Source organism: Pseudomonas sp. P4_C4, from assembly GCF_056402055.1.
In genome coordinates this window covers 115,344-166,637 of sequence record NZ_JBFUID010000034.1, presented here as the reverse complement: position 1 = coordinate 166,637, position 51,294 = coordinate 115,344, and the positions used below count along the sequence as shown (strand labels likewise).

The 51,294-nt window shown below is 57.2% G+C and carries 57 protein-coding genes, 4 tRNA genes and 1 rRNA gene (1 of these 62 cut by a window edge); 56 read left to right on the top strand and 6 right to left on the bottom strand.

Features of this window, described 5'->3' with window-relative positions; translation table 11 throughout:
* The first annotated feature begins 172 nt into the window (after window positions 1-172).
* The 50 genes from rrf to bfr all read left to right on the top strand — a co-directional run bounded on the left by rrf (window position 173) and on the right by bfr (window position 35,843).
* Window positions 173-288: ribosomal RNA gene (gene rrf, locus AC1DXW_RS18710) — 5S ribosomal RNA — on the top strand.
* 137 nt (window positions 289-425) lie between these two features.
* On the top strand, window positions 426-1,385 hold the full coding sequence (birA, locus tag AC1DXW_RS18705) for a bifunctional biotin--[acetyl-CoA-carboxylase] ligase/biotin operon repressor BirA (RefSeq protein ID WP_477760302.1): 960 nt from the start codon (window positions 426-428) through the stop codon (window positions 1,383-1,385).
* On the top strand, window positions 1,375-2,124 hold the full coding sequence (locus tag AC1DXW_RS18700; RefSeq protein ID WP_477756580.1) for a pantothenate kinase: 750 nt from the start codon (window positions 1,375-1,377) through the stop codon (window positions 2,122-2,124). Before birA ends, AC1DXW_RS18700 begins: the two co-directional genes overlap by 11 nt.
* A 7-nt stretch (window positions 2,125-2,131) precedes the next feature.
* Window positions 2,132-2,572, top strand: a complete 441-nt coding sequence (locus AC1DXW_RS18695; protein WP_477756581.1) for a hypothetical protein — start codon at window positions 2,132-2,134, stop codon at window positions 2,570-2,572.
* A gap of 142 nt (window positions 2,573-2,714) precedes the next feature.
* Window positions 2,715-2,799, top strand: a tRNA-Tyr gene (locus AC1DXW_RS18690).
* Window positions 2,800-2,824: 25 nt separating this feature from the next.
* Window positions 2,825-2,898, top strand: a tRNA-Gly gene (locus AC1DXW_RS18685).
* A gap of 26 nt (window positions 2,899-2,924) precedes the next feature.
* Window positions 2,925-3,000: transfer RNA gene (locus AC1DXW_RS18680), tRNA-Thr, on the top strand.
* Window positions 3,001-3,173: 173 nt separating this feature from the next.
* Window positions 3,174-3,249: transfer RNA gene (locus tag AC1DXW_RS18675), tRNA-Trp, on the top strand.
* A gap of 45 nt (window positions 3,250-3,294) precedes the next feature.
* The gene (secE, locus tag AC1DXW_RS18670; protein WP_477760301.1) at window positions 3,295-3,663 is read left to right on the top strand and encodes a preprotein translocase subunit SecE; all 369 of its coding nucleotides are present in this window, start codon (window positions 3,295-3,297) and stop codon (window positions 3,661-3,663) included.
* A 9-nt stretch (window positions 3,664-3,672) separates the two neighbouring features.
* Window positions 3,673-4,206: a transcription termination/antitermination protein NusG gene (gene nusG / locus AC1DXW_RS18665; protein ID WP_046041611.1), complete on the top strand. Its 534-nt coding sequence runs from the start codon at window positions 3,673-3,675 to the stop codon at window positions 4,204-4,206.
* A gap of 117 nt (window positions 4,207-4,323) precedes the next feature.
* Window positions 4,324-4,755, top strand: a complete 432-nt coding sequence (gene rplK, locus AC1DXW_RS18660; RefSeq protein ID WP_007933726.1) for a 50S ribosomal protein L11 — start codon at window positions 4,324-4,326, stop codon at window positions 4,753-4,755.
* Window positions 4,755-5,450: a 50S ribosomal protein L1 gene (gene rplA, locus AC1DXW_RS18655; protein ID WP_003186095.1), complete on the top strand. Its 696-nt coding sequence runs from the start codon at window positions 4,755-4,757 to the stop codon at window positions 5,448-5,450. Before rplK ends, rplA begins: the two co-directional genes overlap by 1 nt.
* A gap of 198 nt (window positions 5,451-5,648) precedes the next feature.
* A complete protein-coding gene (gene rplJ, locus AC1DXW_RS18650) occupies window positions 5,649-6,149 on the top strand; it encodes a 50S ribosomal protein L10 (protein WP_007970413.1) in 501 nt (166 codons plus the stop codon).
* Window positions 6,150-6,224: 75 nt separating this feature from the next.
* On the top strand, window positions 6,225-6,590 hold the full coding sequence (gene rplL, locus AC1DXW_RS18645) for a 50S ribosomal protein L7/L12 (protein ID WP_108218340.1): 366 nt from the start codon (window positions 6,225-6,227) through the stop codon (window positions 6,588-6,590).
* A 220-nt stretch (window positions 6,591-6,810) separates the two neighbouring features.
* Window positions 6,811-10,884: a DNA-directed RNA polymerase subunit beta gene (gene rpoB, locus AC1DXW_RS18640; protein ID WP_108218341.1), complete on the top strand. Its 4,074-nt coding sequence runs from the start codon at window positions 6,811-6,813 to the stop codon at window positions 10,882-10,884.
* Window positions 10,885-10,948: 64 nt separating this feature from the next.
* Window positions 10,949-15,148 carry a DNA-directed RNA polymerase subunit beta' gene (rpoC, locus tag AC1DXW_RS18635; protein WP_477760300.1) on the top strand — a complete coding sequence of 1,400 codons (4,200 nt, stop codon included), beginning with the start codon at window positions 10,949-10,951 and terminating at the stop codon, window positions 15,146-15,148.
* 216 nt (window positions 15,149-15,364) lie between these two features.
* Window positions 15,365-15,736: a 30S ribosomal protein S12 gene (gene rpsL / locus AC1DXW_RS18630; protein ID WP_003186084.1), complete on the top strand. Its 372-nt coding sequence runs from the start codon at window positions 15,365-15,367 to the stop codon at window positions 15,734-15,736.
* Between the two features lie 108 nt (window positions 15,737-15,844).
* On the top strand, window positions 15,845-16,318 hold the full coding sequence (rpsG, locus tag AC1DXW_RS18625) for a 30S ribosomal protein S7 (protein WP_007994653.1): 474 nt from the start codon (window positions 15,845-15,847) through the stop codon (window positions 16,316-16,318).
* A 30-nt stretch (window positions 16,319-16,348) separates the two neighbouring features.
* A complete protein-coding gene (gene fusA / locus AC1DXW_RS18620) occupies window positions 16,349-18,454 on the top strand; it encodes an elongation factor G (protein ID WP_007994652.1) in 2,106 nt (701 codons plus the stop codon).
* A gap of 30 nt (window positions 18,455-18,484) precedes the next feature.
* The gene (gene tuf / locus AC1DXW_RS18615; protein ID WP_008053875.1) at window positions 18,485-19,678 is read left to right on the top strand and encodes an elongation factor Tu; all 1,194 of its coding nucleotides are present in this window, start codon (window positions 18,485-18,487) and stop codon (window positions 19,676-19,678) included.
* 157 nt (window positions 19,679-19,835) lie between these two features.
* The gene (rpsJ, locus tag AC1DXW_RS18610; RefSeq protein ID WP_003186070.1) at window positions 19,836-20,147 is read left to right on the top strand and encodes a 30S ribosomal protein S10; all 312 of its coding nucleotides are present in this window, start codon (window positions 19,836-19,838) and stop codon (window positions 20,145-20,147) included.
* Between the two features lie 80 nt (window positions 20,148-20,227).
* On the top strand, window positions 20,228-20,863 hold the full coding sequence (gene rplC, locus AC1DXW_RS18605) for a 50S ribosomal protein L3 (RefSeq protein WP_003186059.1): 636 nt from the start codon (window positions 20,228-20,230) through the stop codon (window positions 20,861-20,863).
* Between the two features lie 12 nt (window positions 20,864-20,875).
* On the top strand, window positions 20,876-21,478 hold the full coding sequence (rplD, locus tag AC1DXW_RS18600) for a 50S ribosomal protein L4 (RefSeq protein WP_003228735.1): 603 nt from the start codon (window positions 20,876-20,878) through the stop codon (window positions 21,476-21,478).
* Entirely contained in the window at window positions 21,475-21,774 is a 300-nt protein-coding gene (rplW, locus tag AC1DXW_RS18595; RefSeq protein ID WP_002555488.1) for a 50S ribosomal protein L23, read from the top strand. Before rplD ends, rplW begins: the two co-directional genes overlap by 4 nt.
* A gap of 14 nt (window positions 21,775-21,788) precedes the next feature.
* Entirely contained in the window at window positions 21,789-22,613 is an 825-nt protein-coding gene (gene rplB / locus AC1DXW_RS18590; protein ID WP_003186055.1) for a 50S ribosomal protein L2, read from the top strand.
* A gap of 16 nt (window positions 22,614-22,629) precedes the next feature.
* On the top strand, window positions 22,630-22,905 hold the full coding sequence (gene rpsS / locus AC1DXW_RS18585; protein WP_002555486.1) for a 30S ribosomal protein S19: 276 nt from the start codon (window positions 22,630-22,632) through the stop codon (window positions 22,903-22,905).
* Between the two features lie 11 nt (window positions 22,906-22,916).
* Entirely contained in the window at window positions 22,917-23,249 is a 333-nt protein-coding gene (gene rplV / locus AC1DXW_RS18580; RefSeq protein ID WP_003103908.1) for a 50S ribosomal protein L22, read from the top strand.
* Window positions 23,250-23,262: 13 nt separating this feature from the next.
* Window positions 23,263-23,949 (top strand): 30S ribosomal protein S3, encoded by a 687-nt coding sequence (gene rpsC, locus AC1DXW_RS18575; RefSeq protein WP_008065719.1) that lies wholly within the window; start codon window positions 23,263-23,265, stop codon window positions 23,947-23,949.
* Between the two features lie 12 nt (window positions 23,950-23,961).
* Entirely contained in the window at window positions 23,962-24,375 is a 414-nt protein-coding gene (gene rplP / locus AC1DXW_RS18570) for a 50S ribosomal protein L16 (protein WP_003176421.1), read from the top strand.
* Window positions 24,375-24,566 (top strand): 50S ribosomal protein L29, encoded by a 192-nt coding sequence (rpmC, locus tag AC1DXW_RS18565; RefSeq protein ID WP_002555481.1) that lies wholly within the window; start codon window positions 24,375-24,377, stop codon window positions 24,564-24,566. Before rplP ends, rpmC begins: the two co-directional genes overlap by 1 nt.
* 2 nt (window positions 24,567-24,568) lie before the next feature.
* Complete coding sequence (gene rpsQ, locus AC1DXW_RS18560; RefSeq protein ID WP_003176419.1) at window positions 24,569-24,835, top strand: 30S ribosomal protein S17; 267 nt, start codon at window positions 24,569-24,571, stop codon at window positions 24,833-24,835.
* 23 nt (window positions 24,836-24,858) lie between these two features.
* The gene (gene rplN / locus AC1DXW_RS18555; RefSeq protein ID WP_002555479.1) at window positions 24,859-25,227 is read left to right on the top strand and encodes a 50S ribosomal protein L14; all 369 of its coding nucleotides are present in this window, start codon (window positions 24,859-24,861) and stop codon (window positions 25,225-25,227) included.
* Between the two features lie 11 nt (window positions 25,228-25,238).
* A complete protein-coding gene (gene rplX / locus AC1DXW_RS18550; protein WP_003176416.1) occupies window positions 25,239-25,553 on the top strand; it encodes a 50S ribosomal protein L24 in 315 nt (104 codons plus the stop codon).
* A 22-nt stretch (window positions 25,554-25,575) separates the two neighbouring features.
* Entirely contained in the window at window positions 25,576-26,115 is a 540-nt protein-coding gene (rplE, locus tag AC1DXW_RS18545; RefSeq protein ID WP_003210069.1) for a 50S ribosomal protein L5, read from the top strand.
* Between the two features lie 13 nt (window positions 26,116-26,128).
* The gene (rpsN, locus tag AC1DXW_RS18540) at window positions 26,129-26,434 is read left to right on the top strand and encodes a 30S ribosomal protein S14 (RefSeq protein WP_477760299.1); all 306 of its coding nucleotides are present in this window, start codon (window positions 26,129-26,131) and stop codon (window positions 26,432-26,434) included.
* A 209-nt stretch (window positions 26,435-26,643) separates the two neighbouring features.
* Complete coding sequence (gene rpsH / locus AC1DXW_RS18535) at window positions 26,644-27,036, top strand: 30S ribosomal protein S8 (RefSeq protein WP_003186040.1); 393 nt, start codon at window positions 26,644-26,646, stop codon at window positions 27,034-27,036.
* 12 nt (window positions 27,037-27,048) lie between these two features.
* Complete coding sequence (gene rplF / locus AC1DXW_RS18530; protein WP_191959205.1) at window positions 27,049-27,582, top strand: 50S ribosomal protein L6; 534 nt, start codon at window positions 27,049-27,051, stop codon at window positions 27,580-27,582.
* 10 nt (window positions 27,583-27,592) lie between these two features.
* Entirely contained in the window at window positions 27,593-27,943 is a 351-nt protein-coding gene (gene rplR, locus AC1DXW_RS18525; RefSeq protein ID WP_003186037.1) for a 50S ribosomal protein L18, read from the top strand.
* Between the two features lie 3 nt (window positions 27,944-27,946).
* The gene (gene rpsE, locus AC1DXW_RS18520; RefSeq protein ID WP_003186035.1) at window positions 27,947-28,447 is read left to right on the top strand and encodes a 30S ribosomal protein S5; all 501 of its coding nucleotides are present in this window, start codon (window positions 27,947-27,949) and stop codon (window positions 28,445-28,447) included.
* A 2-nt stretch (window positions 28,448-28,449) separates the two neighbouring features.
* Complete coding sequence (gene rpmD / locus AC1DXW_RS18515; RefSeq protein ID WP_003186033.1) at window positions 28,450-28,626, top strand: 50S ribosomal protein L30; 177 nt, start codon at window positions 28,450-28,452, stop codon at window positions 28,624-28,626.
* Window positions 28,627-28,629: 3 nt separating this feature from the next.
* Window positions 28,630-29,067, top strand: coding sequence for a 50S ribosomal protein L15 (rplO, locus tag AC1DXW_RS18510; RefSeq protein ID WP_003228720.1), 438 nt, complete (start codon window positions 28,630-28,632; stop codon window positions 29,065-29,067).
* Window positions 29,068-30,396, top strand: coding sequence for a preprotein translocase subunit SecY (secY, locus tag AC1DXW_RS18505; RefSeq protein WP_003228718.1), 1,329 nt, complete (start codon window positions 29,068-29,070; stop codon window positions 30,394-30,396).
* Between the two features lie 24 nt (window positions 30,397-30,420).
* A complete protein-coding gene (gene rpmJ, locus AC1DXW_RS18500; RefSeq protein WP_002555468.1) occupies window positions 30,421-30,537 on the top strand; it encodes a 50S ribosomal protein L36 in 117 nt (38 codons plus the stop codon).
* A gap of 130 nt (window positions 30,538-30,667) precedes the next feature.
* Window positions 30,668-31,024, top strand: coding sequence for a 30S ribosomal protein S13 (rpsM, locus tag AC1DXW_RS18495; RefSeq protein WP_009045849.1), 357 nt, complete (start codon window positions 30,668-30,670; stop codon window positions 31,022-31,024).
* 30 nt (window positions 31,025-31,054) lie between these two features.
* Window positions 31,055-31,444 carry a 30S ribosomal protein S11 gene (rpsK, locus tag AC1DXW_RS18490; protein WP_002555466.1) on the top strand — a complete coding sequence of 130 codons (390 nt, stop codon included), beginning with the start codon at window positions 31,055-31,057 and terminating at the stop codon, window positions 31,442-31,444.
* Window positions 31,445-31,462: 18 nt separating this feature from the next.
* Window positions 31,463-32,083 carry a 30S ribosomal protein S4 gene (gene rpsD / locus AC1DXW_RS18485; protein ID WP_003176404.1) on the top strand — a complete coding sequence of 207 codons (621 nt, stop codon included), beginning with the start codon at window positions 31,463-31,465 and terminating at the stop codon, window positions 32,081-32,083.
* Window positions 32,084-32,105: 22 nt separating this feature from the next.
* A complete protein-coding gene (locus AC1DXW_RS18480) occupies window positions 32,106-33,107 on the top strand; it encodes a DNA-directed RNA polymerase subunit alpha (RefSeq protein WP_007970428.1) in 1,002 nt (333 codons plus the stop codon).
* 42 nt (window positions 33,108-33,149) lie between these two features.
* Window positions 33,150-33,536, top strand: a complete 387-nt coding sequence (rplQ, locus tag AC1DXW_RS18475; RefSeq protein WP_046041617.1) for a 50S ribosomal protein L17 — start codon at window positions 33,150-33,152, stop codon at window positions 33,534-33,536.
* A gap of 238 nt (window positions 33,537-33,774) precedes the next feature.
* Window positions 33,775-35,229 (top strand): catalase, encoded by a 1,455-nt coding sequence (locus AC1DXW_RS18470; protein ID WP_477756294.1) that lies wholly within the window; start codon window positions 33,775-33,777, stop codon window positions 35,227-35,229.
* Window positions 35,230-35,378: 149 nt separating this feature from the next.
* On the top strand, window positions 35,379-35,843 hold the full coding sequence (bfr, locus tag AC1DXW_RS18465) for a bacterioferritin (protein WP_008053867.1): 465 nt from the start codon (window positions 35,379-35,381) through the stop codon (window positions 35,841-35,843).
* Between the two features lie 179 nt (window positions 35,844-36,022).
* Here bfr and uvrA read toward each other — a convergent pair whose 3' ends face one another.
* A complete protein-coding gene (gene uvrA / locus AC1DXW_RS18460; RefSeq protein ID WP_477760298.1) occupies window positions 36,023-38,857 on the bottom strand; it encodes an excinuclease ABC subunit UvrA in 2,835 nt (944 codons plus the stop codon).
* 191 nt (window positions 38,858-39,048) lie between these two features.
* Between uvrA and AC1DXW_RS18455 the strand changes: the two genes are divergently transcribed.
* Both AC1DXW_RS18455 and AC1DXW_RS18450 read left to right on the top strand, forming a co-directional pair.
* Entirely contained in the window at window positions 39,049-40,446 is a 1,398-nt protein-coding gene (locus tag AC1DXW_RS18455) for an MFS transporter (RefSeq protein WP_477760297.1), read from the top strand.
* A 9-nt stretch (window positions 40,447-40,455) separates the two neighbouring features.
* Window positions 40,456-40,974: a single-stranded DNA-binding protein gene (locus AC1DXW_RS18450; RefSeq protein WP_347909392.1), complete on the top strand. Its 519-nt coding sequence runs from the start codon at window positions 40,456-40,458 to the stop codon at window positions 40,972-40,974.
* Between the two features lie 91 nt (window positions 40,975-41,065).
* Here AC1DXW_RS18450 and AC1DXW_RS18445 read toward each other — a convergent pair whose 3' ends face one another.
* Complete coding sequence (locus tag AC1DXW_RS18445; protein ID WP_477756196.1) at window positions 41,066-41,614, bottom strand: cysteine hydrolase family protein; 549 nt, start codon at window positions 41,612-41,614, stop codon at window positions 41,066-41,068.
* A gap of 102 nt (window positions 41,615-41,716) precedes the next feature.
* On the opposite strand from AC1DXW_RS18445, the gene AC1DXW_RS18440 reads away from it, so the two are divergent.
* From AC1DXW_RS18440 to AC1DXW_RS18430, 3 genes are all read left to right on the top strand, one after another.
* Window positions 41,717-42,709 carry a GlxA family transcriptional regulator gene (locus AC1DXW_RS18440; protein WP_477756195.1) on the top strand — a complete coding sequence of 331 codons (993 nt, stop codon included), beginning with the start codon at window positions 41,717-41,719 and terminating at the stop codon, window positions 42,707-42,709.
* A 299-nt stretch (window positions 42,710-43,008) separates the two neighbouring features.
* Window positions 43,009-44,118, top strand: a complete 1,110-nt coding sequence (locus tag AC1DXW_RS18435; protein ID WP_477760296.1) for a DUF3182 family protein — start codon at window positions 43,009-43,011, stop codon at window positions 44,116-44,118.
* Entirely contained in the window at window positions 44,108-44,866 is a 759-nt protein-coding gene (locus AC1DXW_RS18430) for an alpha/beta hydrolase family protein (protein WP_477760295.1), read from the top strand. The genes AC1DXW_RS18435 and AC1DXW_RS18430 overlap by 11 nt, the downstream gene beginning before the upstream one ends.
* Window positions 44,867-45,004: 138 nt before the next feature.
* Here the strand turns inward: AC1DXW_RS18430 and AC1DXW_RS18425 are convergent, their stop codons facing one another.
* The 4 genes from AC1DXW_RS18425 to AC1DXW_RS18410 form a co-directional block, all read right to left on the bottom strand.
* Window positions 45,005-45,991, bottom strand: coding sequence for a lysylphosphatidylglycerol synthase domain-containing protein (locus AC1DXW_RS18425; protein ID WP_477753641.1), 987 nt, complete (start codon window positions 45,989-45,991; stop codon window positions 45,005-45,007).
* Window positions 45,978-47,270 (bottom strand): cardiolipin synthase ClsB, encoded by a 1,293-nt coding sequence (gene clsB / locus AC1DXW_RS18420; RefSeq protein WP_477753640.1) that lies wholly within the window; start codon window positions 47,268-47,270, stop codon window positions 45,978-45,980. Before clsB ends, AC1DXW_RS18425 begins: the two co-directional genes overlap by 14 nt.
* The gene (locus AC1DXW_RS18415) at window positions 47,267-48,031 is read right to left on the bottom strand and encodes an endonuclease/exonuclease/phosphatase family protein (protein WP_477753643.1); all 765 of its coding nucleotides are present in this window, start codon (window positions 48,029-48,031) and stop codon (window positions 47,267-47,269) included. Before AC1DXW_RS18415 ends, clsB begins: the two co-directional genes overlap by 4 nt.
* A gap of 180 nt (window positions 48,032-48,211) precedes the next feature.
* Window positions 48,212-49,423 (bottom strand): MFS transporter, encoded by a 1,212-nt coding sequence (locus AC1DXW_RS18410; protein ID WP_477753639.1) that lies wholly within the window; start codon window positions 49,421-49,423, stop codon window positions 48,212-48,214.
* A gap of 192 nt (window positions 49,424-49,615) precedes the next feature.
* Between AC1DXW_RS18410 and AC1DXW_RS18405 the strand changes: the two genes are divergently transcribed.
* Window positions 49,616-51,294, top strand: partial view of a mechanosensitive ion channel family protein gene (locus tag AC1DXW_RS18405; protein WP_477753638.1) — the 5' portion only. Its footprint extends 436 nt past the window's final position; 1,679 of the gene's 2,115 nt are visible here — the first part of the coding sequence; its start codon is at window positions 49,616-49,618; its stop codon lies off the right edge, out of view.

Sequence of the window (51,294 nt, the reverse complement as noted above, 5' to 3'; positions counted from 1 at the left end):
CGTGAGGCTTGACCATATAACACCCAAGCAATTTGACTACTCGAAAGAGCATCAGATTGCGGTGTGTGAAGACGAAAGAACCGAAAGTTCGACKCTCGCAAAACACCGAAAGCTATCACCTACCCAATTTGCTGAAGCGCGGCCAGCTGGCCACGACTCGGTACCCGAATTTCTTGACGACCATAGAGCATTGGAACCACCTGATCCCATCCCGAACTCAGCAGTGAAACGATGCATCGCCGATGGTAGTGTGGGGTTTCCCCATGTGAGAGTAGGTCATCGTCAAGATTAAATTCCGAAACCCCTATCTGCGCATGCAGGTAGGGGTTTTGTTTTTGTCCGCAGGAAAGCCACGGCTGCTGGATTTCTATGCAATCGCTCGATGCGTGGCTATCATGCGGGCCTCATTGTGAGGCGAGACCTGCATGCTGACGTTGTTAAAGCTTCTTAAAGATGGCCGATTCCATTCGGGTCAAGCATTGGGCGCCGCCCTGGGCGTCAGTCGTAGTGCTGTGTGGAAGCAGCTTCAGCATTTGGAAGCTGAGCTGGGTTTGTCTATTCATAAAGTTCGTGGGCGCGGCTATCAATTGTCCGCGCCATTAGCGCTGCTCGATCCTGCCGAGATAAGCGCTCAGGCGCATTCTAGCGCCTGGCCCGTCCAGGTTTACGACTCAATCGACTCCACGAACGCCGAGGCACTGCGTGCTATCGAGCGGGGGCAAGCGGCACCGTTTGTGGTGCTTTCGGAGCGGCAGACGGCCGGGCGCGGGCGACGTGGTCGCAAGTGGGTCAGTCCATTCGCAGAAAATGTCTATTACAGCCTCGTGCTACGCATTGATGGTGGGATGCGTCAGTTGGAGGGCTTGAGTCTCGTCGTTGGACTCGCTGTCTTGCAGACGTTGCGTGAGCTCGGTATTGCAGCCGCTGGATTGAAATGGCCTAACGATGTTCTTGTAGGCCAGAAAAAAATCGCGGGAATATTGCTGGAGTTGGTTGGTGATCCTGCTGATGTGTGCCACGTGGTCCTGGGAGTGGGAATCAATGTGAACATGCAGTCCGCTGACGAGGTGGACCAGCAATGGACATCCCTGCGGCTCGAGTCAGGCAAATTGTTTGATCGCAACCAATTGGTTGCGGTGCTGGGGGAGATGCTGCAGCGATACCTCGCTCGTCACCAAACGGGTGGTTTTTTGGCCATCCAGTCAGAGTGGGAGCAAAATCACCTGTGGCAGGGGCGAAGCGTGTCGTTGATTGCCGGCGTCAATCAAATTGATGGTGAGGTGCTTGGTATTGATGGCCAGGGCGCCTTGCGCCTGAAGGTGGATGGTGTGGAGAAAGTCTTCAGTGGTGGTGAATTGAGCCTGAGGTTGCGTGATGATTCTTGAGCTCGATTGTGGGAATAGTTTCATCAAGTGGCGCGTGCTTGCCGCTAATGCTGGGCAGGTGCTTGGTGAGGGGGTCGTCGATTCCAATCTCGCATTGCTTGAGGGGTTGGGGAGGCTCAAAGGGCTTGCCCTTACGTTTTGCCGGCTGGTGAGCGTCAGGACCGCGGAGGAAACCGCTGCGCTGACGTCGTTGCTGAGGGATGCCTTTGATGTGCCGGTTGTGTGCGCATCGCCTGCGCGCGAAATGTCAGGCGTGCGCAATGGGTATGAGGAGTTTGAGCGGCTGGGTCTGGATCGGTGGCTGGCAATGCTTGGAGGCTTTCATCTGGCTTCAGGTGCGTGCCTGGTGCTCGACTTCGGTACGGCCGTGACTGCTGACTTTATCGCGGCGGATGGAGAGCACTTGGGTGGTTTCATTTGTCCGGGGATGCCGTTGATGCGCAACCAATTGCGCACCCACACTCGCAAAATTCGTTATGGGGACCTGGCGGCTGAGCAGGCTCTGGAGAATCTTGTTCCAGGTCGCGCGACTGTTGAGGCTGTAGAGCGTGGCTGTTTGTTGATGTTGCGCGGCTTCGTATTGACTCAGCTCGAGTTGGCGCGCACCTACTGGGGTGAGGGCTTTGTCGTGTTTCTCACCGGGGGAGATGCGAGCCTGGTTTCTGAGGTCGTGCCTCAGGCCAGGGTAGTTCCGGACTTGGTGTTCGTCGGATTGGCCATGGCCTGTCCCTTGTCCTGAGGTTTTTATGCGTTGGTTGTTTCTGCTGCTGCTTGTCCTCAATGGCTTCTACTACATTTGGCATCAACAAGAGGCTCCTCTGCGCGCGAAGGATGTCACGCCTTTGAGTCTGTATCGCGGGTCTCAACAAGATATCCGCTTGTTGAGCGAGGCAAGTGACGTCTCCAAAGACAAGGGTAAGGCTGTCTCGACAGACAATGGCTGCCTTTATCTGGGCGGCTATACGCGCCAGGAGGCCGCGCAGGCGGTTGAGCGTCGTTTGAGCGGGATGGAGGTCAAGTATCAGTCCCTGCCGAAAGCTGCGACAGAAGGGGCAGGGTATTGGGTGCGTATCGCACCGGAAAGCCGGCGTTGGCTGGACGATCTGCAGCTACAAAACCTTTCTAAAGAATTCAATGAGTTAAAACATAAAATAATGCCGTGCGAGGGGGTTGCGCCCACTGAATAGTTTGCATAGAATGGCGCCCGCTCCACAGCGAACACCGGAAACGGTTAGCGATGTGAAGCGAGGTCAACGCAGCTAACCTCAAGATTTAATTGAGAAAATGCTTGACAGAAGGCTGGCATGATGTAGAATGCTGGCTCGCTTAGGAGGGGTTCCCGAGCGGCCAAAGGGATCAGACTGTAAATCTGACGTCTACGACTTCGAAGGTTCGAATCCTTCCCCCTCCACCATTTTTAGCGAGAGCTGTAAGCGCTCGCGGGTATAGTTTAGTGGTAGAACCTCAGCCTTCCAAGCTGATGATGCGGGTTCGATTCCCGCTACCCGCTCCAAGTTTACAGGTTTTGCACAGTGTTACGCTCTTGTAGCTCAGTTGGTAGAGCACACCCTTGGTAAGGGTGAGGTCAGCGGTTCAAATCCGCTCAAGAGCTCCATATAACAAGGCAGATATGAAAATATCTGCCTTTGTTTTAGGTGGTTGTGGTTGCGCCTCGTTGTGTTGTCGGGGTTTGCCGGTGCTGAGGTACTGGTATTGCAGCTGGAGTTGCCTGGTAGTGGTTGTAAAGTCTTTTTCGGGTCGGCATAATGGTCGGCCTGATTTTGTTTTAGGTCAGTAGCTCAATTGGCAGAGCGACGGTCTCCAAAACCGTAGGTTGGGGGTTCGATTCCCTCCTGACCTGCCAGATTCACTTGGTGTGTCTGGCTTTCTTTTCACAGGATCTTCATAGATGACTCCTAAAGCTGAAGCTCAAGGCTCTCGTTTCGACCTCCTCAAGTGGCTTGTAGTAGTCGCTCTGGTGGTTGTTGGCGTTGTTGGCAATCAGTACTWCTCTGCTTCGCCGATCCTGTACCGCGTACTCGCATTGCTCGCCATTGCTGCTGTAGCTGCCTTTGTAGGCCTGCAGACAGTCAAGGGCAAGTCTTTCTTTGTACTGGTTAAGGAAGCACGCACCGAAATTCGTAAAGTCGTTTGGCCAACTCGCCAAGAAACCACGCAGACCACCCTGATTGTGGTGGCTGTTGTTCTGGTTATGGCGTTGCTGTTGTGGGGTCTTGATTCCCTGCTCGGCTGGCTTGTTTCCTTGATTGTCGGCTAAGGGTGTCCCGTGGCTAAGCGTTGGTATGTTGTGCATGCTTACTCCGGTTACGAGAAGCATGTAATGCGCTCGCTGGTCGAGCGCGTAAAGCTGGCCGGTATGGAAGATGGCTTCGGCGAGATTCTGGTTCCCACTGAAGAAGTGGTTGAAATGCGTAATGGCCAGAAGCGCAAAAGCGAACGCAAATTCTTCCCTGGCTACGTGCTGGTGCAGATGGATATGAACGAGGGTACTTGGCACTTGGTCAAGGACACTCCTCGGGTGATGGGCTTTATCGGCGGTACTGCCGACAAGCCTGCACCGATCACCGATAAAGAAGCAGAAGCGATTCTGCGCCGTGTTGCTGATGGTAGCGACAAGCCGAAGCCGAAGACGTTGTTCGAGCCGGGCGAGTCGGTACGTGTCAATGACGGTCCGTTTGCGGACTTTACCGGTGTTGTTGAAGAAGTTAACTACGAAAAGAGCCGGATCCAGGTCGCAGTGCTCATTTTCGGTCGCTCTACTCCGGTGGAGCTCGAGTTCAGCCAGGTCGAAAAGGTCTAGTTGAGCAAAAATCCCAACCCCGCAGCCATAGGCTGTGGGGTTTTGTCGTCACTGGGATAAACGCGCAAGTAACCGGGGAGCCTCTCGAGGCRTTCGAACCCGTAATTGGAGTGCCTCATGGCCAAGAAGATTACCGCTTACATCAAGCTGCAAGTGAAGGCCGCTCAGGCTAACCCAAGCCCACCTGTTGGTCCTGCTCTGGGTCAGCACGGCGTGAACATCATGGAATTCTGCAAGGCTTTCAACGCCCGTACTCAGGGTCTTGAGCCAGGTCTGCCGACTCCAGTGATCATCACTGTCTACAGCGACCGTAGCTTCACTTTCGAAACCAAATCCACCCCTGCTTCGGTTCTGCTGAAGAAGGCGGCCGGTCTGACCAGCGGTTCCGCTCGTCCGAACACCGTTAAGGTTGGCACCGTGACTCGTGCTCAGCTGGAAGAAATCGCGAAAACCAAAAACGCGGATCTGACTGCAGCTGATATGGAAGCAGCCGTGCGTACCATCGCCGGTTCTGCTCGTAGCATGGGCCTTAACGTGGAGGGTGTGTAATGGCTAAGCTGACCAAGCGTCAAAAGGCTATCGCCGGCAAAATCGAAGCAGGCAAGGCCTACAACTTTGTAGACGCCGCTGCCCTGCTGGCCGAGCTGTCGACTGTCAAGTTCAGCGAGTCGTTCGACGTAGCTGTAAACCTGGGTGTTGACCCGCGTAAATCCGACCAGGTCGTTCGTAGCGCTACTGTGCTGCCACACGGCACTGGCAAGACCGTTCGCGTTGCTGTGTTCACCCAGGGTCCAGCTGCTGAAGCCGCTCTGGCTGCCGGCGCTGACCGTGTAGGCATGGACGACCTGGCTGCCGAAATGAAAGGCGGCGACCTGAACTATGACGTAGTTATCGCATCCCCGGATGCAATGCGCGTTGTAGGTCAGTTGGGTCAGATCCTCGGTCCACGTGGCCTGATGCCTAACCCTAAAGTCGGCACCGTAACTCCAGACGTAGCTACCGCGGTTAAAAACGCCAAGGCTGGTCAGGTTCGTTATCGCACCGACAAAAACGGCATCATCCACACTTCCGTTGGCAAGATCGGCTTCGACGCCGTCAAGCTGAAGGAAAACGTTGAAGCCCTGATCGCTGATCTGAAGCGTATCAAGCCAGCTTCCTCGAAAGGCATTTACGTCAAGCGCGTTACCCTGAGCACCACTATGGGCCCAGGTCTGGTCATCGACCAAAGCTCGCTCGACGCGTAAGACACAGATTGGCGCGAGCGATCGCGCCAATTGAAAAATTGGGGTCCCTGCCTGGCGGGGGCTATCCAAGACCGTAGGCGACGCAAGTCTTAAACCACAAGCCTACGCAGATGGTGCTCCCGGTTCCTTACCGAATCAGACACCAAAACGACATCCGGTTTCGACCAGATGAAACGGTAACAAGCAGGAGTTAAACCCGTGGCAATTAAACTCGAAGACAAGAAGGCCATCGTCGCTGAAGTCAACGAGGCTGCCAAAGTCGCTCTGTCCGCTGTCGTGGCTGATGCCCGTGGCGTAACAGTAGGCGCGATGACCGGACTCCGTAAAGAGGCTCGTGAAGCTGGCGTTTACGTACGTGTTGTACGTAACACCCTGCTCAAGCGCGCTGTTGCTGACACTGAATTCAGTGTCCTCAACGACGTGTTCACTGGCCCTACCCTGATTGCGTTCTCCAAAGAACATCCAGGCGCTGCTGCCCGGATCTTCAAGGAATTCGCAAAGGGTCAGGACAAGTTCGAGATCAAGGCAGCTGCGTTCGAGGGCAAGTTCCTCGCAGCTAACCAAATCGACGTACTGGCAACTCTGCCGACCCGTGACGAAGCAATTTCTCAGCTGATGAGCGTGATTCAAGGCGCTACCAGCAAATTGGCTCGTACTCTGGCGGCAATTCGCGACCAGAAAGAAGCTGCTGCAGCCTAAGGCTCGTCAACTTCTCGCGTTTTTTGTTTTTTTCGATGGTCGCGTAGGCCGTCCCCAATATCAGGAATTAGATTCATGTCTATCTCTCAGAACGATATCCTTGAAGCAGTTGGCAACATGTCCGTAATGGAAGTTGTTGAGCTGATCAAAGCTTTCGAAGAAAAATTCGGCGTTACCGCTGCTGCTGCTTCGGCAGGTCCTGCCGCTGCTGCCGCTGTTGTTGAAGAGCAAACTGAATTCAACGTCATGCTGCTGGAAGCTGGCGAGAAGAAAGTTAACGTGATCAAGGCAGTACGTGAACTGACCGGTCTGGGCCTGAAAGAAGCCAAGGCTGTAGTTGACGGTGCTCCTGCCATGGTTCTGGAAGCAGTGACCAAAGATGCAGGCGACAAAGCCAAAGCAACTCTGGAAGAAGCAGGCGCTAAAGTCGAGCTGAAGTAAGCATCGACTTTGCTCCTCCAGCCCGAGCGTTAAGCGACAGGCTGATGGCTGGTGGCTCTTGCCACCGGCCTTTTTCCGTTACTGGCAGCCGATTCGGTCGGTGCCGATAACGTGCTGTAACCACCCGATGCGGTGGCGCAAACCATGGGGTTTGCACGATTTTCTGGCTGCTCCCGTCGGGAGGGGCCAAACAAGCAGGTGACCAAGCTGGGGAACGCTGATGGCTTACTCATATACTGAGAAAAAACGTATCCGCAAGGACTTTAGCAAGTTGCCGGACGTCATGGATGTGCCGTACCTTCTGGCCATCCAGCTGGATTCGTATCGTGAATTCTTGCAAGCGGGAGCGACTAAAGATCAGTTCCGCGACGTGGGCCTGCATGCGGCCTTCAAATCCGTTTTCCCGATCATCAGCTACTCCGGCAATGCTGCGCTGGAGTACGTCGGTTATCGCTTGGGCGAACCGGCATTTGATGTCAAAGAATGCGTATTGCGCGGTGTAACTTACGCCGTACCTTTGCGGGTAAAAGTGCGCCTGATCATTTTCGACAAAGAATCGTCGAACAAAGCGATCAAGGACATCAAAGAGCAAGAAGTCTACATGGGTGAAATCCCCCTGATGACTGAAAACGGTACCTTCGTAATCAACGGTACCGAGCGTGTAATCGTTTCCCAGCTGCACCGTTCCCCGGGCGTGTTCTTCGACCACGACCGTGGCAAGACGCACAGCTCCGGTAAACTGCTGTACTCCGCACGCATCATTCCTTACCGCGGTTCGTGGCTGGACTTCGAGTTCGACCCGAAAGACTGCGTGTTCGTGCGTATCGACCGTCGTCGCAAGCTACCTGCCTCGGTACTGCTGCGCGCGCTGGGTTATACCACTGAAGAAGTGCTGGACGCGTTCTACACCACCAACGTATTCCACGTGAAGGGCGAGACCCTGAGCCTGGAACTGGTGCCTCAGCGCCTGCGCGGTGAAATCGCCGTCCTCGATATTCTGGATGACAAAGGCAAGGTTATTGTCGAGCAAGGTCGTCGTATCACTGCTCGCCACATCAACCAGCTGGAAAAAGCCGGGATCAAAGAGCTGGATGTGCCTCTGGACTACGTCCTGGGTCGTACAACCGCCAAGGTCATCGTGCATCCGGCAACCGGCGAAATCCTGGCAGAGTGCAACACCGAGCTGAACACCGAGATCCTGGCCAAAATCGCCAAGGCTCAGGTTGTTCGCATCGAAACTCTGTACACCAACGATATCGACTGCGGTCCGTTCGTCTCCGACACCCTGAAGATCGACTCCACCAGCAACCAACTGGAAGCGCTGGTCGAGATCTATCGCATGATGCGTCCTGGCGAGCCGCCAACCAAAGACGCTGCCGAGACCCTGTTCAACAACCTGTTCTTCAGCCCTGAGCGCTATGACCTGTCTGCGGTCGGCCGGATGAAGTTCAACCGTCGTATCGGTCGTACCGAGATCGAAGGTTCGGGCGTGCTGTGCAAGGAAGACATCGTCGCGGTACTGAAGACCCTGGTCGACATCCGCAACGGTAAAGGCATCGTCGATGACATCGACCACCTGGGTAACCGTCGTGTTCGCTGCGTAGGCGAAATGGCCGAGAACCAGTTCCGCGTTGGCCTGGTACGTGTTGAGCGTGCGGTCAAAGAGCGCCTGTCGATGGCTGAAAGCGAAGGCCTGATGCCGCAAGACCTGATCAACGCCAAGCCAGTGGCTGCGGCGGTGAAAGAGTTCTTCGGTTCCAGCCAGCTGTCCCAGTTCATGGACCAGAACAACCCGCTGTCCGAGATCACCCACAAGCGTCGTGTTTCTGCACTCGGCCCTGGCGGTCTGACTCGTGAGCGTGCCGGCTTCGAAGTTCGTGACGTACACCCGACGCACTACGGTCGTGTTTGCCCGATCGAAACGCCGGAAGGTCCGAACATCGGTCTGATCAACTCCCTGGCCGCTTATGCGCGCACCAACCAGTACGGCTTCCTCGAGAGCCCGTACCGTGTGGTGAAAGACGCTCTGGTCACCGACGAGATCGTGTTCCTGTCCGCTATCGAAGAAGCTGATCACGTGATCGCTCAGGCTTCGGCCACGATGAACGACAAGAAGGTCCTGATCGACGAGCTGGTAGCTGTTCGTCACTTGAACGAATTCACCGTCAAGGCGCCGGAAGACGTCACCTTGATGGACGTATCGCCGAAGCAGGTAGTTTCGGTTGCTGCGTCGCTGATTCCGTTCCTCGAGCACGACGACGCCAACCGTGCGTTGATGGGTTCGAACATGCAGCGTCAAGCTGTACCAACCCTGCGCGCTGACAAGCCGCTGGTAGGTACCGGCATGGAGCGTAACGTAGCCCGTGACTCCGGCGTTTGCGTCGTGGCTCGTCGTGGCGGCGTGATCGACTCCGTCGACGCCAGCCGTATCGTGGTTCGTGTTGCCGATGACGAAGTTGAAACCGGTGAAGCTGGTGTCGACATCTACAACCTGACCAAATACACCCGCTCCAACCAGAACACCTGCATCAACCAGCGTCCGCTGGTGCGTAAGGGTGATCGGGTGCAGCGTAGCGACATCATGGCCGACGGCCCGTCCACCGACATGGGTGAACTGGCGCTGGGTCAGAACATGCGCATCGCGTTCATGGCATGGAACGGCTTCAACTTCGAAGACTCCATCTGCCTGTCCGAGCGTGTTGTTCAGGAAGACCGCTTCACCACGATCCACATCCAGGAACTGACCTGTGTGGCCCGTGACACCAAGCTTGGCCCAGAGGAAATCACTGCCGACATCCCGAACGTGGGTGAAGCGGCACTGAACAAGCTGGACGAAGCCGGTATCGTTTACGTAGGTGCCGAAGTTGGCGCAGGCGACATCCTGGTCGGTAAGGTCACTCCGAAAGGCGAGACCCAACTGACTCCGGAAGAAAAACTGCTGCGTGCGATCTTCGGTGAAAAAGCCAGCGACGTTAAAGACACTTCCCTGCGTGTACCTACCGGTACCAAAGGTACTGTCATCGACGTACAGGTCTTCACCCGCGACGGCGTTGAGCGTGACGCTCGTGCCCTGTCGATCGAGAAGTCCCAGCTGGACGAGATCCGCAAGGACCTGAACGAAGAGTTCCGTATCGTTGAAGGTGCTACTTTCGAACGTCTGCGTTCCGCTCTGGTCGGCCACAAAGCCGAAGGCGGCGCCGGTCTGAAGAAAGGCCAGGACATCACCGACGAAGTTCTCGACGGTCTCGAGCACGGCCAGTGGTTCAAACTGCGCATGGCTGAAGATGCTCTGAACGAGCAGCTCGAGAAGGCTCAGGCCTACATCGTTGATCGTCGCCGTCTGCTGGACGACAAGTTCGAAGACAAGAAGCGCAAACTGCAGCAGGGCGATGACCTGGCTCCAGGCGTGCTGAAAATCGTCAAGGTCTACCTGGCAATCCGTCGTCGCATCCAGCCGGGCGACAAGATGGCCGGTCGTCACGGTAACAAGGGTGTGGTCTCCGTGATCATGCCGGTTGAAGACATGCCGCACGATGCCAATGGCACCCCGGTCGACGTCGTCCTCAACCCGTTGGGCGTACCTTCGCGTATGAACGTTGGTCAGATCCTTGAAACCCACCTGGGCCTCGCGGCCAAAGGTCTGGGCGAGAAGATCAACCGCATGATTGAAGAGCAGCGTAAAGTTGCCGAGCTGCGTAAATTCCTGCACGAGATCTACAACGAGATCGGCGGTCGTCAGGAAAGCCTCGATGACTTCTCGGACCAGGAAATCCTGGATCTGGCTCAAAACCTGCGTGGCGGCGTTCCAATGGCCACTCCAGTGTTCGACGGTGCCAAGGAAAGCGAAATCAAGGCCATGCTGAAACTGGCAGACCTGCCAGAAAGCGGCCAGATGCAGCTGACCGACGGCCGTACCGGCAACAAGTTCGAGCGCCCGGTTACCGTTGGCTACATGTACATGCTGAAGCTGAACCACTTGGTAGACGACAAGATGCACGCTCGTTCTACCGGTTCGTACAGCCTGGTTACCCAGCAGCCGCTGGGTGGTAAGGCGCAGTTCGGTGGTCAGCGTTTCGGGGAGATGGAGGTCTGGGCACTGGAAGCATACGGTGCCGCTTACACTCTGCAAGAAATGCTCACAGTGAAGTCGGACGATGTGAACGGCCGTACCAAGATGTACAAAAACATCGTGGATGGCGATCACCGTATGGAGCCGGGCATGCCCGAGTCCTTCAACGTGTTGATCAAGGAAATTCGTTCCCTCGGCATCGATATCGATCTGGAAACCGAATAACACGTGACGCGAATCGAGAGCGGGGCAGGATTGCCCGCTCTCTGCTCCGCCAGGAGGAAAGGCCTTGAAAGACCTACTGAATTTGCTGAAAAACCAGGGTCAAGTCGAAGAGTTCGACGCCATCCGTATCGGATTGGCATCGCCTGAGATGATCCGTTCGTGGTCGTTCGGTGAAGTTAAAAAGCCGGAAACCATCAACTACCGTACGTTCAAGCCTGAGCGTGACGGCCTGTTCTGCGCCAAGATCTTTGGCCCGGTAAAGGATTACGAGTGCCTGTGCGGTAAGTACAAGCGCTTGAAGCACCGTGGTGTGATCTGCGAGAAGTGCGGCGTTGAAGTCGCGCTGGCAAAAGTTCGTCGTGAGCGCATGGCGCACATCGAACTGGCCTCGCCAGTTGCCCACATCTGGTTCCTGAAATCGCTGCCGTCGCGTATCGGCTTGCTGATGGACATGACCCTGCGTGATATCGAACGCGTTCTCTACTTCGAGAGCTACGTCGTTATCGATCCAGGCATGACCACCCTTGAAAAAGGTCAGCTGCTGAACGACGAGCAGTACTTCGAAGCGCTGGAAGAGTTCGGCGACGATTTCGATGCCCGCATGGGTGCCGAAGCTGTCCGCGAACTGCTGCACGCTATCGACCTGGAACACGAGATTGGTCGTCTGCGCGAAGAGATTCCGCAAACCAACTCCGAAACCAAGATCAAGAAGCTGTCCAAGCGTCTGAAGTTGATGGAAGCCTTCCAGGGTTCCGGCAACCTGCCAGAGTGGATGGTGCTGACCGTTCTGCCGGTTCTGCCGCCAGATCTGCGTCCACTGGTCCCGCTGGATGGCGGTCGCTTCGCGACTTCCGACCTCAACGATCTGTATCGTCGAGTGATCAACCGTAACAACCGTTTGAAGCGCCTGCTGGATCTGTCCGCTCCGGACATCATCGTGCGCAACGAAAAGCGTATGTTGCAGGAAGCTGTCGACGCACTGCTCGACAACGGTCGTCGTGGCCGCGCTATCACCGGTTCCAACAAGCGTCCTCTGAAATCCCTGGCTGACATGMTCAAGGGYAAGCARGGTCGWTTCCGYCAGAACYTGCTCGGYAAGCGYGTYGACTACTCCGGCCGTTCGGTAATTACCGTAGGTCCGACCTTGCGTCTGCACCAGTGCGGTCTGCCGAAGAAAATGGCTCTCGAGCTGTTCAAGCCGTTCATTTTCGGCAAGCTGGAAATGCGTGGTCTCGCTACCACCATCAAAGCTGCCAAGAAGATGGTCGAGCGCGAGCTGCCGGAAGTTTGGGACGTTCTCGCTGAAGTGATTCGCGAACACCCGGTACTTCTCAACCGTGCACCGACCCTTCACCGTCTGGGTATCCAGGCGTTTGAACCGGTACTGATCGAAGGTAAGGCTATTCAGCTGCACCCTCTGGTCTGCGCTGCGTACAACGCCGACTTCGACGGCGACCAAATGGCCGTGCACGTACCGCTGACGCTGGAAGCCCAGCTCGAAGCGCGTGCGTTGATGATGTCGACCAACAACATTCTGTCGCCAGCCAACGGTGAGCCAATCATCGTTCCTTCGCAGGACGTTGTATTGGGTCTGTACTACATGACTCGTGAAGCGATCAACGCCAAGGGCGAAGGTCGTGTGTTCGCGGATCTGCAGGAAGTTGACCGTGTGTTCCGTGCCGGCGAAGCCGCACTGCACGCCAAGGTCAAGGTGCGGATCAACGAAACCGTCAACGACCGTGATGGCGGCAGCGTGAGCAACACCCGTATCGTCGACACCACTGTCGGCCGTGCTCTGTTGTTCCAGGTTGTGCCAAAAGGTCTGTCGTACGACGTCGTCAACCTGCCGATGAAGAAAAAGGCGATCTCCAAGCTGATCAACCAGTGCTATCGCGTGGTTGGTTTGAAAGAGACTGTGATCTTCGCTGACCAGTTGATGTACACCGGTTTTGCTTATTCGACCATTTCCGGCGTTTCCATCGGTGTTAACGACTTCGTTATCCCGGATGAAAAAGCCCGCATCATCAATGCTGCTACTGATGAAGTGAAAGAGATCGAAAGCCAGTACGCCTCCGGCCTGGTAACCCAGGGCGAGAAGTACAACAAAGTGATCGACCTTTGGTCGAAAGCGAACGACGAAGTCTCCAAGGCGATGATGGCCAACCTCTCGAAAGAGAAAGTCATCGACCGTCACGGCAACGAAGTCGACCAAGAGTCTTTCAACTCGATGTACATGATGGCTGACTCGGGTGCGCGGGGTTCCGCAGCACAGATTCGTCAGCTGGCCGGTATGCGTGGCCTGATGGCCAAGCCGGACGGTTCCATCATTGAAACGCCGATTACTGCGAACTTCCGTGAAGGTTTGAGCGTACTTCAGTACTTCATCTCCACTCACGGTGCTCGTAAGGGTCTTGCGGATACTGCGTTGAAAACCGCTAACTCCGGTTACCTGACTCGTCGTCTGGTAGACGTTGCACAAGATCTGGTTGTAACCGAGATCGATTGCGGCACCGAACACGGTCTGTTGATGACTCCGCACATTGAAGGCGGTGACGTTGTAGAGCCGTTGGGTGAGCGCGTATTGGGTCGTGTTATCGCCCGTGACGTATTCAAGCCAGGTACCGAGGACGTCATCGTTCCTGCCGGCACCCTGGTAGACGAGAAGTGGGTCGAGTTCATCGAGCTGAACAGCATCGACGAAGTGATCGTGCGTTCGCCGATCAGCTGCGAAACCCGCTTCGGTATTTGCGCCAAGTGCTACGGCCGTGACTTGGCTCGTGGTCACCAGGTGAACATCGGTGAAGCGGTCGGCGTTATCGCTGCCCAGTCCATCGGTGAGCCGGGTACCCAGCTGACCATGCGTACGTTCCACATCGGTGGTGCGGCAAGCCGGACCTCCGCAGCCGACAGCGTTCAGGTGAAGAATGGCGGTACCGTCCGTCTGCATAACCTGAAGCACGTTGAACGAGTGGATGGTTGCCTGGTTGCTGTGTCCCGTTCCGGTGAGTTGGCGATCGCTGACGACTTCGGTCGTGAGCGCGAGCGTTACAAGCTGCCGTACGGTGCCGTGATTTCGGTTAAAGAAGGTGACAAGGTCGAAGCTGGCGCTATCGTGGCCAAGTGGGATCCGCACACTCACCCAATCGTTACCGAAATGAAAGGTACCGTGACCTACGTGGGCATGGAAGAAGGCATCACGATCAAGCGTCAGACTGACGAATTGACCGGTATGACCAACATTGAAGTACTCGACGCCAAAGATCGTCCAGCTGCCGGTAAGGACATCCGTCCTGCCGTGAAGATGGTCGACGACAACGGCAAGGATCTGTTGCTGCCAGGCACTGACGTTATCGCTCAGTACTTCCTGCCAGCCAACGCCCTGGTCGGTGTGGCGGATGGTGCGAAGATCGCGATCGGTGATGTTATCGCTCGTATCCCGCAAGAGACTTCGAAAACTCGCGACATCACCGGTGGTCTGCCGCGTGTTGCCGACTTGTTCGAAGCCCGTCGTCCGAAAGAAGCGTCGATTCTGGCTGAAGTCAGCGGCACCATCGCGTTCGGTAAAGAGACCAAAGGCAAGCGCCGTCTGGTCATCACCCCGAACGACGGTACCGATCCGTATGAAGAGCTGATTCCGAAGTGGCGTCACCTGAACGTGTTCGAAGGCGAACAGGTAAACCGCGGCGAAGTTATCTCCGACGGTCCGAGCGATCCACACGACATCCTGCGTCTGCTGGGTGTGAGTGCGCTGGCCAAGTACATCGTCAACGAGATCCAGGACGTTTACCGTCTGCAAGGCGTGAAGATCAACGACAAGCACATCGAGACCATCCTGCGTCAGATGCTGCGTAAAGTTGAGATCGCTGAATCCGGCGATTCCAGTTTCATCAAGGGCGACCAGATGGAATTGACTCATGTACTGGTAGAGAACGAGCGTCTGAGCGGCGAAGACAAGTTTGTCTCCAAGTTCACTCGCGTTCTGCTGGGTATCACCAAGGCGTCGTTGTCCACCGAATCGTTCATCTCGGCGGCTTCCTTCCAGGAAACCACTCGCGTACTGACCGAGGCGGCGGTAACCGGCAAGCGCGATTACCTGCGCGGCCTGAAAGAAAACGTGGTCGTGGGTCGTCTGATCCCGGCCGGTACCGGCCTGGCTTATCACAGCGAGCGTAAGCGCCGCCGTGAAGCAGACAAGCCGTTGCGCGTAAGCGCCAGTGAAGTGGAAGCTGCACTGACCGAAGCGCTGAACTCGAGCGGTAACTGAGTTCTGCGGTAAATGAGTGTGAGGCCCTGGTCGCTCCGTTCATCGAATCGAGACAATTTGTCGAGATTGGATGAGCGGGGAGGGCGGGGCCTTGCCTTGACTGGGGACAAGATCCTCTTTAGACTCTTGTACCCCTAAATTTGGCGGGAACTCGTTCCTGCCATTTTGCTTTTCTTGCAAGACAATAGCGTCGCAAGACAACAGTGGAGCTAGTAGATGGCAACTATCAACCAGCTGGTACGTCAGCCGCGTAAGCGTATCGTCGAGAAATCCGACGTGCCTGCGCTGCAGAACTGCCCGCAACGCCGTGGCGTGTGCACCCGTGTGTACACCACCACGCCGAAAAAACCTAACTCGGCACTGCGTAAAGTATGCCGTGTGCGTCTGACCAACGGTTTCGAGGTTTCCTCGTACATCGGCGGTGAAGGCCACAACCTGCAAGAGCACAGCGTGGTACTGATCCGCGGCGGTCGTGTAAAAGACTTGCCAGGTGTTCGTTACCACACCGTTCGCGGTTCGTTGGATACTTCCGGTGTTAAAGGTCGTAACCAGGGTCGTTCGAAGTACGGTACCAAGCGTCCGAAGTAATCGGCCGTTTTGCAGTTTTTAATTTTATTGAGTCGATAAGAGTAAGGTCGGGCACGCATCCATAGGAGCTGTCCCGGGCTAACCTGAAGACCGTTTGAGGGCTTATCAATGCCAAGACGTCGCGTAGCAGCCAAGCGTGAGATTCTGGACGATCCGAAATACGGAAGCCAAATCCTCGCCAAATTCATGAACCACGTAATGGAAAGCGGCAAGAAAGCCGTTGCCGAGCGTATCGTTTATGGTGCCCTGGATACCGTGAAGGCTCGTAAGGCCGGCACCGATCCCCTGGAACTCTTCGAAAAAGCACTCGACGCCATCGCTCCGCTGGTCGAAGTGAAGTCGCGCCGCGTTGGTGGTGCTACTTACCAGGTTCCGGTCGAGGTTCGTCCTTCCCGTCGTAACGCTCTGGCAATGCGCTGGTTGGTAGACTACGCCCGCAAGCGCGGCGAGAAGTCTATGGCTCTGCGTTTGGCTGGCGAACTGTTGGACGCTGCCGAAGGTAAAGGTGCTGCAGTTAAGAAGCGTGAAGACGTTCACCGTATGGCTGAAGCCAACAAGGCTTTCTCGCACTACCGCTTCTAATTTTAGCGTCACTCATTTTGCGAGGGCTTTATGGCTCGTACAACACCGATTAATCGCTACCGTAACATTGGTATCGTTGCACACGTGGATGCTGGTAAAACCACCACCACTGAGCGCGTCCTTTTTTACACTGGCAAAAGTCACAAAATGGGCGAGGTGCATGACGGCGCCGCGACCACAGACTGGATGGTGCAGGAGCAGGAGCGTGGTATTACCATTACTTCTGCTGCCATTACCGCCTTCTGGCAGGGTTCTGCGAAGCAGCACAAGGACCAGTACCGTTTCAACGTCATCGATACCCCGGGCCACGTAGACTTCACTATTGAAGTTGAACGTTCCCTGCGCGTACTCGACGGCGCGGTCGTTGTGTTCTGCGGTACTTCCGGCGTTGAGCCGCAGTCCGAAACCGTATGGCGTCAAGCCAACAAGTACGGTGTTCCACGTATCGTTTACGTGAACAAGATGGACCGTGCCGGTGCGAACTTCCTGCGTGTGATCGCTCAGATCAAGCAGCGTCTGGGTCACACTCCGGTGCCTATCCAGCTGGCTATCGGTTCCGAAGACAACTTCCAGGGTCAGATCGATCTGATGACCATGGAAGCGGTTTACTGGAACGATGCCGACAAGGGTATGACTCCTCGTCGTGAAGCTATCCCTGCTGAATTGCAGGAACTGGCTGAAGAGTGGCGCAACAACATGGTTGAGGCTGCGGCCGAAGCCAGCGAAGAGCTGATGAACAAGTACCTTGAAGGTGAAGAACTCACCATCGAGGAAATCAAGGGTGCTCTGCGTCAGCGTACTATCGCTGGTGAGATCGTTCTGGCTGTTTGCGGTTCTTCCTTCAAGAACAAGGGTGTTCCCCTGGTTCTCGACGCCGTTATCGACTACCTGCCGGCTCCAACCGACATTCCTGCCATCAAGGGTACTGACCCGGATGACGAGGAAAAGCAGATGGAGCGTCATGCAGACGACAACGAGCCGTTCTCGGCTCTGGCGTTCAAGATCGCTACCGACCCATTCGTGGGTACCTTGACTTTCGTCCGTGTTTACTCGGGCGTGTTGGCCTCCGGCGACGGCGTGATCAACTCGGTCAAAGGCAAGAAAGAGCGCGTGGGCCGTATGGTGCAGATGCACGCAAACGCCCGCGAAGAGATCAAGGAAGTACGCGCTGGTGACATCGCGGCCCTGATCGGCATGAAGGACGTCACCACTGGTGAAACCTTGTGCAACGCTGACAAGCCAATCATCCTGGTTCGCATGGACTTCCCGGAGCCGGTTATTTCGGTTGCCGTTGAGCCTAAGACCAAGGATGACCAGGAAAAAATGGGTATCGCTCTGGGCAAACTTGCTCAGGAAGACCCGTCTTTCCGCGTCAAGACTGATGAAGAGACTGGTCAAACGATCATCTCTGGCATGGGCGAGTTGCACCTGGACATCCTGGTTGACCGGATGCGCCGTGAGTTCAACGTCGAAGCCAACATCGGCAAGCCTCAGGTTTCGTATCGTGAGCGCATCACGAAGAATTGCGAAATCGAAGGCAAGTTCGTTCGTCAGTCCGGCGGTCGTGGCCAGTTCGGCCATTGCTGGATCCGTTTTGCTCCTGCTGACGAAGGTCAGGAAGGTCTGCAATTCGTGAACGAAGTAGTGGGTGGTGTGGTTCCTAAGGAATACATCCCGGCTATCCAGAAGGGTATCGAAGAGCAGATGAAGAACGGCGTAGTTGCCGGCTATCCGCTGATCGGCCTGAAGGCTACCGTGTTTGATGGTTCTTACCACGACGTCGACTCGAACGAGATGGCGTTTAAGGTGGCTGCTTCCATGGCGACCAAGCAACTGGCCCAGAAGGGCGGTGGTGAGTTGCTCGAGCCGATCATGGCGGTAGAGGTTGTTACGCCTGAAGACTATATGGGTGACGTGATGGGCGACCTTAACCGTCGTCGCGGCATGATTCTGGGTATGGAAGACACGGTCTCCGGCAAGGTGATCCGTGCTGAAGTTCCGTTGGGCGAGATGTTCGGTTATGCGACCGACGTTCGTTCGATGTCCCAGGGTCGCGCAAGCTACTCTATGGAATTCAAAAAATACAATACAGCTCCGTCGCACATCGTCGAAACTGTAACCAAAAAACAAGGCTGATTCAGTCCTTTAGGCAAGGAGTTAATTGTCGTGGCTAAAGAAAAATTTGATCGTTCCCTACCGCACGTCAACGTTGGCACCATCGGTCACGTTGACCACGGTAAAACCACTCTGACCGCAGCTCTGACTCGCGTTTGCTCCGAAGTTTTCGGTTCTGCAATCGTTGATTTCGATAAAATCGACAGCGCTCCAGAAGAAAAAGCTCGTGGTATCACCATCAACACCGCGCACGTCGAGTACAACTCGAAGATCCGTCACTACGCTCACGTTGACTGCCCAGGTCACGCTGACTATGTGAAGAACATGATCACCGGTGCTGCCCAGATGGACGGCGCGATCCTGGTTTGCTCGGCCGCTGATGGTCCGATGCCACAAACCCGTGAACACATCCTGCTGTCCCGTCAGGTAGGCGTTCCGTACATCGTGGTTTTCCTGAACAAGGCTGACCTGGTAGACGACGCTGAGCTGCTGGAACTGGTCGAGATGGAAGTTCGCGACCTGCTGTCCACCTACGACTTCCCGGGCGATGACACTCCAATCATCATCGGTTCGGCTCGTATGGCGCTGGAAGGCAAAGACGACAACGAAATGGGCACCACTGCCGTTCGTAAACTGGTTGAAACTCTGGACAGCTACATCCCAGAGCCAGAGCGTGCTATCGACAAGCCATTCCTGATGCCAATCGAAGACGTATTCTCGATCTCGGGTCGTGGTACTGTTGTGACTGGTCGTATCGAGCGCGGTATCGTTCGCGTTCAAGATGCTCTGGAAATCGTTGGTCTGCGTGACACCACCACCACCACCTGCACCGGTGTTGAAATGTTCCGCAAACTGCTCGACGAAGGTCGTGCTGGCGAGAACTGCGGCGTTCTGCTGCGTGGTACCAAGCGTGACGACGTTGAGCGTGGCCAGGTTCTGGTTAAGCCGGGTTCGGTTAAGCCGCACACCAAGTTCACCGCAGAAGTTTACGTTCTGAGCAAGGAAGAAGGCGGTCGTCACACTCCGTTCTTCAAAGGCTACCGTCCACAGTTCTACTTCCGTACTACTGACGTGACTGGTAACTGCCAGCTGCCAGAAGGCGTTGAAATGGTAATGCCAGGTGATAACATCCAGATGGAAGTTACCCTGATCAAGACCATCGCGATGGAAGACGGCCTGCGTTTCGCTATCCGTGAAGGCGGTCGTACCGTCGGCGCTGGCGTCGTAGCCAAAATCATCGAGTAAGCATCTCTTTTGAGATAGCTTCGATGCTTTGAAAAGCCCCCGCTCAGCGGGGGCTTTTTTATTGGGTTGACACCTATCTGGGGCGTCTATAGAATTGCGCCTCCTTTTAACGGGCGTATTGCGCTCGCTGGGAATAGCAGCCGGAGTCTGAAATCCAATGCAAAATCAGCAAATCCGTATCAGGTTGAAGGCTTTTGACCATCGCCTGATCGACCAATCCACCCAGGAAATCGTGGAAACCGCGAAACGTACTGGTGCTCAAGTGCGTGGTCCAATTCCACTGCCTACCCGTAAAGAGCGGTTCACCGTTCTGGTCTCCCCGCACGTCAACAAAGACGCGCGTGACCAGTACGAGATCCGTACTCATAAGCGCGTTCTGGACATCGTCCAGCCAACGGATAAAACCGTTGATGCACTTATGAAGCTTGATCTGGCGGCCGGTGTGGAAGTACAGATCAGCCTCGGCTAAGACTCGGTCTTAGTCGTGTAACGCTCTGAAATGGGCGGCCATAGCGGGTGAAAGCCCCGTACACTCATGAGGTTTACAACATGACTATTGGTGTAGTCGGTCGTAAATGCGGTATGACCCGTATTTTCACCGAAGAAGGTGTCTCCATTCCGGTCACGGTCATTGAGATCGAGCCGAATCGCGTCACCCAGTTCAAAACTGAAGAGACCGATGGCTATCGTGCAGTGCAAGTCACTGTCGGCGAGCGTCGTGCTTCGCGTGTAACAGCAGCTCAGGCTGGCCACTTCGCTAAAGCGAACGTTGCCGCTGGTCGTACCGTAATGGAATTCCGCCTTGAAGAAGGCGAGTACCAGGCCGGCGATCTGATCAACGCTGAAATCTTCGCCGCTGGTCAACTGGTTGATGTAACCGGTCAGTCCAAGGGTAAAGGCTTCCAGGGTACGATCAAGCGTTGGAATTTCCGCGGGCAAGATAACACCCACGGTAACTCCGTATCCCACCGCGTTCCAGGCTCTATCGGCCAGTGCCAGACTCCTGGTCGTGTATTCAAGGGCAAAAAAATGTCCGGTCATATGGGCGCTGAGCGCGTGACCGTGCAGTCCCTCGAAGTAGTGCGCGTGGACGCTGAACGCAATCTGTTGTTGGTCAAGGGCGCTGTTCCTGGCGCTACTGGCGGCAACTTGGTTGTACGTCCAGCAGCCAAGGCTCGCGGTTAAGGGGAAGCTGACATGCAATTAAATGTAAATGACGCTCAAGCGATCGAAGTTTCCGAACTGACATTTGGCGGCGAATTCAACGAGACGCTGGTTCACCAAGCAGTCGTAGCCTACATGGCTGGCGGTCGTCAGGGTTCCAAGCAGCAAAAGACCCGTTCCGACGTTCGTGGTGGCGGTAAGCGCCCATGGCGTCAGAAAGGTACTGGCCGTGCTCGTGCCGGTACTATCCGTAGCCCAATCTGGCGTGGCGGCGGTACCACTTTCGCAGCTCGTCCTCAGGATCACTCCCAGAAGCTGAACAAGAAGATGTATCGCGCAGCAATGCGTTCCATCCTTGCTGAGCTGGTGCGTACTGATCGTCTGGTCGTGGTTCAGGATTTCGCCGTTGAAACGCCGAAAACCAAAGACCTGCTGGGCAAACTGAACAACATGAGCCTGACCGACGTTCTGATCGTGTCCGACGCTGTTGATCAGAACCTGTACCTGGCTGCTCGTAACCTGCCACACGTAGATGTACGTGACGTGCAAGGTTCCGATCCAGTTAGTCTGATCGCATACGACAAGGTGTTGATCACCGTGTCGGCCGTGAAGAAATTCGAGGAGCTGCTGGGATGAACCAGGAACGCGTATTTAAAGTTCTGCTTGGCCCGCACGTTTCCGAGAAGGCTACGGTTCTGGCAGACAAGAAAGGCCAGTTCGTTTTCAAGGTTGCTACCGACGCAACCAAGCTGGAAATCAAGAAGGCCGTCGAAAGCCTGTTCAGCGTGAAAGTAGAGCGTGTTACTACCCTGAATGTTCTGGGTAAGAGCAAGCGCACTGCTCGCGGTCTGGGCAAGCGTAATGACTGGAAGAAGGCAGTTATCTCCCTTCAGCCAGGCCAAGATCTCGATTTCAGCAGCAGTGCTGAGTAAGGAAGGGGTGCATCATGGCAATCGTTAAATGCAAACCGACTTCCCCTGGCCGCCGTTTTGTGGTCAAGGTGGTCAACCAGGAGCTGCATAAAGGCGCTCCTCACGCACCGCTGCTCGAGAAGAAATCGAAGTCTGGTGGTCGTAACAACAATGGCCGTATTACCACTCGTCACATCGGTGGTGGTCATAAGCAGCATTATCGTCTGGTCGACTTCCGTCGCAACGACAAAGATGGCATCGCTGCCACTGTCGAGCGTATCGAATACGATCCAAACCGTACTGCTCACATCGCTCTGCTGCTGTACGCAGATGGCGAGCGTCGCTACATCATCGCCCCTAAAGGCGTGAGCGCTGGCGACCAGCTGATCGCAGGTGCCCTGGCACCGATCAAGCCGGGCAACGCTCTGCAACTGCGCAACATTCCAGTTGGTAGCACCGTACACGGCATCGAATTGAAGCCAGGTAAAGGCGCTCAGATCGCTCGTTCCGCTGGTGCTTCGGCTCAGCTGATCGCTCGTGAAGGCGTGTACGTTACCCTGCGTCTGCGTTCCGGTGAAATGCGTAAAGTCCTGGCTGAATGCCGTGCGACCCTGGGCGAAGTCTCGAACTCCGAGCACAGCCTGCGTTCGCTGGGTAAAGCTGGTGCCAAACGCTGGCGTGGCGTTCGCCCAACCGTTCGTGGTGTTGCCATGAACCCGGTTGACCACCCACATGGTGGTGGTGAAGGTCGTACCTCTGGTGGTCGTCATCCGGTATCGCCATGGGGCTTCCCGACTAAGGGCGCGAAGACTCGTGGTAATAAGCGTACCGACAAAATGATCGTCCGTCGTCGCAAGTAAATAGAGGGATACGACAGTGCCACGTTCTCTGAAAAAAGGTCCTTTTATCGATCTTCACCTACTGAAGAAGATCGAAGTGGCGGCGGAAAAGAACGATCGCAAACCGGTGAAAACCTGGTCGCGTCGTTCGATGATCCTGCCACAAATGGTCGGTCTGACCATCGCAGTACACAACGGTCGTCAGCACGTCCCAGTTCTCGTGAACGAAGACATGGTCGGCCACAAACTGGGCGAGTTCGCCGGTACCCGCACTTATCGCGGGCACGTGGCAGACAAGAAAGCCAAGCGTTAAGGGGTTAGGAAATGGAAGTAGCCGCTAAGTTGTCGGGCGCTCGAATCTCCGCCCAGAAAGCCCGCTTGGTCGCCGACCAGATCCGCGGGAAGAAGGTGGGCGAAGCGCTCAACCTGTTGGCTTTCAGCAGTAAGAAAGCCGCCGAGATCATGAAGAAAGTGCTGGAGTCGGCCGTAGCCAACGCCGAGCATAACGAAGGCGCAGACGTTGATGACCTGAAGGTCAGCACCGTTTTCGTCAACGAAGGGCGTTCGCTGAAGCGCATCATGCCACGTGCCAAAGGCCGTGCTGATCGCATCGTCAAGCGGTCTTGCCATATCACTGTCAAGGTTGCTGACAAGTAACGGAGTCGAAGAGATGGGTCAGAAAGTACATCCCATTGGCATTCGCCTGGGAATCGTCAAGGAGCACACCTCCGTCTGGTACGCAGACGGTCGGACTTATGCGGACTATTTGCTCGCAGATCTGAAGGTGCGTGAGTATCTCCAAGACAAACTAAAAAGCGCGTCCGTAAGCCGTATCGATATCCATCGTCCGGCCCAAACTGCACGTATCACCATCCACACCGCTCGTCCAGGTATCGTTATCGGGAAGAAAGGTGAAGATGTTGAGAAACTGCGTCAGGACCTGACCAAGCAAATGGGTGTGCCTGTGCACATCAATATCGAAGAGATCCGCAAGCCGGAGCTCGACGGTATGCTGGTTGCGCAGAGCGTAGCTCAGCAGCTGGAGCGTCGCGTAATGTTCCGTCGCGCTATGAAGCGCGCCGTACAGAACGCCATGCGCATTGGTGCCAAAGGCATCAAAATCCAAGTGAGCGGTCGTCTCGGCGGTGCTGAAATCGCACGTACTGAATGGTATCGCGAAGGTCGTGTGCCACTGCACACCCTGCGTGCCGACATCGACTATGCCAACTACGAAGCTCACACCACTTACGGTGTGATCGGTGTAAAGGTTTGGATCTTCAAAGGCGAAGTAATTGGTGGTCGCCAAGAAGAACTGAAACCACAAGCACCAGCGCCTCGTAAAAAAGCTGCTAAGTAAGGGGTACGCCAAATGTTGCAACCAAAGCGTACGAAGTTCCGCAAGCAGATGACAGGCCACAACCGTGGTCTGGCTCAGCGCGGTAGCAAAGTCAGCTTCGGCGAGTTCGCGCTGAAGTCTGTAGCTCGTGGTCGTCTCACCGCTCGTCAGATCGAGTCAGCGCGTCGTGCACTGACCCGTCACGTAAAACGTGGCGGCAAGATCTGGATCCGTGTATTCCCGGACAAGCCTATTTCCAAGAAGCCACTCGAAGTTCGGATGGGTAAAGGTAAGGGTAACGTCGAATACTGGGTTGCCCAGATTCAGCCAGGCAAAGTCCTGTATGAAATCGAGGGTGTTTCTGAAGAGCTGGCGCGTGAGGCTTTCGCCCTGGCTGCTGCAAAGCTGCCGCTCGCCACCTCCTTTGTTAAACGGACGGTGATGTGATGAAAGCGAATGAACTTCGTGAAAAATCCGCACAGCAGCTGAACGAGCAACTGCTCGGCTTGCTGCGCGACCAGTTCAATCTGCGTATGCAGAAAGCAACTGGCCAGTTGGGGCAGTCTCATCTGCTCTCGCAAGTTAAGCGTGACATCGCTCGCGTGAAGACTGTGCTCAACCAGCAGGCAGGTAAGTAATCATGGCTGAAGCCGAAAAAACTGTCCGTACGCTGACTGGCCGTGTTGTCAGCGACAAGATGGACAAAACCATCACCGTTCTGATCGAGCGTCGCGTTAAGCACCCGATCTACGGTAAATACGTTAAGCGTTCGACTAAGCTGCACGCGCACGACGAAACCAATCAGTGCCACATCGGCGACAAAGTCACTATTCGTGAAACTCGTCCTTTGGCCAAGACCAAGTCTTGGGCGCTGGTTGATGTTCTCGAACGCGCTGTGGAAGTCTAAGGACTAGGGGTCGGAGAAATTATATGATTCAGACTCAATCCATGCTCGATGTGGCCGATAACAGCGGCGCTCGCCGCGTTATGTGCATCAAGGTGCTGGGTGGCTCCCATCGTCGTTACGCTGGTATCGGTGACATCATCAAAGTTACCGTCAAGGAAGCAATTCCTCGCGGTAAAGTGAAAAAAGGCCAAGTGATGACTGCTGTTGTAGTCCGCACTCGTCACGGCGTACGTCGTGCTGATGGCTCCATTATCCGCTTTGATGGCAACGCTGCTGTTCTGTTGAACAACAAGCAAGAGCCGATCGGCACCCGTATCTTTGGGCCAGTGACCCGTGAACTTCGTACTGAGAAGTTCATGAAGATCGTCTCGCTCGCCCCAGAAGTGCTGTAAGGAGATCCGACATGCAAAAGATTCGTCGTGACGACGAGATCATCGTGATCGCCGGCAAAGACAAAGGTAAGCGCGGTAAGGTGCTTAAGGTTCTCGCTAACAACCGTTTGGTTATTGGTGGTCTGAACCTGGTCAAGCGTCATACCAAGCCTAACCCGATGTCGGGCGTGCAGGGCGGTATCGTCGAAAAAGAAGCTCCACTGGATGCTTCTAACGTCGCCATTTTCAACGGCGAAACCAACAAGGCTGACCGCGTTGGTTTCAAAGTAGAAGACGGCAAGAAAATTCGTGTCTTCAAGTCGACCCAAAAAGCGGTTGATGCTTGAACACTGCTAGGTAGATGAGACCATGGCACGACTAAAAGAGATTTACCGGAAGGAAATTGCTCCGAAACTTAAGGAAGAACTTAAGCTTTCGAACGTGATGGAAGTTCCGCGCGTTACCAAAATCACCCTGAACATGGGTCTGGGCGAAGCGATCGGCGACAAAAAAGTCATCGAGCACGCTGTTGCTGACCTGGAAAAGATCACCGGCCAGAAAGTCGTTGTGACCTACGCTCGCAAATCCATCGCTGGCTTTAAAGTCCGTGAAGGTTGGCCGATCGGCGTCAAAGTGACCCTGCGCCGTGAGCGTATGTACGAGTTCCTGGATCGTCTGCTGTCGATCTCCCTGCCTCGGGTTCGCGACTTCCGCGGCCTGAATGCCAAGTCCTTCGATGGTCGTGGCAACTACAGCATGGGCGTGAAAGAGCAGATCATCTTCCCGGAAATCGACTACGACAAGATCGATGCTCTCCGCGGTCTGGACATCACCCTGACCACCACTGCCAAGAACGATGATGAAGGCCGCGCTCTGCTGCGTGCGTTCAAATTCCCGTTCCGCAACTGATTGGAGTAGGACCATGGCCAAGATGAGCATGAAAAACCGCGAGCTGAAGCGTCAGCTCACGGTTGCCAAGTACGCCAAGAAGCGTGCAGCACTGAAAGCTATCATCGTTGWTCTGAACGCAAGTCCAGAAGCGCGTTGGGAAGCTACAGTAGCCCTGCAGAAGCAGCCACGTGACGCAAGCGCTTCGCGCATGCGTAACCGCTGCCGCCTGACCGGTCGTCCACACGGCGTTTACCGCAAGTTCGGCCTCGGCCGTAACAAGCTGCGTGAAGCTGCCATGCGTGGTGACGTACCGGGTCTGGTTAAAGCMAGCTGGTAAGTACTGTCAAAGTCTCGGTGTCCAGGATCGCAAGATCCTGACCACCGGTGGCCTTGAATCTGGATCAAGCCCCTTTTGGGGCTTGATTCATTTCTGGGGTGTGTCTAGAATACCCGGCTCGCCTGAGCCCGTGTTTTTCATGCTCGGAGATTCTCGGCGACACGTAATAGCCGCAAGGCTAATTTTTTTGTATTAGGAGCGTCTAGCCCATGAGTATGCAGGACCCGTTAGCGGACATGCTAACTCGTATCCGTAATGCCCAGATGGCTGAAAAGTCCGTCGTAAGCATGCCATCTTCCACGTTGAAGGTAGCTGTTGCCAAAGTCCTGAAGGACGAAGGTTACATTGCGGGTTATCAGATCAGCAGCGAAATCAAACCACTGCTGTCCATCGAGCTGAAGTACTTCGAAGGCCGTCCGGTTATCGAAGAAGTGAAGCGCGTTAGCCGTCCAGGCCTGCGTCAGTACAAGTCCGTCGATGATCTGCCAAAAGTTCGTGGCGGTCTCGGTGTGTCTATCGTCTCCACCAACAAGGGTGTGATGACTGATCGTGCTGCGCGCGCTGCCGGTGTCGGCGGCGAAGTTCTTTGCACTGTGTTCTAAGGGGGGATAAGCATGTCTCGCGTCGCTAAGAACCCCGTTAAGCTGCCAGCCGGTGTCGAAGTAAAATTCGCAGGCCAACAGCTTTCGGTGAAGGGTGCCAAGGGCACTCTCGAACTGAACATCCATTCGTCCGTTGAGATCGTTGAAGAATCCGGTGAGCTGCGTTTCGCTGCTCGCAATGGCGATCAACAGACTCGCGCAATGGCTGGTACCACTCGTGCGTTGGTAAACAACATGGTCCAAGGCGTAAGCCAAGGCTTCGAGCGCAAGCTCCAGCTGGTCGGTGTTGGTTACAAAGCGCAAGCAAAAGGCACAGTGCTGAACCTGGCTCTTGGCTTCTCGCACCCAGTGGATTACGAACTGCCGGAAGGCATCACCGCTGAGACTCCTAGCCAGACCGATATCCTGATCAAGGGCATCGACAAGCAGCTGGTAGGTCAAGTGGCCGCCGAGATCCGCGACTTCCGTCCACCAGAGCCGTACAAAGGCAAAGGTGTGCGCTACGCGGACGAAGTCGTCCGTCGTAAAGAAGCCAAGAAGAAGTAGGGCATAGCAAATGACCGACAAAAAAGTTACTCGACTGCGTCGCGCTCGCAAAGCACGCCTGAAAATGCACGAACTCGAAGTCGTGCGTCTCTGCGTGTTCCGCTCTTCGCAGCACATCTACGCCCAGGTCATTTCGGCCGACGGCAACAAAGTCCTGGCAAGCGCCTCGACTTTGGATAAAGAACTGCGTGATGGTGCCACCGGCAACATCGACGCGGCCACTAAGGTTGGCCAGCTGGTCGCTACGCGTGCTAAGGCCGCTGGCGTCTCGCAAGTGGCTTTCGACCGCTCTGGCTTCAAGTACCACGGCCGCGTTAAAGCGCTGGCTGATGCTGCTCGTGAAGCTGGGCTGGAGTTCTAAGTTATGTCAAATAACGACCAAAAGCGCGACGAAGGCTACATCGAGAAGCTGGTTCAAGTTAACCGCGTAGCCAAAACCGTTAAAGGCGGCCGTATCTTCACTTTCACCGCGTTGACCGTGGTTGGTGATGGTAAGGGCCGTGTTGGCTTCGGCCGTGGCAAGTCGCGTGAAGTGCCTGCTGCGATCCAGAAGGCAATGGAAGCTGCTCGCCGCAACATGATCCAGGTTGATCTGAACGGCACCACTCTGCAGTACGCAATGAAGTCCGCTCACGGCGCTTCGAAGGTGTACATGCAGCCTGCTTCTGAAGGTACCGGTATCATCGCTGGCGGCGCTATGCGTGCTGTCCTCGAAGTTGCTGGCGTTCAGAACGTTCTGGCCAAGTGCTACGGCTCGACTAACCCGGTAAACGTGGTTCACGCCACTTTCAAGGGTTTGAAAGCAATGCAGTCTCCTGAATCCATTGCCGCCAAGCGTGGCAAAAGCGTCAAGGAGATCTTCTGATCATGGCTACCGTAAAAGTAACGCTGATCAAAAGCATGACCGGCCGCATCCCTAACCACAAACTGTGCGTTAAGGGTCTGGGTCTGCGTCGCATCGGTCACACTGTAGAAGTCCTGGATACTCCCGAGAATCGCGGGATGATCAACAAGGCTTACTACATGCTGCGTGTCGAGGGTTAATCGATGAAACTCAATGATCTGAGTCCAGCGCCGGGTTCCCGTCGCGAAAAGCATCGTCCGGGCCGTGGTATCGGTAGCGGTTTGGGTAAGACTGGTGGCCGTGGTCACAAAGGTCAGACCTCCCGCTCCGGTGGCACCATTGCTCCAGGCTTTGAAGGCGGTCAACAGCCGCTGCATCGTCGCCTGCCGAAGTTCGGTTTCGTTTCCCTGAAAGCCATGGACCGCGCAGAAGTGCGTCTGTCCGAGCTGGCTAAAGTGGAAGGCGACATCGTCACCGTGCAGTCCCTGAAAGATGCCAACGTGATCAACGTCAACGTACAGCGTGTGAAAATCATGCTGTCCGGTGAAGTGACTCGCGCTGTCACTATCGGCAAGGGAATCGGCGCCACCAAAGGTGCGCGTGCGGCTATCGAAGCAGCTGGCGGCAAGTTCGAGGAATAAATGGCTAAGCAAGGTGCTCTCTCTGCGCTCGGCAAAGGCGGTATGTCTGAACTCTGGGCTCGTCTGCGTTTTCTGTTCCTGGCGATTATCGTCTACCGAATAGGCGCACACATCCCGGTTCCAGGTATCAACCCGGACCGACTCGCGGACCTGTTTCGACAGAATGAGGGGACCATTCTTAGCTTGTTCAACATGTTTTCCGGCGGCGCGCTGGAACGGATGAGCATCTTTGCACTGGGGATCATGCCGTACATCTCGGCATCGATCATCATGCAACTGATGACCGCCGTCAGCCCGCAGCTGGAGCAGTTGAAGAAGGAAGGTGAAGCTGGCCGTCGCAAGATCAGCCAGTACACCCGCTACGGCACTGTCGTCCTCGCTCTCGTCCAGGCCATTGGCATGTCCATTGGTCTGGCGGGGCAGGGCGTTGCGTTCACTGGTGACTTTGGCTTCCATTTCGTCGCGGTATCCACGTTTGTGGCTGGTGCGATGTTCATGATGTGGCTGGGTGAGCAGATTACTGAGCGTGGTGTTGGCAACGGTATCTCGATGTTGATTTTTTCGGGTATCGTCGCCGGTCTTCCGAGAGCGATCGGGCAGTCTTTCGAGTCTGCACGTCAGGGTGATATCAACATCTTCGCCCTGGTTGCCATCGGTTTGCTGGCAGTAGCGATTATCGGTTTCGTGGTGTTCATTGAGCGTGGTCAGCGTCGTATTGCTGTTCACTACGCCAAGCGTCAGCAGGGCCGCAAGGTCTTCGCTGCGCAGACCAGCCACTTGCCGCTGAAGGTGAACATGGCCGGTGTTATTCCGGCTATTTTCGCGAGCAGCATTTTGCTGTTCCCGGCTTCGTTGGGTGCCTGGTTCGGTCAGTCTGAAGGTATGGGCTGGTTGCAGGACATCTCGCAGTCGATCGCTCCTGGTCAGCCGTTGAATATTCTGCTGTTTAGTGCAGGGATTATTTTCTTCTGCTTCTTCTATACGGCGTTGATGTTCAATCCGAAAGACGTAGCGGAAAACCTGAAGAAGTCCGGTGCCTTTATTCCGGGCATCCGTCCAGGTGAGCAGTCTGCGCGCTACATTGATGGCGTTCTGACTCGCTTGACCATGTTCGGTGCTCTTTACATGACGGCCGTCTGCCTGTTGCCCCAGTTCCTGGTGGTTGCAGCCAACGTACCGTTCTACCTTGGCGGGACCTCGTTGCTGATCGTCGTCGTGGTTGTGATGGACTTCATGTCCCAAGTACAATCGCACCTCGTTTCGCACCAGTACGAATCCCTGATGAAGAAAGCCAACCTGAAGGGTTACGGCAGCGGCATGCTGCGCTGACCCATAAGGTTCGAGGAGTTGGTGATGAAAGTTCGTGCATCGGTGAAAAAGCTGTGCCGTAACTGCAAGATTATTCGCCGCGAAGGTGTTGTTCGAGTAATTTGCAGCGCGGAACCGCGTCACAAACAGCGCCAAGGCTGAGTGTGATTGTGCTTCAAGCCCGGCAGCTAGTGCGCTGCCGGGTTGATTATTTGTTATTACAGCGATATTATCTCGCGCCCTATTTCTTGGCTTCCGGGGCGTAGGTAGCTGTCAATTGGAGTCCCACTGAATGGCCCGTATTGCAGGCGTTAACATTCCAGATAACAAGCATACTGTTATCTCGCTGACCTACATCTATGGTGTTGGTCGCACTACTGCACAGAAAATTTGTGCAGAGACTGGGGTAAACCCAGCAGCAAAGATCAAAGATCTGAGCGACGAGCAAATTGAACAGCTGCGTGGCGAAGTGGCGAAGTTCACCACTGAAGGTGACCTGCGTCGCGAAATCAACATGAAAATCAAGCGCTTGATGGACCTCGGTTGCTATCGCGGTCTGCGTCATCGTCGCGGTCTTCCAGTACGCGGTCAGCGTACCAAGACCAACGCGCGTACCCGTAAAGGTCCGCGTAAGCCGATCCGCAAGTAATCGCCCCAGCGAATCGACAGGAATTTAATCATGGCAAAACCTGCTGCTCGTCCTCGTAAAAAAGTTAAAAAGACAGTGGTTGATGGCATCGCCCACATCCATGCATCTTTTAACAACACCATCGTGACCATCACCGACCGTCAAGGTAACGCTCTTTCCTGGGCTACCTCCGGTGGTTCGGGTTTCCGCGGTTCCCGCAAGTCCACCCCGTTTGCTGCTCAAGTAGCTGCTGAACGTGCTGGTCAAGCTGCGCTGGAATACGGCCTGAAAAACCTCGACGTCAACGTCAAAGGTCCAGGTCCAGGTCGTGAATCCGCAGTCCGCGCTTTGAACGGCTGTGGCTACAAGATCGCCAGCATCACCGACGTGACGCCAATCCCGCACAACGGGTGCCGTCCGCCGAAGAAGCGCCGCGTGTAATCCAGGAGATTGTAAAGAATGGCTCGTTACATTGGTCCAAAATGCAAACTCGCTCGTCGCGAAGGCACCGATCTCTTCCTGAAGAGCGGCGTGCGCGCGATCGAATCGAAGTGCAACATTGAAGCAGCACCTGGTATCCACGGCCAACGCCGCGGTCGCCAGTCCGACTACGGCACCCAACTGCGTGAAAAGCAGAAGGTCCGTCGTATCTACGGCGTTCTCGAGCGTCAATTCAGCGGCTACTACAAAGAAGCTGCTGGCAAGAAAGGTGCAACCGGTGAAAACCTGCTGCAACTGCTCGAATGCCGTCTGGACAACGTTGTATACCGTATGGGCTTTGGTTCGACTCGTGCCGAATCCCGTCAGCTGGTATCGCACAAGTCGATCAGCGTAAACGGTCAGACCGTTAACGTTCCGTCCTACCAGGTTCGTGCTGGTGACGTGGTCGCTGTTCGCGAGAAAGCAAAAAATCAACTTCGCATTGTCCAAGCTCTCGATCTGTGTGCCCAACGTGGCCGCGTAGAATGGGTAGAAGTAGACACTGAGAAGAAGTCGGGCGTTTTCAAGAACGTTCCAGCTCGCAGTGATCTGTCCGCCGACATCAACGAAAGCCTGATTGTCGAGCTCTACTCCAAGTAAGGGCTAGAAAATAGGTGCATCCATGCAGATTTCGGTAAATGAGTTCCTGACACCCCGCCACATTGATGTGCAGGTTGTCAGTCCAACCCGCGCCAAGATCACTCTCGAGCCTCTCGAGCGTGGCTTTGGCCATACCCTGGGCAACGCGCTGCGCCGCATCCTGTTGTCCTCAATGCCCGGCTGTGCAGTAGTCGAGGCCGAGATTGACGGTGTGCTCCACGAGTACAGCGCCATCGAAGGTGTACAGGAAGACGTCATTGAAATCCTGTTGAACCTTAAAGGTCTGGCTATCAAGCTGCACGGTCGTGACGAAGTTACGCTGACCTTGTCGAAGAAGGGTTCGGGGGTGGTTACCGCTGCCGATATTCAGCTGGATCATGATGTCGAGATCGTTAATCCCGATCACGTAATCGCTAACCTGGCGTCTAACGGCGCCCTGAACATGAAGCTCGTAGTAGCTCGTGGTCGTGGTTATGAACCGGCAGATTCGCGTCAGAGCGATGAAGACGAAAGCCGCAGCATCGGTCGCTTGCAGCTTGACTCTTCGTTCAGCCCGGTTCGCCGTATCGCATACGTGGTGGAAAACGCCCGTGTCGAGCAGCGTACTAACCTGGACAAGCTGGTTATTGATCTGGAAACCAACGGTACTCTGGATCCTGAAGAGGCAATTCGCCGCGCTGCAACCATCCTGCAACAGCAGTTGGCTGCGTTCGTCGACCTCAAGGGTGACAGTGAGCCAGTGGTTGTCGAGCAGGAAGACGAGATCGATCCGATCCTGCTTCGCCCGGTTGACGATCTGGAACTGACTGTACGTTCGGCTAACTGCCTTAAGGCGGAAAACATCTACTACATCGGCGACCTGATTCAGCGTACCGAAGTAGAGCTGTTGAAGACTCCGAACCTGGGCAAGAAATCCTTGACTGAAATCAAGGACGTTCTGGCCTCCCGCGGTCTGTCCCTCGGCATGCGCCTCGACAACTGGCCGCCTGCAAGTCTTAAGAAGGACGACAAGGCGACTGCCTGATCGTCGTAATCACCGAACGTAGTGTTTGGTAAGGAATGAACCATGCGTCATCGTAAAAGTGGTCGTCACCTGAGCCGCACCAGCTCGCACCGCAAGGCCATGTTCCAAAACATGGCGGTGTCGCTGTTCGAGCACGAGCTGATCAAAACTACTCTGCCAAAAGCTAAAGAACTGCGCCGCGTTGCCGAGCCGCTGATCACTTTGGCCAAGATAGATAGCGTTGCTAACCGCCGTCTGGCTTTCGACCGTACTCGTTCGAAAGCTATCGTTGGTAAGCTCTTCAACGACCTGGGCAAGCGTTACGCTACCCGTGAGGGTGGCTACCTGCGCATCCTCAAGTGCGGTTTCCGCGCTGGCGACAACGCGCCTATGGCGTACGTCGAGTTGGTTGATCGTGCTACTGCTGGCGAAGCTGTATCTGCCGAGTAAGACGTCAGTCTGAAACAAAGAACCGGGCCTAGTGCCCGGTTTTTTGTGCCTGTAAGAAACGCGCCTTTTGTACAAGCGTTTCCTTCGTCTGTGTCGTCATCATGTGACGGGGATGATCATTAGTATTTTTCTATCGATGTCTGCAAGTTAATGAATTTGTAGGTGTCATATTGATGATCAATACTCCTTCTCAGCCGATTAGCCGGCAGTTCAAGACCGACAGAGGAAGGAAGATCGCATGAGCCAAAACACAACGCTTACCACCGCCAGTGGCGCTCCTGTTGCCGATAACCAGAATTCCCGCTCCGCCGGCCCTCGCGGCCCGCTGCTGCTCGACGACTTTCACCTGATCGAGAAGCTTGCCCACTTCAACCGTGAAAACATCCCTGAGCGCCGTGTACACGCCAAAGGCTCGGGTGCTTACGGTACGTTCACTGTGACGCGTGATATTACTCAATACACCAGCGCGAAGCTGTTTGAGGCAATCGGGAAGCAAACCCCGACTTTCCTGCGGTTTTCCACTGTGGGCGGTGAGCGTGGTTCGGCCGATACCGAGCGTGATCCGCGCGGCTTTGCCTTGAAGTTTTACACCGAGGAAGGCAACTGGGACATCGTTGGCAACAACACCCCCGTGTTCTTCATTCGCGATCCACTGAAGTTTCCGGACTTTATCCACACCCAGAAGCGTTTGCCGCAAAGCAACCTGAAAAGTGCCCAGATGATGTGGGACTTCTGGTCGCATTCGCCCGAGGCGCTGCACCAGGTCACCATCCTGTTCTCCGACCGGGGTATCCCTGACGGATACCGCCACATGCACGGCTTTGGAAGCCACACTTACAGCCTCATCAACGCTCAAGGTGAGCGTCACTGGGTGAAGTGGCACTACAAGACCAAGCAAGGGATCAAGAACCTCGCTCCGGCTGAAGCAGCGCGCTTAGCGGGTACTGATCCGGATTACGCCCAGCGTGACTTGTTCAGTGCCATCGAGCGCGGTGATTTCCCGAAATGGCGCGTGTGCATTCAGATCATGAGCGAGGCTCAGGCGGCGGCGCACTATGAGAACCCGTTTGATGTCACCAAAACCTGGTCGCAGAAAGAGTTTCCACTGATTGAAGTCGGAGAACTTGAGCTCAATCGCAATCCGCAGAACTACTTCGCGGAAGTCGAGCAAGCGGCGTTCGGTCCCAGCAATATGGTTCCAGGCGTTGGTCTGTCGCCGGATCGTATGCTGCAAGGTCGGGTCTTCGCCTACGCGGACGCTCATCGCTACCGTGTCGGCACCAATCACCAGCAGTTGCCCGTCAACGCTGCGCGCAGTCCGGTCAACACTTACCAGCGCGATGGTTCGATGGCTTTTGGCAGCAATGGCGGCTCGACGCCGAACTACGAGCCGAACAGCTACGTCGAGTCGCCGAAGCAGGCGCCTCGTTATGCAGAGCCGGCGTTGGCCCTCAGTGGCGCCGCTGATCGTTACGACCACCGTGAAGACACTGATTACTACAGTCATGCCGGCGCGTTGTTCCGCTTGATGACTGAAGAGCAGAAATCGCTGCTGGTCAGCAACATCGCCGGTGCGATGGCGGGTGTGTCGAGTGATGTGGTTGACCGTCAGTTGCAGCACTTCTACAAGGCTGACCCGGCGTATGGAGAAGCAATCGCAAAGCTGCTCAACGTACAGCTTAACGAAGTCTAAATGAGAAGCAGAACCGCCCTTGATTGGGCGGTTTTTTGCGTTATTTCAGCCGCTTTTCTCAGGATATCTTCGCTTTTATTGCGTCTTGCGAGTGACGATAAGGGCATGTTGGTTCAAACTACAACTTTCAAGCAGGGAGATGTAGGGCGATGCAAGGCCACCCAGATGTGATCGATTACCTCAACACGTTGCTGACCGGCGAACTGGCCGCGCGTGATCAATATTTCGTCCACTCGCGGATGTATGAGGACTGGGGTTTCACCAAGCTCTACGAACGAATCAATCACGAGATGGAAGAGGAAGCAGGGCACGCTGATGCCCTGATGCGCCGGATTCTGATGCTCGAAGGCACGCCGCGCATGCGTCCGGACGATCTCGATGTCGGCACCACGGTGACCGAGATGCTCGAAGCGGATTTGCGCCTGGAATACAAGGTCCGTGCTGCGCTGTGCAAGGGCATCAAGCTCTGCGAGCAGCACAAGGACTATGTCAGCCGCGAAATGCTGCGGGTTCAATTGCATGACACCGAAGAAGATCACACCTACTGGCTCGAGAAGCAGTTGGGTCTGATCAAGTTGATCGGGCTTGAGAACTACCTGCAATCCCACACCTGATTGCATAGGGGAAGCCCCAACGTCTTTTGTAGGAGCGAGCTTGCTCGCGAAAAATCTGAAGGCGCTGCGTTATCGTTTACGACCTTCGTCGGAACGCCGCCCGGAGCAAGCTCGCTCCTACAGATACAAAAAAGCCCCTGTCACTGATGAAGTGACAGGGGCTTTTTCATGGGGCCCGGTTAAGCCCTGTCACGCTCCAACAGCGGCTTGAGGTAGTAACCGGTATGGGATTGCTTCATCTCTGACACTTCCTCCGGCGTGCCGACGGCAATGATCTGCCCGCCCTTGGAACCACCCTCCGGACCCAGGTCCACCAGCCAGTCAGCGGTCTTGATCACGTCCAGGTTGTGTTCGATCACCACCACGGTGTTGCCGTGGTCGCGCAGGCGATGCAGCACGTCCAGCAGTTGCTGGATATCCGCGAAATGCAGCCCGGTGGTCGGTTCATCGAGGATGTACAGGGTCTTGCCGGTATCACGCTTGGACAGCTCGCGGGACAGCTTCACCCGTTGGGCTTCACCGCCGGACAGCGTGGTAGCCGATTGCCCCAGCTTGATGTACGACAGACCGACGTCCATCAACGTTTGCAGCTTGCGCGCCAGGGCCGGTACGGCATCGAAGAACTCCCGTGCTTCCTCGATGGTCATCTCGAGGGTTTCGTGGATGCTCTTGCCCTTGTACTTGATCTCCAGGGTCTCGCGGTTGTAGCGCTTGCTCTTGCACACGTCGCACGGCACATAGATGTCCGGCAGGAAGTGCATCTCGACCTTGATCAGGCCGTCGCCTTGACATGCCTCGCAGCGGCCGCCCTTGACGTTGAAGGAGAAGCGCCCCGGCCCATAGCCCCGGGAGCGGGACTCCGGTACGCCAGCGAACAACTCGCGGATCGGTGTAAACAGCCCGGTGTAGGTCGCCGGGTTGGAGCGCGGTGTGCGACCGATAGGGCTCTGGTCGATATCGACGACCTTGTCCAGGTGCTCCAGGCCCTTGATGCTGTCGTGGACGGCCGCTTCGAGGGTAGTGGCGCCATTCAGCGCCGTGGCGCTCAGCGGGAACAGGGTGTTGTTGATCAGCGTCGACTTGCCGGAGCCGGACACGCCGGTGACACAGGTCAGCAGGCCGATCGGAATCTCCAGGTCGACATTGCGCAGGTTGTTGCCGCGCGCGCCCTTGAGCGCCAGCGTCAGCTTCTTGTTGCGCGGTGTGCGTTTGGCCGGGACTTCGATCTTCACCCGGCCCGACAGGTATTTGCCCGTCAGTGAGTCCGGATGCGCCATGACCTCGGCCGGTGTGCCTTCGGCGACGATATGCCCGCCGTGGACGCCAGCGCCCGGGCCGATGTCCACCACGTAGTCGGCCAGACGAATCGCGTCTTCGTCGTGCTCGACCACGATCACCGTGTTACCGATATCGCGCAGGTGCTTGAGGGTGCCCAGCAACCGGTCGTTGTCGCGCTGATGGAGGCCGATGGAGGGTTCGTCAAGGATGTACAGAACGCCCACCAGGCCGGCGCCAATCTGGCTGGCCAGACGAATACGCTGGGCCTCGCCACCGGACAAGGTGTCCGCGCTGCGATCCAGCGACAGATAGTCGAGGCCGACGTTGACCAGGAACTGCAGGCGTTCGCGGATTTCCTTGAGGATCTTGTCGGCAATTTCGCCACGCCGGCCGGTGAGCTTGAGCCCGCCAAAATAATCGGACGCATCGCCGATCGGCAGGTTGGTTACCGCCGGCAGGGTTTTCTCGCCGACCCACACGTGCCGCGCCTCACGCCGCAGGCGGGTGCCGCGGCAGTCCGGGCAGGACTGGGTGCTGAGGAACTTGGCCAGCTCTTCACGCACCGACGCGGATTCGGTTTCGCGGTAGCGTCGCTCCAGGTTCGGCACGATGCCTTCGAACGGGTGCGAGCGTTTGACGATATCGCCACGGTCGTTCAGGTATTTGAAGTCGACGTTTTGCGAACCGCTGCCGTGCAGGATGAATTTCTGCTGATCGGCCGGCAGTTCGTTGAACGGTACTTCCAGGCTGAACTTGTAGTGCGAGGCCAGCGAGCCGAGCATCTGGAAGTAATAGACGTTGCGTCGATCCCAACCGCGAATCGCCCCTTCGGCCAGGGTCAGTTCGCCGTTGACCAGGCGCTTGATGTCGAAGAACTGCTTCACCCCCAAGCCATCGCAGGTCGGACATGCGCCGGCCGGGTTGTTGAAGGAGAACAGTTTTGGCTCAAGCTCGCTGATGGCGTGGCCACAAATCGGGCAGGCGAAGCGCGCGGAGAAGATCATCTCTTCACCCGGCTCGTCGTCCATCGGTGCCACCAGGGCGATGCCGTCCGCCAGTTTCAGCGCGGTCTCGAAGGATTCGGCCAGGCGTTGTTGCAGGTCGGCGCGAACCTTGAAGCGGTCGACCACGACATCGATGGTATGTTTTTTCTGCTTGTCGAGCTTGGGGGCTTCGTCCAGCTCATAGAGCTTGCCGTTGATTCGGGCGCGGACGAAGCCCTGTGCGCGCAGCTCTTCGAAAACCGACAGGTGCTCGCCTTTGCGCTCGCGGATGACCGGCGCCAGCAGCATCAGCTTGCTGCCCTCCGGTTCGGCGAGGACCAGATCGACCATCTGGCTGACGGTCTGCGCTTCCAGCGGGATGTCGTGATCCGGGCAACGGGGAATACCCACGCGAGCATATAGCAGGCGCAGGTAGTCGTAGATTTCGGTGATGGTGCCGACCGTCGAACGCGGGTTGTGCGAGGTGGACTTCTGCTCGATGGAGATCGCCGGCGACAGGCCTTCGATGGTGTCGACGTCGGGTTTTTCCATCATCGACAGGAACTGCCGGGCGTAGGCCGAAAGCGATTCGACGTAGCGGCGCTGACCCTCGGCGTACAGGGTGTCGAAAGCCAGGGATGACTTGCCGGAGCCGGACAGGCCGGTGATGACGATCAGCTTGTCCCGTGGCAGGGTCAGGTCGATGTTCTTCAGGTTGTGGGTTCGAGCCCCACGAATCAGGATCTTGTCCAAGGTGGCCTCGCTTGGCGGGCGTCGAAAACGTAGGAGTATACGGCCAAATACTGGATGGATGCACACTATCAAACGAGAGGGTTACCGTCTTACATGAAGAGTGTGTCAGCAATGCGCGTCAAAGCGTCGCGATATACCCTGCCAATCGATGGGACTGGTAGAATCGCCGCCGGTTCACATGAGGTTTTTCCATGCACGATCCCCACAGCGAGCGCATGAGTGGCAGCGAGACCCGCGCAGCAAGCGGTCTGGCCCTGGTGTTCGCCTTCCGTATGCTTGGCATGTTCATGGTGTTGCCGGTACTGGCGACCTATGGGATGGATCTGGCCGGAGCCACGCCGGCCCTGATCGGTCTGGCGATTGGCGCTTATGGCCTGACCCAGGCAGTGTTCCAGATTCCGTTCGGTTTCATTTCCGACCGCATCGGTCGCCGCCCGGTGATTTACCTGGGCCTGATCGTCTTTGCCCTCGGCAGTCTGCTGGCAGCCAATGCCGACTCGATCTGGGGCGTGATCGCCGGCCGAATCCTGCAGGGCGCCGGGGCGATTTCCGCGGCGGTCATGGCCTTGCTGTCGGACCTGACCCGCGAGCAGCACCGGACCAAGGCCATGGCCATGATCGGCATGACCATCGGCCTGTCGTTTGCGGTGGCCATGGTGGTCGGCCCGCTGCTGACCCGCGCCTTCGGGTTGTCCGGATTGTTCCTTGCCACCGGCGGTATGGCGCTATTCGGCATCGTGATCGTGATGTTCATGGTGCCGCGCTCCACTGGCCCGTTGCAGCACCGTGAGTCCGGTGTCGCGCGCCAGGCGCTGATCCCGACCCTCAAGCATCCGGACCTGCTGCGCCTGGACCTGGGCATTTTTGTGTTGCACGCGATGTTGATGTCCAGCTTCGTCGCCTTGCCACTGGCGCTGGTCGAGAAAGCCGGGCTGCCCAAAGAGCAGCACTGGTGGGTGTACCTGACCGCGCTGCTGATTTCTTTCTTCGCCATGATCCCGTTCATTATCTACGGCGAGAAGAAACGCAAAATGAAACGAGTTTTACTCGGCTCCGTCGTGACGCTGATGCTCACTGAGCTATTCTTCTGGCAGTTCGGCGACAGCTTGCGGGCTCTGGTGATCGGTACGGTGGTGTTCTTCACCGCGTTCAATCTGCTGGAAGCTTCGTTGCCATCGCTGATCAGCAAGGTTTCACCGGCCGGCGGCAAGGGCACTGCGATGGGGGTTTATTCCACCAGCCAGTTCCTCGGGTCGGCATTGGGCGGCATTCTTGGCGGCTGGCTGTTCCAGCATGGCGGTCTGTCGGTTGTGTTCCTCGGATGCGCCGGTCTGGCTGCCCTCTGGCTGGCCTTTGCTGTTACCATGCGCGAACCTCCCTACGTCACGAGCCTGCGCTTGCCGTTGTCGCCCGAGGCGATCCGCGAAGCGGGTCTGGTCGAGCGCCTGAAGGCGGTCGTAGGGGTAACAGATGCAGTCATCGTCGCAGAAGAGGCGGCGATTTACATCAAACTGGACACCGAACTATTGGATCGCACCACCCTTGAGTGCCTGGTGAACAACCCGGCCGGGGCAGCGTGCGTAGCCTAGGAGAACGTTATGGCCCGTGGGGTTAACAAAGTCATATTGGTCGGCACTTGCGGCCAGGATCCCGAAGTTCGCTACTTGCCTAACGGTAACGCCGTGACCAACCTGAGTCTGGCGACCAGCGAACAGTGGACCGACAAGCAAACCGGTCAGAAAGTCGAAAAGACCGAATGGCACCGTGTGTCGATGTTCGGCAAAGTTGCGGAAATCGCTGGCGAATACCTGCGTAAAGGTTCGCAGGTGTACATCGAAGGCAAGCTGCAGACCCGCGAGTGGGAAAAAGACGGTATCAAGCGTTACACCACCGAAATCGTGGTCGACATGCAAGGCACCATGCAACTGCTGGGCGGCCGTCCACAGGGCGACCAGCAAGGCCAGGGCGGCGGTAACAACTACCAGCAACCCGCTCCGCGCCAGCAGGCTCCGCGTCCACAGCAGTCGGCGCCGCAACAGTCGCGCCCGGCTCCACAGCAGGCTGCTCCTCAGCCGGCCCCGGATTTCGACAGCTTTGATGACGATATCCCGTTCTAAAACAGCTACAAGCGGCAAGCTGACAAAACAAAACCCGCACTTCGGTCTGAAGTGCGGGTTTTTTTATGGGCGGTGAAATTTATTTGAAGACTCAGGCCGCGAGGAACTCGTTGGTCGACACCACACTGGCATACGCAAACGCCAGGGCCGCCATGAACGCCGCATGAACCTGCGCCGCCGGAACCGCCACGCCATTGAATTCCAGGTCGCGGGTGGCGCAGGCGTCGTGGATCACTGTCACCTTATAGCCAAAGTCCGCCGCCGCACGGGTGATGGCGTCCACACACATGTGGCTCATGCTGCCCACGACCACCAGCTCCTTGATGTCTTGCTCATCGAGGATCGATTTCAGCCCGGTTTCGCGGAACGAGTTGACGAAGTGCTTGAGCACCAGCGGTTCGTCGGCACGGTTGAGCACTTTCGGGTGCAGCTTGGCGCCTTCGGAGTTCGGGGTGAAAAACGGTGCCTCTTCGGAGGTGAATTCGTGGCGGATGTGCACCACAGAATCACCGGCGTCGCGGAAGGTCTTGATCAGGCGTGCGGCGTTGTCGGCGGCGGCGTCGGCGCCGACCAGTGGCCATTTTCCTTGGGGGAAGTAGTCGTTCTGGATATCGACTACGATGAGCGCTTGCTTGGCCATGACTGTTTCCTCGAAGTGTGTGTTGGGTGTGGAATGAAGTATTGGCGCTGGCAGGCGGTCCGGGGATTGGCCGCACCGACAATAAGAGGGGGAAAACTGACAATGGATGCAGAAAGGGCAATCGCCGAGCTCGGTGTGTTGATCTATCCCGGCGCGCAGATGGCGGCGGTGCATGGCTTGACCGACCTGTTCGGGGTGGCCAACCGGATCGCCACCGAGCATCAGTCTGCGCAGTTGCCGCTGCTGCGGGTCAGCCATTGGCAGGTCGAGGGTGATCAGCCGCCAGTTCGGGTCTTCGACAGCCATCCCGGCCCGGAGCGCACCCTGGTGGCCGTGTTGATTCCGCCATCGATCGGCGGTTTTTCCGAAGGCCAGGCGCCACAGGGATTGATCCGCTGGTTGCGTGAGCAACATGCCAGCGGCGCGACACTGGGCGGTGTTTGCGTGGGCTCTATCCTGTTGGCTGAAAGCGGTCTGCTCGACGGTCGTAGCGCCACCACCCACTGGACCTCGGCCAAAGCCTTCGCCGAACGTTACCCGGCGATCAGGCTCAAGGCCGACACACCGATTGTCGATGATGGCGATCTGATTACCACCGCTGGGCTGATGGCCTGGTCCGAACTGGGTTTGCGGCTGGTCAACCGGTTGCTGGGACCGAGCATTGCCACCAATACCGCACGTTTTCTGGTGGTGGAGCACTGCGACAGCGCCAGCGAGTGCGGCAGTAATTTTGCGCCGATTCTCAGCCATGGCGATGCGGCGATCCTCAAGGTGCAACACTGGCTGCAAAGTACCGGGGCAACCGATGTGTCGCTGGCGGCGATGGCCGAAAAGGCAGGCCTGGAAGAGCGCACCTTCCTGCGACGCTTCCGCGCGGCCACCGGGCTCAAACCCACCGAATACTGCCAGCATCTGCGAGTCGGCAAGGCCCGGGAAATGCTTGAGTTCACCAACGGCACCATCGACCACATCGCCTGGACCGTCGGTTATCAGGACCCCGGGGCGTTTCGTGCGACATTCAAGAAAATCACCGGGCTGGTGCCGAGTGATTATCGGTCGAGGTTTGGTGTGACGCCGGGTGCTGCTGTGCGGTAGTCGCTGTACTGCCAATAACCTGTAGGAGCGGGCTTGCCCGCGAACGCGGTGTGTCAGGCTACATCAATGTTGATGGTGTTGGCCTGATCGTCGGAACGCCGCCCGGAGCAGGCTCGCTCCCACAGAGAGTCGTGCAAAATGCCGGAATATCAAAGGGCGTCGTGCAGAATAAAACAGGCCCCATGCCATCACTTTTTGCGCAACGGGCTGATTTAAAACCCCTTTTCCCGCACCGGGCCTTGGCCTGATCTCTGCACCCCTTCAGATACATTCATCAAGCGTCGATTGAAGGGGGATGCATGACCCCAACAAACCGCAGGAAACTGGTGGTCGCCCATTCGGTGCTCGCCGACGCGCCAGTGCACGAAGTTGAAACCAACCGTGCACTGGCCCGCTGGCTGGCGCAGATACTGGGGCTCAAGTACGGCGGCAGCTACGACCCGCAGTTGCATGACGGACGGGACCTCTACCTGTTGCCGACCCAGACCCTGGTGGGCGCTGCGGCTGCCCGGCAACTAGGGGTCAAGGGGCCGGAGGATTTTTGGGGCGGTTATGTCGACCACGACTTCATGTGCACCAAAGCCATCAGTCATGGATTGCTCAACCACCACGCCCATGCACCGCAAGGCTGGACACCATTGTTTTCCGAGCGGGTGCGCAGTGTCGTGCTCGACGGTCTCAGCGTGTTCTCGCTGGAGGATGCACGGCCAGCGGCGAAGCATCTGCTCTATACCGGCCCGATCCGCCTCAAGCCGATTCACGCCTGCGCCGGGCGGGGTCAGGAAGTGATCGACAGCCTCGACCGGTTCGACGAAATCCTCGCCCGGCCCGAAGCCAAAACGCTGTTCACGGAAGGTGTGGTGTTGGAGCAGGACCTGGATCAAGTGATCACCCACAGCGTCGGTCAGAGTTTCATCGGCGACAAGGTGCTGAGTTACTGCGGTGAACAATACTTGACCAAGGACGCAAGGGGCGAAGAGGTGTATGGCGGCTCGAACCTGTTGGTGGTGCAGGGCAGCTACGTCGATTTACTGAAGCTGGACCTGGCCGATGATGTGCGGGTGGCTATCAAGCAAGCGCAGGTGTTCGACAGCGCTGCGGATGAAGCCTATCCGCGTTTCTACGCGTCACGGCGCAACTACGACATCGCTCAGGGCATCGATAGCGACGGCAAACGGCGCAGTGGTGTGCTCGAACAGTCCTGGCGCATTGGCGGTGCCAGCAGTGCCGAGGTGGCGGCCTTGCAGCGTTTCGTCAACGATCCGGGGATGTGTGCGATTCGTGTGTCTTCGGTGGAAACCTACAGCGATCAGCCGCTGCCGGCGGACGCCATCGAGGTGTACCGCGGGCGGGCGCAGACCAGTGACTTTCTCCTCAAGTACGTGACGGTCAAATCCTATGACGGCTAGAAGCGAATCCATTCAGATCGACATCGACGACGAACAGATGAGTGGGACCTTCCTGAGCCCCAAATCGAAGGTCCCCGGCGTGCTCTTCGTGCACGGTTGGGGCGGCAGTCAGGAGCGGGACCTGGAGCGCGCCAAAGGCATCGCCGGGTTGGGCTGTGTCTGCCTGACCTTCGACCTGCGCGGGCACACCAGCGGCACCGGCATTCCATTGTCCCGGGTGACCCGCGAAGACAACCTGCGCGACCTGCTGGCAGCCTATGACCGATTGCTCGCGCACCCGGCTCTCGATACGTCGGCGATTGCGGTGGTCGGCACCAGTTACGGGGGGTATCTGGCCTCGATTCTGACCTCGCTCAGGCCGGTGCGCTGGCTGGCGCTACGGGTGCCGGCGTTGTATCGCGACGAGCAATGGCACACGCCGAAACGCGATCTGGACAAACTGGATCTGCGTGATTACCGAGGCATCCTGGTGCGTGCCGACAGCAACCGTGCCTTGCATGCTTGCTCGCAATTCACCGGGGACGTGCTTCTGGTGCAGTCCGAGACCGACGAATACGTGCCCCACGCGACGATCATGAGCTATCGGGCAGCCTGTCAGCAGACGCACTCGCTGACTCACCGCATCATCGACGGTGCCGACCATGCGCTGAGCGACCCGGTTTCGCAGCAGGCCTACACCTCGATCCTCGTCGGCTGGATTACCGAGATGGTGGTGGGGGAGCGGTTGAGCATTATTCAATCATCTTGAAATTTGCGGTGATCTTGCTACCAATCGCGAGCAGGCTCGCTCCCACAGTAGTTCAGTGGTGAATACAGTTTTTGTGGAACTCCCGAGATCCAATGTGGGAGCGAGCCTGCTCGCGATAGCGTCCTCACAACCACCCCGTCACTTGGGTTTTTTCTCGATCCGCAACGCCTTGGCCTTGGCCTCCACCAGCAAATACATCACCACGGTAATCAACAGCGGCAAAATGAAATAAATCGCCCGATAGGCCAGCAGTCCCGCCACCAGGCTGCCCCGTGAAACCTCGTGTTGCAGCAGCGCCACGAACACCGCCTCGAGCACGCCGAGCCCGGCCGGGATGTGGGTAATGACTCCGGCGATGGCGCTGATCAACAACACGCCAAGTACCAATGGATAGTCCAGTTTGCTCGGCAGCAAGGTGAAAATCACCGCCGCCATCAGCGACCAGTTCAGAGCCCCGAGGGTCAGTTGCAGCACCGCCATGCGCAGCGACGGCAGATCAATTTCCACGCCGCGAGTCGCCCACTCCCGACGTTTGGCAAACCGGCACGCCGCCAGGTACCCGGCGCTCAGCAGCAATAACAACCCCCCCACACCTTGCAGCGCACTACTGCTGAGTTTCCAGCCCGGTGGCATGTGCACCAGCCCGCTGCTGAACACGGCGCCGGCAATTATCATGTAGCCGAACCAGTTGGTCGCCAGGCTCAGGCCAAGGATTTTCGCGATGTTGCTCTTGCTCACCCCGAGCCGCGAATACAACCGGTAACGCATGGCGATGCCGCCGACCCATGCGCTCAGATTCAGGTTGAAGGCGTAGCTGATGATCCCCACGGGCAGGATCTGCTTCCAGGTCAGGTTCTGGCGGATGTAGGTGCGACCAATCAGGTCGAAGCAGGCGTACACCAGAAAACTCACCAGGGTCAGCCCCGAAGCAATGATCAACGTGCGCACCTTGAAATCGGCCAGGTTATCGAACACTTCGTTCCACTCGATGCGCTGGGCGAGCGTCGTGAACAGCACGATCAGCATCAGGAAAAACAGCATCGTCAGCGGTCGTTTCCAGCGACGCCAATGGGACTTGCCGGAGCTTTTGCCCTGAGAGGCCGGGTGGGTCTCAGCGCGGTTCATGGTCAGCGCTTCCGGTTGGCGGGTGGAAGGGTTTCAGGCGAGGTTTATGCGCCGGCAACCAACCGGCCCATGCCGGGAAATGCCGCAGGAAGTGAAACACCAGAAAACCGATGGTCATGTGCCAGACACGCCCGCGTGGCGCGATGTCGGGAGACATGGCCTTGCAATGGTTATCGCTGAGGTCTTCCAGGCGATCGAACAGATGACGATTGAAGGCCTGGTCGCGGATCAGCACGTTGGCTTCCAGATTCATCGACAGGCTCAACGGGTCGAGGTTGCTGGAGCCAACGGTGCTCCAGTCCTCGTCCACCAAGGCGACCTTGCCGTGCAGCGGGCGGTCGCAATATTCGTAGATCTTCACCCCGGACTTGAGCAGGTAGTCATAGGTCATGCGCGCGGCGAGCCTGGCCACCCGCATGTCTGGCTGGCCCTGCAGGATCAGCCGCACATCCACGCCTCGGCGGGCCGCGTTGCGGATCTCGCGCAGCAAGCGGAAACCGGGAAAGAAGTAGGCGTTGGCGATCACCACTCGACGCTGCGCCTGGCGCAACACCAGGCGGTAAACCTCCTCGATGTCGGTCGGGTGTTCACCGTTGTCGCGGTACACCAGCCGCACCTGGCCGTCGTGATCGCTGAAGGCGAGTTCCGAACGCCGCAGCCGACGGCGTTGCCACCAGTATTTGGCGTGCACCGGGCGACCGCATTGCAGCAGGGCGAAGTGATGGATATCGGCCACTGCCGGACCCTCAATTTCTACCGAATAATCCTGTTTGGCCTCGGGGCCGAAGTCGACCAGATGATCGGCGGAAAAGTTGATCCCGCCGACGAACGCGACGGTGCCATCCACCACCACAATCTTGCGGTGCAGGCGCCGGAACCAGTTGGTGCGGATGCCCAGGCGCTTCGGTGCCGGGTCGAATATTTGCAGTTGCACCCCGGCCGCGGTCAGTGCGGTGAGGAACCCGGTACTCAGCTCACCGCAGCCAAAGCCGTCGAGGCTGACGGTGGTGCGTACGCCGCGCTGAGCGGCTTCGATCAGGATCTGTTGCAGCTCATTGCCAACCTTGTCCTCGAACAGGATGAAGGTTTCCAGCAGGATTTCACTTTGCGCCCGGCGCAAGGCTTCAAATACCCGGGGAAAGTACGCCTCGCCGTTTTCCAGCAACTCGACGCGATTGCTGCCTTGCCAGCCGTATTCGACATCGACCGCTGTCGGCTCGCGGATCGATGGGGCGGGAATGTCTGCCAGCGTGTTTTTTTCCATCGATTGGCTGCTCATAGCTCGATTTCCACCGACAGCGGGGCGTGGTCGGAAAGATGCGACCAGGGCCGGGTGGTCAGCACTTGCGGATGGCTGGCCTTGAGGTTGCGCACGTAGATGCGGTCCAGGCGCAATGCCGGCAAGCGCGCGGGGAAACTGCGCGCCGGTTTGCCATGCAGCGCGGCGAAGACTTCATGCAGACCGCTGGGCTTGAGAAACGCATCGGCGCGCTGGCGCCAGTCGTTGAAGTCCCCGGCGACAATCACCGGGGCGTCGCCGGGCAGGGCGTCCAGGCGCTGGGTGAGCAGCTTCAGTTGCGCGGTGCGATGGGTTTCGCGCAGCCCCAGATGAACGCAAATGGCATGCACCTCCTGGCCGTCGCCGGGCAAACGCAACACGCAATGCAAGAGCCCGCGGTTCTCGTGGCCGCTGATGGATACGTCGAGGTTGTCGTGGCGGATGATCTGGAACTTCGACAACAGCGCATTGCCGTGATCGCCCGCCGGATACACCGCATTGCGGCCATAGGCGAACTGCGGCCACAGGCTGTCGGCAAGGAATTCGTATTGCGGCATCGCCGGCCAGTTGGTGTAGCGCCGGGGATGCTGTTCGTGGGTGCCGTGGACTTCCTGCAAAAACACCACATCGGCAGACACACTGCGCACCGCTTCACGCAGTTCCGGCAGGATGAAGCGCCGGTTGAGCGCGGTGAAACCTTTATGGGTGTTGACCGTCAGTACCGTGAAACGACAAGTGACGGACGAACCCTGTACCCGCATGTCGGTTGCGTTTGAGTGTGCGGGAATATCGGTGTGATTCGCTGTCATGTCGCCTCCCGCCTGACGGCTCCTGTCCTTGGATGACTCTGGGGCGGCGGCGAAAGTTTCGATGGGACTACGGACGGTACCGAATGGCGGTGACGAGTGGCATGGTGAAGACAGTTGCTCCCACCGGGTCCCTCAGTGACCAGCAACTATCCGGGTCGTCCCTTCTGCCGGTTCGGCATAGACCGGGCCGAGGCGATCAAGACGTCCACTCCACGCGGTCAATGCCAGCGCCAGCAACACCACCAGACCGCCGATCCACGCGGTGTGAATCAACCCCATGTGGGCGACGATCAGGCCACCGCCCCACGCGCCACCGGCAATGCCGAGGTTGAATGCCGCGATGTTCAGGCCGGATGCCACGTCCACCGCCTGCGGGGTGTGATGCTCAGCCTGACGTACCACATACACCTGCAACCCCGGCACATTGCCAAATGCCACGGCGCCCCACACCAGCACGGTAGCCAGCGCCAGCCAAGGATTGCCGGCCGTGAAGGTCAACACGAACAGCACGGCGGCGAGCAGGGCGAAGATGATTTTCAGGGCGCTGATCGGGCCGCGCTGGTCCGCCAGTTTGCCGCCCCAGATGTTGCCGACGGCCACGGAGATGCCGTAGACCAGCAACACCAGGCTGACGGTGCTGGCGCTGAAGCCGGAGAGGTCCTGAAGAATCGGCGCGAGGAAGGTAAAGGCGATGAACGAACCGCCGTAGCCGACGGCTGTCATGGCATACACCAGCAACAGGCGCGGTTGCTTGAGCACCTGCAATTGCTGCAACAACGACGCGGGTTTGGTGTGGGCGATAGTGTTCGGTACGTAGAGCAGGCTGCCGATGAAGGCGATCACGCCCAGTGCCGAAACGGCGAGGAAGGTTTCACGCCAGCCGAAATGCTGGCCGATGAATGTCCCCAGCGGCACGCCGGTGACCAGCGCCACGGTCAGGCCGGTGAACATGATGGCGATCGCGCTGGCGGCTTTTTCCTTCGGCACTAGACTGGTGGCGATGGTCGAACCGATCGAGAAAAACACCCCGTGGGCCAGGCCGGTGACGATCCGGGCGAGGATCAACGACTCGTAGCCCGGTGCTTGCCAGGCCAGCAGGTTGCCGAGGGTGAACAGCACCATCAGCGACAACAGCAGCAATTTGCGTGGAACCTTGCCAGTGAGGGCGGTCAGCACCGGGGCGCCGACGGCAACGCCCAGGGCATACAGGCTGACCAGCAGGCCGGCGGACGGCAGGCTGACGCCGAGGTCGGCGCCAATGGTGGGTAACAGGCCAACGATGACGAACTCGGTCGTCCCGATGGCAAAGGCGCTGAGGGTCAGCGCGAGCAGGGCAATGGGCATGGCTGCAACTTCGGAGGTTGATTCGATGGAGCGCAGTGTCGGGACTTGGCTCGTTCAGAAAAATACAGGGATGGGCATTTGATATTTGCGTGCAGATCAAATATCGCGGTCCTGCTATCTGCGGGCAATATCCGAACTTGCCCGGCATTTCTCGATCAGTTCCTTACAGACACAGCCAAAGGAGTGGGTGCTTTGATCAGGCTCAAGACCGCGATACTGCTGGGAGCGTTGCTGTTTCTGGGCAGCGAGCAACTGGAAGCCGCCGCGATACCGGGGCTGCCGGCCGCCGCGACGCCGCTGGCGCACCCCGAACCCTTGGTGCAAGGCGGATTACTGGGGGCCATCAGTACAAGCATCGACGAGGTCCAGACCAAACTCGATCTCAACGAGAACCTGGTCGACGCCTGGCGCCTGCGTGCCGATCTCGCGGCCGATGAAGTGGATCAGTTGGTCAATCAGCCATCGGCGCGTTCGCCCTGGAGCGTCGCCGGCGATTTCCTGCTGCTGACCTGCGTGTGGACGGTGGTGTTTGCCTGTCTTTGGCTGCTTGGGCGGATTGCCGCCAGGCGCCTGTGCGAGCATCGTCTGCTGCTCAGTCGTGAACGGGGCCAGGCGTTGCTCGGTTACGTGCTGCCCTACACCCTTCCGGCGGTGGTCAGCCTGCCCCTGACGATTTATGCCAGCCAGTTTTTGCCGATATCGGCGGGTCGGGTGCTGGCGCTGTGTCTGGCTTATGCCGCTAGCGCGGGGATATTTGCCGCGTCATTGGTGCTGTCGCTGGTGGTGGTGTTCAATGCCGGCCACAAGCGGCGGGCGGTGCAGATCATTCGCGAGAAGAGTCCCCGGCCGTTATTCGGTATCGGCTTTCTGGTGGCATTGAGCGATGCCCTGACCAGCCCGCAGATCGCCCATCAACTGGGCAACAATCTCACCAGCAGCATCGCCGTGTTCACCGGGTTGGCAGCGTCGGTTTCCTTCGGCTTGCTGGTGATCCGCATGCGTCGCCCGGTCGCCCATGTGATCCGTATTTTGCCGCTGGCCCAGCGCCTCAGGCAGCCGGCGTTGCGTGAAACCCTGCGGATATTTTCCGGGCTCTGGTATTGGCCGATTCTGTTGATGGTACTGGTTTCGATCATCAACCTGATCGGCGCCGGGGCGGACAACCAGAGAGTGCTGCGCAGCGCCTTGTTCACCACGGTGTTGCTGATTGCCACGGTGTTTCTCAGCACCACGCTGCACCATTTGTTCAAGGCCCGCAGCGAAGCGGACCTGCGCCGCAGCAGCGCCTACAAGGAACGCTTTCTCAATCTGTCCCACGCCTTGCTGCGCATCGGCATGGCCATCGTGTTCATCGATATCCTCGGACGGGTCTGGGGCGTGTCGCTGTTCGAATTCGCGGTGAGCAATGCCGTGGGCCGGGCGATCAGTGATTCCCTGAGCCACATCGGCCTGATCCTGCTGGTGACCTGGATGGTCTGGGTGGTACTCGACACGGCGATTCAGGAAGCCCTGAAGCCACCGACCAACAAGCGTTCGGCGCGCCAGCCGAGTACGCGGGTGAAAACCATCCTGCCGCTGCTGCGCAACGCGATCAAAATCATCCTGGTGGTGATTTGCGCGATCACCACCATGGCCAACCTGGGAATCAACGTCGCGCCTTTCCTGGCCGGTGCCGGGGTGATCGGCCTGGCGATCGGTTTCGGTTCCCAACAACTGGTGCAGGACGTGATTACCGGGCTGTTCATCATCATCGAAGATACCCTGTCCATCGGCGACTGGGTGGTGCTCGATTCCGGACATGCCGGCACGGTCGAAGGTCTGACCATCCGCACCTTGCGCTTGCGCGACGGCAAAGGCTTCGTGCACTCGGT

Bases quoted from the DNA above. Each gene is read 5' to 3' on its own strand.
- rplA (WP_003186095.1), top strand. From the start codon at position 4,755: ATGGCTAAGCTGACCAAGCGTCAAAAGGCTATCGCCGGCAAAATCGAA.
- rplK (WP_007933726.1), top strand. From the start codon at position 4,324: ATGGCCAAGAAGATTACCGCTTACATCAAGCTGCAAGTGAAGGCCGCT.
- AC1DXW_RS18480 (WP_007970428.1), top strand. From the start codon at position 32,106: ATGCAGATTTCGGTAAATGAGTTCCTGACACCCCGCCACATTGATGTG.
- rpmJ (WP_002555468.1), top strand. From the start codon at position 30,421: ATGAAAGTTCGTGCATCGGTGAAAAAGCTGTGCCGTAACTGCAAGATT.
- rpsC (WP_008065719.1), top strand. From the start codon at position 23,263: ATGGGTCAGAAAGTACATCCCATTGGCATTCGCCTGGGAATCGTCAAG.
- rpsH (WP_003186040.1), top strand. From the start codon at position 26,644: ATGAGTATGCAGGACCCGTTAGCGGACATGCTAACTCGTATCCGTAAT.
- rplP (WP_003176421.1), top strand. From the start codon at position 23,962: ATGTTGCAACCAAAGCGTACGAAGTTCCGCAAGCAGATGACAGGCCAC.
- AC1DXW_RS18700 (WP_477756580.1), top strand. From the start codon at position 1,375: ATGATTCTTGAGCTCGATTGTGGGAATAGTTTCATCAAGTGGCGCGTG.
- AC1DXW_RS18455 (WP_477760297.1), top strand. From the start codon at position 39,049: ATGCACGATCCCCACAGCGAGCGCATGAGTGGCAGCGAGACCCGCGCA.
- rpsE (WP_003186035.1), top strand. From the start codon at position 27,947: ATGTCAAATAACGACCAAAAGCGCGACGAAGGCTACATCGAGAAGCTG.
- bfr (WP_008053867.1), top strand. From the start codon at position 35,379: ATGCAAGGCCACCCAGATGTGATCGATTACCTCAACACGTTGCTGACC.
- rplE (WP_003210069.1), top strand. From the start codon at position 25,576: ATGGCACGACTAAAAGAGATTTACCGGAAGGAAATTGCTCCGAAACTT.
- AC1DXW_RS18410 (WP_477753639.1), bottom strand. From the start codon at position 49,423: ATGCCCATTGCCCTGCTCGCGCTGACCCTCAGCGCCTTTGCCATCGGG.
- clsB (WP_477753640.1), bottom strand. From the start codon at position 47,270: ATGAGCAGCCAATCGATGGAAAAAAACACGCTGGCAGACATTCCCGCC.
- rplL (WP_108218340.1), top strand. From the start codon at position 6,225: ATGTCTATCTCTCAGAACGATATCCTTGAAGCAGTTGGCAACATGTCC.
- AC1DXW_RS18425 (WP_477753641.1), bottom strand. From the start codon at position 45,991: ATGAACCGCGCTGAGACCCACCCGGCCTCTCAGGGCAAAAGCTCCGGC.
- rplD (WP_003228735.1), top strand. From the start codon at position 20,876: ATGCAATTAAATGTAAATGACGCTCAAGCGATCGAAGTTTCCGAACTG.
- rplN (WP_002555479.1), top strand. From the start codon at position 24,859: ATGATTCAGACTCAATCCATGCTCGATGTGGCCGATAACAGCGGCGCT.
- rpsM (WP_009045849.1), top strand. From the start codon at position 30,668: ATGGCCCGTATTGCAGGCGTTAACATTCCAGATAACAAGCATACTGTT.
- fusA (WP_007994652.1), top strand. From the start codon at position 16,349: ATGGCTCGTACAACACCGATTAATCGCTACCGTAACATTGGTATCGTT.
- secY (WP_003228718.1), top strand. From the start codon at position 29,068: ATGGCTAAGCAAGGTGCTCTCTCTGCGCTCGGCAAAGGCGGTATGTCT.
- rplV (WP_003103908.1), top strand. From the start codon at position 22,917: ATGGAAGTAGCCGCTAAGTTGTCGGGCGCTCGAATCTCCGCCCAGAAA.
- rpsD (WP_003176404.1), top strand. From the start codon at position 31,463: ATGGCTCGTTACATTGGTCCAAAATGCAAACTCGCTCGTCGCGAAGGC.
- rpsQ (WP_003176419.1), top strand. From the start codon at position 24,569: ATGGCTGAAGCCGAAAAAACTGTCCGTACGCTGACTGGCCGTGTTGTC.
- AC1DXW_RS18445 (WP_477756196.1), bottom strand. From the start codon at position 41,614: ATGGCCAAGCAAGCGCTCATCGTAGTCGATATCCAGAACGACTACTTC.
- rpsK (WP_002555466.1), top strand. From the start codon at position 31,055: ATGGCAAAACCTGCTGCTCGTCCTCGTAAAAAAGTTAAAAAGACAGTG.
- rplO (WP_003228720.1), top strand. From the start codon at position 28,630: ATGAAACTCAATGATCTGAGTCCAGCGCCGGGTTCCCGTCGCGAAAAG.
- rplW (WP_002555488.1), top strand. From the start codon at position 21,475: ATGAACCAGGAACGCGTATTTAAAGTTCTGCTTGGCCCGCACGTTTCC.
- AC1DXW_RS18440 (WP_477756195.1), top strand. From the start codon at position 41,717: ATGGATGCAGAAAGGGCAATCGCCGAGCTCGGTGTGTTGATCTATCCC.
- AC1DXW_RS18435 (WP_477760296.1), top strand. From the start codon at position 43,009: ATGACCCCAACAAACCGCAGGAAACTGGTGGTCGCCCATTCGGTGCTC.
- rplQ (WP_046041617.1), top strand. From the start codon at position 33,150: ATGCGTCATCGTAAAAGTGGTCGTCACCTGAGCCGCACCAGCTCGCAC.
- rpsJ (WP_003186070.1), top strand. From the start codon at position 19,836: ATGCAAAATCAGCAAATCCGTATCAGGTTGAAGGCTTTTGACCATCGC.
- rpmD (WP_003186033.1), top strand. From the start codon at position 28,450: ATGGCTACCGTAAAAGTAACGCTGATCAAAAGCATGACCGGCCGCATC.
- rpoB (WP_108218341.1), top strand. From the start codon at position 6,811: ATGGCTTACTCATATACTGAGAAAAAACGTATCCGCAAGGACTTTAGC.
- AC1DXW_RS18430 (WP_477760295.1), top strand. From the start codon at position 44,108: ATGACGGCTAGAAGCGAATCCATTCAGATCGACATCGACGACGAACAG.
- rplR (WP_003186037.1), top strand. From the start codon at position 27,593: ATGACCGACAAAAAAGTTACTCGACTGCGTCGCGCTCGCAAAGCACGC.
- rpmC (WP_002555481.1), top strand. From the start codon at position 24,375: ATGAAAGCGAATGAACTTCGTGAAAAATCCGCACAGCAGCTGAACGAG.
- rplX (WP_003176416.1), top strand. From the start codon at position 25,239: ATGCAAAAGATTCGTCGTGACGACGAGATCATCGTGATCGCCGGCAAA.
- rplB (WP_003186055.1), top strand. From the start codon at position 21,789: ATGGCAATCGTTAAATGCAAACCGACTTCCCCTGGCCGCCGTTTTGTG.
- rplF (WP_191959205.1), top strand. From the start codon at position 27,049: ATGTCTCGCGTCGCTAAGAACCCCGTTAAGCTGCCAGCCGGTGTCGAA.
- AC1DXW_RS18695 (WP_477756581.1), top strand. From the start codon at position 2,132: ATGCGTTGGTTGTTTCTGCTGCTGCTTGTCCTCAATGGCTTCTACTAC.
- rplC (WP_003186059.1), top strand. From the start codon at position 20,228: ATGACTATTGGTGTAGTCGGTCGTAAATGCGGTATGACCCGTATTTTC.
- AC1DXW_RS18470 (WP_477756294.1), top strand. From the start codon at position 33,775: ATGAGCCAAAACACAACGCTTACCACCGCCAGTGGCGCTCCTGTTGCC.
- AC1DXW_RS18415 (WP_477753643.1), bottom strand. From the start codon at position 48,031: ATGCGGGTACAGGGTTCGTCCGTCACTTGTCGTTTCACGGTACTGACG.
- birA (WP_477760302.1), top strand. From the start codon at position 426: ATGCTGACGTTGTTAAAGCTTCTTAAAGATGGCCGATTCCATTCGGGT.
- rpsL (WP_003186084.1), top strand. From the start codon at position 15,365: ATGGCAACTATCAACCAGCTGGTACGTCAGCCGCGTAAGCGTATCGTC.
- AC1DXW_RS18450 (WP_347909392.1), top strand. From the start codon at position 40,456: ATGGCCCGTGGGGTTAACAAAGTCATATTGGTCGGCACTTGCGGCCAG.
- rpsG (WP_007994653.1), top strand. From the start codon at position 15,845: ATGCCAAGACGTCGCGTAGCAGCCAAGCGTGAGATTCTGGACGATCCG.